The 57,671-nt window shown below is 69.5% G+C and carries 45 protein-coding genes, 2 tRNA genes, 1 other RNA gene and 2 pseudogenes (2 of these 50 cut by a window edge); 33 read left to right on the forward strand and 17 right to left on the reverse strand.

Annotation, left to right across the window (positions count from 1 at the left end; genetic code table 11):
* Positions 1–192, reverse strand: the start of a protein-coding gene (locus QE374_RS13230; RefSeq protein ID WP_309735584.1) for a DUF58 domain-containing protein. 1,041 nt of this gene lie to the left of the window's left edge; only the first 192 of its 1,233 coding nucleotides appear in the window; its start codon is at positions 190–192; its stop codon lies off the left edge, out of view.
* 4 nt (positions 193–196) lie between these two features.
* The gene (locus QE374_RS13235; protein WP_396653335.1) at positions 197–1,204 is read right to left on the reverse strand and encodes an AAA family ATPase; all 1,008 of its coding nucleotides are present in this window, start codon (positions 1,202–1,204) and stop codon (positions 197–199) included.
* A 110-nt stretch (positions 1,205–1,314) separates the two neighbouring features.
* On the opposite strand from QE374_RS13235, the gene ffs reads away from it, so the two are divergent.
* The 8 genes from ffs to recR all read left to right on the forward strand — a co-directional run bounded on the left by ffs (position 1,315) and on the right by recR (position 12,534).
* Positions 1,315–1,411, forward strand: an RNA gene (gene ffs / locus QE374_RS13240) — signal recognition particle sRNA small type.
* A 36-nt stretch (positions 1,412–1,447) separates the two neighbouring features.
* On the forward strand, positions 1,448–2,827 hold the full coding sequence (locus QE374_RS13245) for a CoA transferase (protein WP_309735586.1): 1,380 nt from the start codon (positions 1,448–1,450) through the stop codon (positions 2,825–2,827).
* A gap of 185 nt (positions 2,828–3,012) precedes the next feature.
* On the forward strand, positions 3,013–5,151 hold the full coding sequence (pta, locus tag QE374_RS13250; RefSeq protein ID WP_309735588.1) for a phosphate acetyltransferase: 2,139 nt from the start codon (positions 3,013–3,015) through the stop codon (positions 5,149–5,151).
* Positions 5,152–5,153: 2 nt separating this feature from the next.
* A complete protein-coding gene (locus tag QE374_RS13255; protein WP_309736710.1) occupies positions 5,154–6,374 on the forward strand; it encodes an acetate kinase in 1,221 nt (406 codons plus the stop codon).
* Between the two features lie 73 nt (positions 6,375–6,447).
* Positions 6,448–7,173 (forward strand): beta-phosphoglucomutase family hydrolase, encoded by a 726-nt coding sequence (locus QE374_RS13260; RefSeq protein WP_309735590.1) that lies wholly within the window; start codon positions 6,448–6,450, stop codon positions 7,171–7,173.
* A gap of 76 nt (positions 7,174–7,249) precedes the next feature.
* On the forward strand, positions 7,250–9,775 hold the full coding sequence (locus tag QE374_RS13265; protein ID WP_309735592.1) for a glycosyl hydrolase family 65 protein: 2,526 nt from the start codon (positions 7,250–7,252) through the stop codon (positions 9,773–9,775).
* Between the two features lie 63 nt (positions 9,776–9,838).
* Entirely contained in the window at positions 9,839–11,941 is a 2,103-nt protein-coding gene (locus QE374_RS13270) for a DNA polymerase III subunit gamma and tau (protein ID WP_309735594.1), read from the forward strand.
* Positions 11,941–12,534 carry a recombination mediator RecR gene (recR, locus tag QE374_RS13275; RefSeq protein WP_137417744.1) on the forward strand — a complete coding sequence of 198 codons (594 nt, stop codon included), beginning with the start codon at positions 11,941–11,943 and terminating at the stop codon, positions 12,532–12,534. The genes QE374_RS13270 and recR overlap by 1 nt, the downstream gene beginning before the upstream one ends.
* Positions 12,535–12,544: 10 nt before the next feature.
* Here recR and QE374_RS13280 read toward each other — a convergent pair whose 3' ends face one another.
* Positions 12,545–13,900 (reverse strand): threonine/serine exporter family protein, encoded by a 1,356-nt coding sequence (locus QE374_RS13280; RefSeq protein WP_309735596.1) that lies wholly within the window; start codon positions 13,898–13,900, stop codon positions 12,545–12,547.
* 239 nt (positions 13,901–14,139) lie between these two features.
* On the opposite strand from QE374_RS13280, the gene QE374_RS13285 reads away from it, so the two are divergent.
* A complete protein-coding gene (locus QE374_RS13285) occupies positions 14,140–15,426 on the forward strand; it encodes an aspartate kinase (protein ID WP_309735598.1) in 1,287 nt (428 codons plus the stop codon).
* A gap of 6 nt (positions 15,427–15,432) precedes the next feature.
* Here the strand turns inward: QE374_RS13285 and QE374_RS13290 are convergent, their stop codons facing one another.
* Together QE374_RS13290 and QE374_RS13295 are read right to left on the reverse strand one after the other, a co-directional pair.
* Positions 15,433–16,722 (reverse strand): tetratricopeptide repeat protein, encoded by a 1,290-nt coding sequence (locus tag QE374_RS13290; protein WP_309735599.1) that lies wholly within the window; start codon positions 16,720–16,722, stop codon positions 15,433–15,435.
* Positions 16,719–17,957, reverse strand: a complete 1,239-nt coding sequence (locus tag QE374_RS13295; RefSeq protein ID WP_309735601.1) for an ATP-binding protein — start codon at positions 17,955–17,957, stop codon at positions 16,719–16,721. Before QE374_RS13295 ends, QE374_RS13290 begins: the two co-directional genes overlap by 4 nt.
* A 157-nt stretch (positions 17,958–18,114) precedes the next feature.
* Here QE374_RS13295 and QE374_RS13300 point away from each other — a divergent pair, with 157 nt between their 5' ends.
* The 3 genes from QE374_RS13300 (at position 18,115) to QE374_RS13310 (ending at position 21,396) form a co-directional block, all read left to right on the forward strand.
* Complete coding sequence (locus QE374_RS13300; protein ID WP_309735603.1) at positions 18,115–19,185, forward strand: aspartate-semialdehyde dehydrogenase; 1,071 nt, start codon at positions 18,115–18,117, stop codon at positions 19,183–19,185.
* Positions 19,186–19,274: 89 nt separating this feature from the next.
* Positions 19,275–20,732, forward strand: coding sequence for a malate dehydrogenase (quinone) (gene mqo / locus QE374_RS13305; protein ID WP_309735606.1), 1,458 nt, complete (start codon positions 19,275–19,277; stop codon positions 20,730–20,732).
* Positions 20,733–20,781: 49 nt separating this feature from the next.
* Entirely contained in the window at positions 20,782–21,396 is a 615-nt protein-coding gene (locus QE374_RS13310) for a thymidine kinase (RefSeq protein ID WP_309735607.1), read from the forward strand.
* On the opposite strand, the gene QE374_RS13315 is transcribed toward QE374_RS13310, so the two are convergent.
* On the reverse strand, positions 21,389–22,234 hold the full coding sequence (locus QE374_RS13315) for a DUF1295 domain-containing protein (protein WP_309735608.1): 846 nt from the start codon (positions 22,232–22,234) through the stop codon (positions 21,389–21,391). The two genes, QE374_RS13310 and QE374_RS13315, sit on opposite strands and share 8 nt — an antisense overlap.
* Positions 22,235–22,273: 39 nt before the next feature.
* On the reverse strand, positions 22,274–23,041 hold the full coding sequence (locus QE374_RS13320; protein ID WP_309735609.1) for an HAD-IIB family hydrolase: 768 nt from the start codon (positions 23,039–23,041) through the stop codon (positions 22,274–22,276).
* A gap of 250 nt (positions 23,042–23,291) precedes the next feature.
* Here QE374_RS13320 and QE374_RS13325 point away from each other — a divergent pair, with 250 nt between their 5' ends.
* From QE374_RS13325 to QE374_RS13335, 3 genes are all read left to right on the forward strand, one after another.
* Positions 23,292–23,822 carry a hypothetical protein gene (locus QE374_RS13325; RefSeq protein WP_309735610.1) on the forward strand — a complete coding sequence of 177 codons (531 nt, stop codon included), beginning with the start codon at positions 23,292–23,294 and terminating at the stop codon, positions 23,820–23,822.
* Positions 23,823–24,075: 253 nt separating this feature from the next.
* On the forward strand, positions 24,076–24,762 hold the full coding sequence (locus tag QE374_RS13330; protein ID WP_309735611.1) for a hypothetical protein: 687 nt from the start codon (positions 24,076–24,078) through the stop codon (positions 24,760–24,762).
* Between the two features lie 1,591 nt (positions 24,763–26,353).
* Positions 26,354–26,647 (forward strand): hypothetical protein, encoded by a 294-nt coding sequence (locus QE374_RS13335; RefSeq protein ID WP_309735613.1) that lies wholly within the window; start codon positions 26,354–26,356, stop codon positions 26,645–26,647.
* 131 nt (positions 26,648–26,778) lie between these two features.
* Here the strand turns inward: QE374_RS13335 and QE374_RS13340 are convergent.
* From QE374_RS13340 to QE374_RS13365, 6 genes and pseudogenes are all read right to left on the reverse strand, one after another.
* Positions 26,779–27,168 (reverse strand): annotated as a pseudogene (locus QE374_RS13340) (DUF3846 domain-containing protein); the annotation flags it as partial.
* Between the two features lie 150 nt (positions 27,169–27,318).
* Positions 27,319–28,211, reverse strand: a pseudogene (locus QE374_RS13345) (transposase); the annotation flags it as partial.
* 487 nt (positions 28,212–28,698) lie between these two features.
* Positions 28,699–28,775: transfer RNA gene (locus QE374_RS13350), tRNA-Pro, on the reverse strand.
* A 54-nt stretch (positions 28,776–28,829) separates the two neighbouring features.
* Positions 28,830–31,298 (reverse strand): hypothetical protein, encoded by a 2,469-nt coding sequence (locus QE374_RS13355; protein WP_309735614.1) that lies wholly within the window; start codon positions 31,296–31,298, stop codon positions 28,830–28,832.
* A 103-nt stretch (positions 31,299–31,401) separates the two neighbouring features.
* Positions 31,402–32,337, reverse strand: a complete 936-nt coding sequence (locus QE374_RS13360; protein ID WP_309735617.1) for a metallophosphoesterase — start codon at positions 32,335–32,337, stop codon at positions 31,402–31,404.
* Positions 32,334–34,856 (reverse strand): transglycosylase domain-containing protein, encoded by a 2,523-nt coding sequence (locus QE374_RS13365; RefSeq protein ID WP_309735619.1) that lies wholly within the window; start codon positions 34,854–34,856, stop codon positions 32,334–32,336. Before QE374_RS13365 ends, QE374_RS13360 begins: the two co-directional genes overlap by 4 nt.
* A 107-nt stretch (positions 34,857–34,963) precedes the next feature.
* Here QE374_RS13365 and QE374_RS13370 point away from each other — a divergent pair, with 107 nt between their 5' ends.
* The 3 genes from QE374_RS13370 to QE374_RS13380 all read left to right on the forward strand — a co-directional run bounded on the left by QE374_RS13370 (position 34,964) and on the right by QE374_RS13380 (position 36,953).
* Positions 34,964–35,188, forward strand: a complete 225-nt coding sequence (locus tag QE374_RS13370) for a hypothetical protein (RefSeq protein WP_309735621.1) — start codon at positions 34,964–34,966, stop codon at positions 35,186–35,188.
* Positions 35,185–35,655 carry a RidA family protein gene (locus QE374_RS13375; RefSeq protein WP_309735622.1) on the forward strand — a complete coding sequence of 157 codons (471 nt, stop codon included), beginning with the start codon at positions 35,185–35,187 and terminating at the stop codon, positions 35,653–35,655. Before QE374_RS13370 ends, QE374_RS13375 begins: the two co-directional genes overlap by 4 nt.
* A 395-nt stretch (positions 35,656–36,050) precedes the next feature.
* Entirely contained in the window at positions 36,051–36,953 is a 903-nt protein-coding gene (locus tag QE374_RS13380; RefSeq protein WP_309735624.1) for a hypothetical protein, read from the forward strand.
* A 129-nt stretch (positions 36,954–37,082) separates the two neighbouring features.
* Here QE374_RS13380 and acs read toward each other — a convergent pair whose 3' ends face one another.
* A complete protein-coding gene (gene acs, locus QE374_RS13385; protein ID WP_309735626.1) occupies positions 37,083–39,053 on the reverse strand; it encodes an acetate--CoA ligase in 1,971 nt (656 codons plus the stop codon).
* Positions 39,054–39,465: 412 nt separating this feature from the next.
* On the opposite strand from acs, the gene QE374_RS13390 reads away from it, so the two are divergent.
* The 13 genes from QE374_RS13390 (at position 39,466) to QE374_RS13450 (ending at position 52,084) form a co-directional block, all read left to right on the forward strand.
* On the forward strand, positions 39,466–40,503 hold the full coding sequence (locus QE374_RS13390; RefSeq protein WP_309735629.1) for a TadA family conjugal transfer-associated ATPase: 1,038 nt from the start codon (positions 39,466–39,468) through the stop codon (positions 40,501–40,503).
* Entirely contained in the window at positions 40,494–41,375 is an 882-nt protein-coding gene (locus QE374_RS13395; protein WP_309735630.1) for a type II secretion system F family protein, read from the forward strand. Before QE374_RS13390 ends, QE374_RS13395 begins: the two co-directional genes overlap by 10 nt.
* A gap of 42 nt (positions 41,376–41,417) precedes the next feature.
* Positions 41,418–41,636, forward strand: coding sequence for a DUF4244 domain-containing protein (locus tag QE374_RS13400; protein ID WP_309735632.1), 219 nt, complete (start codon positions 41,418–41,420; stop codon positions 41,634–41,636).
* Positions 41,633–41,965 (forward strand): TadE family type IV pilus minor pilin, encoded by a 333-nt coding sequence (locus QE374_RS13405; RefSeq protein ID WP_309735634.1) that lies wholly within the window; start codon positions 41,633–41,635, stop codon positions 41,963–41,965. Before QE374_RS13400 ends, QE374_RS13405 begins: the two co-directional genes overlap by 4 nt.
* Positions 41,965–42,300, forward strand: coding sequence for a helicase (locus QE374_RS13410; protein WP_309735636.1), 336 nt, complete (start codon positions 41,965–41,967; stop codon positions 42,298–42,300). Before QE374_RS13405 ends, QE374_RS13410 begins: the two co-directional genes overlap by 1 nt.
* A 63-nt stretch (positions 42,301–42,363) precedes the next feature.
* Complete coding sequence (gene topA, locus QE374_RS13415; RefSeq protein ID WP_309735640.1) at positions 42,364–45,093, forward strand: type I DNA topoisomerase; 2,730 nt, start codon at positions 42,364–42,366, stop codon at positions 45,091–45,093.
* Entirely contained in the window at positions 45,090–45,761 is a 672-nt protein-coding gene (gene tmk, locus QE374_RS13420; RefSeq protein WP_309735641.1) for a dTMP kinase, read from the forward strand. The genes topA and tmk overlap by 4 nt, the downstream gene beginning before the upstream one ends.
* Positions 45,762–45,770: 9 nt before the next feature.
* Positions 45,771–46,925, forward strand: a complete 1,155-nt coding sequence (locus QE374_RS13425) for a DNA polymerase III subunit delta' (protein ID WP_309735643.1) — start codon at positions 45,771–45,773, stop codon at positions 46,923–46,925.
* Positions 46,922–48,466: an alpha/beta hydrolase gene (locus QE374_RS13430; RefSeq protein WP_309735645.1), complete on the forward strand. Its 1,545-nt coding sequence runs from the start codon at positions 46,922–46,924 to the stop codon at positions 48,464–48,466. Before QE374_RS13425 ends, QE374_RS13430 begins: the two co-directional genes overlap by 4 nt.
* 74 nt (positions 48,467–48,540) lie before the next feature.
* Positions 48,541–48,613: transfer RNA gene (locus QE374_RS13435), tRNA-Thr, on the forward strand.
* 203 nt (positions 48,614–48,816) lie between these two features.
* Positions 48,817–49,212 (forward strand): hypothetical protein, encoded by a 396-nt coding sequence (locus QE374_RS13440; protein WP_309735647.1) that lies wholly within the window; start codon positions 48,817–48,819, stop codon positions 49,210–49,212.
* A 59-nt stretch (positions 49,213–49,271) separates the two neighbouring features.
* Positions 49,272–51,512: an efflux RND transporter permease subunit gene (locus QE374_RS13445; RefSeq protein ID WP_309735649.1), complete on the forward strand. Its 2,241-nt coding sequence runs from the start codon at positions 49,272–49,274 to the stop codon at positions 51,510–51,512.
* Positions 51,509–52,084 (forward strand): isochorismatase family protein, encoded by a 576-nt coding sequence (locus tag QE374_RS13450; protein ID WP_309735651.1) that lies wholly within the window; start codon positions 51,509–51,511, stop codon positions 52,082–52,084. The genes QE374_RS13445 and QE374_RS13450 overlap by 4 nt, the downstream gene beginning before the upstream one ends.
* 12 nt (positions 52,085–52,096) lie before the next feature.
* Here QE374_RS13450 and QE374_RS13455 read toward each other — a convergent pair whose 3' ends face one another.
* Positions 52,097–52,759: a hypothetical protein gene (locus QE374_RS13455; RefSeq protein WP_309735652.1), complete on the reverse strand. Its 663-nt coding sequence runs from the start codon at positions 52,757–52,759 to the stop codon at positions 52,097–52,099.
* 296 nt (positions 52,760–53,055) lie between these two features.
* Between QE374_RS13455 and QE374_RS13460 the strand changes: the two genes are divergently transcribed.
* Together QE374_RS13460 and QE374_RS13465 are read left to right on the forward strand one after the other, a co-directional pair.
* Positions 53,056–55,026: a metallophosphoesterase family protein gene (locus tag QE374_RS13460; RefSeq protein WP_309735654.1), complete on the forward strand. Its 1,971-nt coding sequence runs from the start codon at positions 53,056–53,058 to the stop codon at positions 55,024–55,026.
* Between the two features lie 85 nt (positions 55,027–55,111).
* The gene (locus tag QE374_RS13465; RefSeq protein WP_309735655.1) at positions 55,112–56,200 is read left to right on the forward strand and encodes a WxL protein peptidoglycan domain-containing protein; all 1,089 of its coding nucleotides are present in this window, start codon (positions 55,112–55,114) and stop codon (positions 56,198–56,200) included.
* A gap of 57 nt (positions 56,201–56,257) precedes the next feature.
* Here the strand turns inward: QE374_RS13465 and QE374_RS13470 are convergent, their stop codons facing one another.
* Together QE374_RS13470 and QE374_RS13475 are read right to left on the reverse strand one after the other, a co-directional pair.
* Complete coding sequence (locus QE374_RS13470; RefSeq protein ID WP_309735656.1) at positions 56,258–56,602, reverse strand: LPXTG cell wall anchor domain-containing protein; 345 nt, start codon at positions 56,600–56,602, stop codon at positions 56,258–56,260.
* A protein-coding gene (locus tag QE374_RS13475) for a HupE/UreJ family protein (RefSeq protein WP_309735657.1) crosses the window boundary here: on the reverse strand, positions 56,599–57,671 show its 3' portion. It continues 262 nt past the right edge of the window; only the last 1,073 of its 1,335 coding nucleotides appear in the window; the start codon falls outside the window, past its right edge; its stop codon occupies positions 56,599–56,601. Before QE374_RS13475 ends, QE374_RS13470 begins: the two co-directional genes overlap by 4 nt.

Below are 57,671 nucleotides of genomic sequence, written 5' to 3' on the forward strand. Positions count from 1 at the left end.
GACGGTGCGAGTGACGTCGGCACGGCCGCGCGCGGCATAGACGGCCACCAGCGCCGCCACCACGAGCGAGACGAGGAGCAGTCCCACGAACACCAGCTCGACCAGGCCCAGCTGGTTCGCGGTGGCGAAGCAGGCGAGCGCGAGCACGACGGCCCCGGTTCCTCGGGCCGTGAGCGGCCAGCTGCGTCTCATGCGCTCAGGCGCGCGCGGCGAGGGGAACGCGGACGCTGTCGATGATCCGCTCCAGGATCTTCGGCACCGAGTGCGAATCCGAGCCCCGGGTGCTGGAGGAGCGCGTCGCGATGATCCGGTGCGCGAAGACGGGCACGACGAGCGCCGCGATGTCGTCGGGGATGACGAACGCGCGCCCCTCGAGAGCCGCCCACACCTTCGCCGCCCGCACCAGTTGCAGGGTCGCCCGGGGGCTGGCTCCGAGGCGCACCTCCGGATGCGTGCGCGTTGCCTGGGCGAGGGCGACGGCGTACTCCTCGATGGCGGGAGCGACGTGGATGCGCCGCGCCCAGGCGATGAGCTCCAGCACCTGGTCCGCGTGCACGACGGGACGGATGTGGGACAGCGGGTTCTCGGTCTCGCGCTGGCGGAGCATGAGGGCCTCCGCCGCCGCATCCGGGTACCCCATCGAGATGCGCATCATGAAGCGGTCGCGCTGCGCCTCGGGCAGCGCGTACGTGCCCTCCATGTCGAGGGGGTTCTGCGTCGCGACCACGAGGAACGGATCCGGGAGGTGGTGGGCCTCGCCGTCGACCGTCACCTGGCGCTCCTCCATCGCCTCCAGCAGCGCGGACTGCGTCTTGGGGGAGGAGCGGTTGATCTCGTCGGCGATCACGATGTGCGCGAACACGGCGCCGCGCTTGAACTCGAACTCGCGGGCGACGGGATCGAACACCGACACGCCCGTCACGTCGCCGGGAAGCAGGTCCGGCGTGAACTGGATGCGGCGAACGGTCGCGTCGACGGATGCCGCCAGCGCGCGGGCGAGCATCGTCTTCCCGACGCCGGGGACGTCCTCGATGAGCAGGTGGCCCTCGGCGAGGAGGGCCACGAGGGCGCTGCGCACCGCATCGGGCTTGCCGTCGATGACGGTGGCGACGCTCTTGCCGATCGCGCGCGTCAAGCGGGTGAACCGCTCGGCGTCCATCGCGGAATCGACCTCGTCGGTGAGGACTCGTGCGGTATCGGTCATGCCGGATGCCTTCCCGTCGGCGCGATCGTGTCCCGATCGTAACGCGCGCCGCGGAGCGTGGGGCGGGGTATTCGCCGTGAGCGACGGCGTGCGGGCTGGGTTAGACTTGTGCCAGCTCTCCGCGAGGCGGCATCCAGGCCAACTCCCCCAGGACGGAAACGTAGCAAGGGTAACCAGGCTCTGCCGGGTTCGCGGAGAGTCTTTTCTTTTCCCGTCGAGGTGCCTCCAGCGTAGGGTGGCGCCGTGCACCGGGACACCCTGCAGGATGAGCTCCGCCGCATCCTCGGCGTCGCGGGCGACGTCCGGGTGAGCGGGGCCTCAGGCCTCGACGGCGCCCTGCCGGTCTCGACCCTCGCCACCACGGCGATGAGTGCGCTCGCCTCTGCCGTCGATGCGCTGCTTCGGGGCGCCGGCATCGAGCCTGGCGCAGAGGTGCGGGTCGACCGAGCCCTCGTGGACGCGTGGCTCGGCCGCCACATCCGACCCGTGCAGGGGTCGTTCCCCTCGCCGTGGGATCCCTTCTCCGGCGCATTCCCCACCGCCGACGGCTCGTGGATCCGCACGCACGCCAACGCGCCGCACCATCGGGCGGCCCTTCTGGTCGCACTGGCGCTGCCCGATGCGAAGTGCATCGACGAGCTGTCCGCCGCGATCGCCGTGCGCGGGGCCGAAGAGCTCGAGTCGGCGATCGTCGCGGCGGGCGGCGCGGCGGCGGCGCTGCGCACTCCGGCGGAGTGGATGCGGTCCGTGCCCGGCTCCGCCGTCGCCGCCGAACCCCTCATCGCCCGGATCGACACGGCGACGGCGCGCGCGGGTTCGACGTGGCGTCCCGAGCCGGACAGACCCCTCGCAGGGCTTCGGGTGCTCGATCTGACCCGCGTCATCGCCGGGCCCGCCGCCACGCAGGTGCTGGCGGGTCTCGGCGCTGAGGTGCTCCGCATCGATCCCGACACCTGGGACGAGCCCGCCGTGCTCCCGTACGTGATGGCCGGCAAACGTTCCGCCCGCCTGGACGCGACCGCACCCGCCGGACGGCGTGCGCTCACCGATCTGCTGGCGGCCGCCGACGTGCTCGTGCACGGCTACCGGGCGGGCGCCATCGACCATCTGGGGCTGGGCGAGGGCGAACGCCTGCGCCTGCGCCCCGGGCTCATCGAGGTCGGGGTTCGCGCGTACGGATGGAGCGGACCCTGGGCCGGTCGACGCGGATTCGATTCGCTCGTGCAGTTCTCGACCGGCATCGCCGACATCGGCAGGCGGCACGCGGATGCGGCGGCGCCCGTCTCGTTGCCCGTGCAGGCCCTCGACTGGACGACGGGGTACCTCGCGGCGGCCGCCGCCGTCTCCGGGCTGGCCCGCCGTCAGGTCTCGGGTCGCGGCAGCATGTGGCGACTGTCCCTCGCCCGCACCGCCCGGGCGCTCACCACGCTCTCGGGGGAGGGCGCCGCGTCCGCATCCGACTCCGTTCTCGGTGCCGATTCCGTGTTCGGTGCGCAGCGGCGGATCGAGACGACCGACGGCGCGCTTCTGCTCGCGCCGCCGCCGTTCCGGGTGGGCGAGGCGACCCTGCGCTTCGACCATGTCGCCACTCGCCTCGGAGGCGCCCCGCCCGCCTGGCTCTGACCCCCGCATCCCGCCCCGCCCGCGAGACTGCATTTCCGGCACGAGATCACTGTCATTACCCGTGATCTCGTGCGAAAGATGCAGTCTCGCGGGGAGTGAGTGGGGAGACAGGCTGCCGGGGGAGCGGATTTTATTCACGGACGCCTCATCTGGCTCCTCACATGAGGCGCGCCTAGGCTGATCGGGTGGCTCAGAGCATCCTCATCACGTCCGCGGAAGGTCATTCGGGAAAGTCCACGATCGCATTGGGAGTGCTCGAAGCGCTCAGCCATGCGACCGCGCGTGTGGGCGTCTTCCGTCCCATCGCCCGTTCGACGACGGAGCGCGACTACGTGCTGGAGATGCTGCTCGACCACGACGGCGTAGACCTCGCCTACGACGACTGCATCGGCGTCGGCTACGACGACATGCACGCCGACCCGGATGCGGCCCTCGCGCGCATCGTGGAGCGGTACAAGACCGTCGAGGCGCAGTGCGACGCGGTCGTCATCCTCGGCAGTGACTACACCGATGTGGGCAGCCCCGCCGAACTCGGATACAACGCCCGCATCGCCGCGAACCTCGGCGCCCCCGTGCTCCTGGTCGTCGGCGGTCGCGCCCAGCAGGGCCAGAGCGAGCAGCTCGGAACGAGCGATCCGCGCACGCCGGCCGACATCGCCCAGATCGCGAAGCTCTCGGTCGGCGAGCTGCGCCAGGCGCGTGCGGAGCTGTTCGCCGTGGTCGCCACCCGCGTCGACCCCGCCATGCTGGACGAGACAATCGAGGCCGTCCGCGACATCGTCCCCGCTGGCATCGAGGTGCCCGTGTGGGCGCTTCCCGAGGACCGCTTCCTGGTGGCCCCGACCGTCCGCGGCGTCATGCGCTCCGTCGACGGAACGCTCGTGAAGGGCGACGAGGAGCTGCTGACCCGCGAGGTCCTCGGCGTGATCGTCGCGGCCATGAGTCCCGCCAACGTGCTCCCGCGGCTCAGCGACGGGGCCGTCGTGGTCATCCCCGCCGATCGCACCGAGGTTCTGCTCGCGACCCTGCTCGCGCACGCGTCCGGCACCTTCCCGTCGCTGTCGGCGATCGTGCTCAACGGTCCGTTCCCGCTGCCGGCCGACATCGATCGCCTGATCGACGGCCTCGGCTCGCGGCTGCCGATCATCGCGACCGACCGCGACACCTACGACACATCCGTGCGCATCATGAACACGCGCGGCCGGCTGGCGGCCGACTCGCAGCGCTCCTACGACACCGCGCTCTCGCTGTTCGAGCGGCACGTCGACGGCGCCGAGCTGACGCGTCTGCTGGGGCTCGCCAAGCCCACCGTCGTCACCCCCCTCATGTTCGAGTACGGGCTCGTCGAACGGGCGCGCTCGAACCGCCGCCGCATCGTGCTGCCGGAGGGCGACGACGACCGCGTGCTGCGCGCCGCCGCCACCGTCCTCGCCCGCGGCATCGCCGACCTCATCATCCTCGGCGAGGAGGTCGAGGTCCGCTCGCGCGCTCTGGAGCTCGGCATCGACATCGCCGCGGCGCAGGTCATCAGCCCGTTCGATCCCGTCCTGGTGCAGAAGTTCGCCGAGGAGTACACGCGTCTTCGCGAGCACAAGGGCATGACGATGGCGCGCGCCGCGGACACCGTCACCGACGTCTCGTACTTCGGCACGCTCATGGTGCACCTCGGCCTCGCCGACGGGATGGTCTCGGGCGCCGCGCACACGACGGCCCACACCATCCGGCCGGCCTTCGAGATCATCAAGACGCGTCCCGGTGTCGGCGTCGTCTCCAGCGTCTTCCTCATGGCGCTCGCCGATCGCGTGCTGGTCTACGGCGACTGCGCGGTCATCCCCGACCCGACGGCGCCGCAGCTGGCCGACATCGCCGTCTCCTCCGCCGAGACCGCCGACCGCTTCGGCATCGAGCCGCGCGTGGCCATGCTCTCCTACTCGACCGGCGAATCCGGCTCCGGAGCGGATGTGGAGAAGGTGCGCGAGGCGACCGTCATCGTGCGGGAGCGCGCGCCCGAGCTCCCGGTGGAGGGGCCCATCCAGTACGACGCGGCCGCGGATGCCGCCGTCGCCTCCAAGAAGATGCCGGGCTCGCCCGTCGCCGGTCGCGCCACGGTCTTCGTCTTCCCCGACCTCAACACCGGCAACAACACCTACAAGGCCGTGCAGCGCTCGGCCGGGGCGATCGCGATCGGCCCCGTCCTGCAGGGTCTGAACAAGCCCATCAACGACCTGTCGCGCGGCGCGCTGGTCGAGGACATCGTCAACACCATCGCGATCACCGCGATCCAGGCTCAGGGCGATGAGCCCGCATCCGAAGGGAAGGCATGAACGTGAGCGTCGTTCTCGTCATCAACAGTGGCTCGTCCTCGTTCAAGTACCAGCTGCTGGACGTCGAGACCGAGACGGCGCTGGCGTCCGGGCTCGTCGAGCGCATCGGCGAGGGCATGGGAGCAGCCAGCCACAAGGTGCACTTCACCGGGGTGGGAGCCGCAGCGGTCGATGCGACCTACACGCAGGAGCTGCCGATCCCCGACCACGCCGTCGGCTTCCAGGTGATGCTCGACGCCTTCGCCGAGCACGGTCCGTCGCTCACCGAGAACGCCCCGGTCGCCGTCGGGCACCGCGTCGTCCAAGGCGGCGCGCGCTTCTTCCAGCCCACGCTCATCACCGACCTCGTCGAGATCAACATCGATGAGCTCTCGGTGCTGGCGCCGTTGCACAACCCCGGGGCGGTGCAGGGGATCCGTGCGGCGCGCGCGGCCTTCGGCGACCTGCCCCACGTCGCGGTCTTCGACACGGCCTTCCACCAGACGCTGCCGCCCGCCGCCTACACGTACGCCATCGATCGCGCCATCGCGCGCAAGCACCGCATCCGCCGGTACGGGTTCCACGGCACGAGCCACAAGTTCGTCTCGGAGTCCGTGGCCCAGTACCTCGACCGCCCGCTGCGCAGTCTCAAGCAGATCGTGCTCCACCTCGGCAACGGCGCGTCGATCACCGCCATCGACGGTGGGCATTCGGTCGAGACGTCAATGGGGCTCACCCCGCTCGAGGGGCTCGTGATGGGCACCCGCTCGGGCGATCTGGACCCGTCGATCCTGCTCGTGCTGGCTCGACGCGAAGAGATGTCCCCGGCAGAGCTCGACGCGTTCCTGAACAAGAGCAGCGGGATGCTGGGGCTCGCCGGCGTCTCGGACATGCGCGACATCGAGGACCGCCGCGAGGCCGGTGACGGACCCGCGTCGCTCGCCTTCGACGTGTACATCCATCGCCTGCGCGCCTACATCGGCTCCTACATCGCGCAGCTCGGCGGCGTCGACGTGATCTCGTTCACGGCGGGCGTCGGCGAGAACTCTCCCCTCATCCGCGCCGCGGCGCTGGAGACGCTCGGTTTCCTCGGCGTCGAGCTGGATGCGGCCGCCAACGAGGAGCGACGCAAGGGCATCCGGACCATCTCCACCCCGGACTCGTCGGTGACCGTGCTCGTGGTGCCCACGAACGAGGAGCTGGAGATCGCGCGGCAGGCGCTCGCCGTCGCCCGCGTCGCCTGAGCCCGCGACACCGACGCGTAACCTGCCGCGACTACGCTGGGTGCGCCCGGTCGAGCGCAACTTTGGAGGCTTCGTGACCGACCTGCCCGATCTGTCTTCCTACGACGCCGTGCTCTTCGACCTCGACGGGGTGCTCACCCCGACGGCCGAGGTGCACATGCACGCCTGGCAGACGATGTTCGAGGAGCTGTTCGCGGCGTGGGGCATCACCCCGCCCTACACGGAGCAGGACTACTTCCTGCATCTGGACGGCAAGAAGCGTTATGACGGCGTCGCGAGCCTGCTGCGCTCGCGCGACGTCGAGGTGCCGTGGGGCGAGCCAGACGACGATCCCTCCGAGGACACCGTGTGCGGCATCGGCAACCGGAAGAACGAGGTCTTCGCCAGGGTGCTGCGCAGTGAGGGGATCGCGCCGTACCCCGGCTCCCTGCGCCTGGTCGATCAGCTCCGCGAGCGGGGCGTGCCCGTCGCCGTGGTCTCCAGCTCCAAGAACGCGGAAGAGGTGCTCGCCGCCGCGGGCATCCGCGACCGGTTCGCCGTCGTGATGGACGGCGTGGTCGCCGAGCGCGAGAACCTCGCGTCCAAGCCCGCGCCCGACGTGTTCCTCGGCGGTGCGCGGATGCTGGGGGTCGCTCCCGCCCGCAGCGCCGCCGTCGAAGACGCGCTGAGCGGCGCCGCGTCCGCCCAGGCTGCGGGTTACGCCCTCGTCGTGGGCGTCGATCGCGGCGTCGGCGCCGAGGCGCTGCGCGCCGCCGGTGCGGATGTGGTCGTCGACGACCTCGCCGCCTTCGTAGACTGAGCCGGTTCTGTCGCGATACCCGATCGCACCTCCCTCACCCGAATCCCCGGCCGTGTCATCGGCGGAAGGCATGTTCATGATCGATAGAGACCGATTCCCGGTCGACCCGTGGCGACTCGTCGAGCGCTCGTTCGACATCGACGAGGCGGGCGTCACCGAGACGCTGTTCACCGTGGGCAACGGATATCTGGGGCTGCGGGGGAACCAGCCCGAAGGGCGCTTCGGCCACGAGCAGGGAACCTTCATCAACGGCTTCCACGAGGTGTTCCCGATCCGTCACGCCGAGCAGGCGTACGGGTTCGCCGAAGTCGGCCAGACGATCATCAACGCCCCCGACGCCAAGGTCATGCGCGTCTACGTCGACGACGAGCCGCTCTCGTTCGATCTCGCCGAGATCCTCGAGTACGAGCGCATCCTCGACCTGCGCGATGGGGTCCTGCGTCGCCACCTGCTCTGGCGTACGCCCTCCGGCAAAGAGGTGCGCATCGACTTCGAGCGCATGGTGTCGTTCGAGGAGAAGCACCTCGCGCTGATGAGCATCGAGGTCACGGTGCTCAACGCCGACGCCCCCGTGACCATCAGCTGCCAGCTCGTGAACCGCCAGGACGGCGAGGACGTGTACGGCGGCCGCCCCGCGAGCAAGCTCAAAGCCGGCTTCGACCCGCGCCGCGCCGAGCGCATCGAGGAGCGGGTGCTGCAGCCGCAGGAGTTCTGGCAGGACGGCGCGCGCTCCGTGCTCAGCTACAAGGTGACGCACTCGGAGATGACCCTCGCCGTCGCGGCCGACCACATCGTCGAGACGGCGAACGAGTACACGGCGCGCACCCTCATCCAGCCCGACATCGCCAAGAACGTGTTCCGCGTGCAGGCGAAGGCCGGTGTTCCCGTCAAGGTCACCAAGCTCGTGAGCTACCACACCTCGCGCGGCGTGCCTGCGGCCGAGCTCGTCGACCGGTGCCGCCGCACCCTCGACCGCGCCCGCCAGGAGGGCGTGGCGACGCAGTACGCCGTGCAGCGGGCCTGGCTCGACGCCTTCTGGGACCGCTCCGACGTGCGCATCGCCGGTCACGACGACCTGCAGCAGGCCACGCGCTGGTGCCTCTTCCAGCTCGCACAGGCCGCGGCTCGCGCCGACGGGCTGGGGGTGCCCGCCAAGGGTGTCTCGGGCTCCGGATACAGCGGGCACTACTTCTGGGACACCGAGGTGTACGTGCTGCCCTTCCTCACGTACACGAGCCCGCACTGGGCGCGCAACGCCCTGCGGATGCGGGTGCACATGCTCCCCGACGCCCGTCGTCGCGCGTTCCAGCTCAACGAGGCGGGCGCGCTGTTCCCGTGGCGCACGATCAACGGCGAGGAGGCCTCGGCCTACTACGCCGCCGGAACCGCGCAGTACCACATCAACGCCGACGTGAGTTTCGCGCTCGCCAAGTACGTGCGCGCCACCGGCGACGTCGACTTCCTCTACCGCGAGGCGGTCGACATCGCGGTCGAGACCGCGCGGCTGTGGAACTCGCTCGGGTTCTGGCGCGACGAGGTCGACGGTGCGGACTCGTTCCACATCCACGGCGTCACCGGTCCCGACGAGTACACGACGGTCGTCAACGACAACCTCTTCACGAACGTCATGGCGCGCTTCAACCTGCGCTTCGCAGCCCGCACCGTGCGCGAGATGGAGCTCGCCGCTCCCGAGGCGTACCGCCTCATGGCCGACCGGCTGGGACTGGACCCGGAGGAGCCGGAGATCTGGGAGAAGGCGGCCGATGCGATGCACATCCCCTTCAGCCCGGCGCTCGGCATCCATCCGCAGGACGCCGTGTTCCTCGAGCGCGAGGTGTGGGACCTGGAGAACACCCCCGACGAGCAGCGTCCGCTGCTGCTGCACTTCCACCCGCTCGTGATCTACCGCTACCAGGTGCTGAAGCAGGCGGATGTGGTGCTCGCGCTGTTCCTGCAGGGCAACCACTTCACCGAGGCGGAGAAGCTCGCCGACTTCCAGTACTACGACCCGCTGACCACCGGCGACTCGACCCTGTCGGGCGTCGTGCAGTCGATCCTGGCGGCGGAGGTCGGCTACCAGGACCTCGCGCTGGAGTACTTCCTGGACTCGATCTTCGTGGACCTCGCCGACCTCCACAACAACGCGGCGGACGGTGTGCACGTCGCCTCCGCGGGCGGCGTGTGGGCGTCGCTGGTCTCCGGCTTCGGCGGGATGCGCGACCACTACGGCGAGCTCACGTTCGACCCGCGGCTGCCCGCCGCGTGGCCCGAGCTCTCCTACGCGCTCACGTGGCACGCGTCGCACCTGGACATCACGCTGCGCCGTGAGGAGATGATCGTGCGCAACCGCGCCGGGGGAGAGGACGTCGCCTTCTCCGTGCGCGGTACCGCCTACACGATCTCCCCCGACGAGGAGCTCGTCGTGCCGCTGGCCACGCAGGGTCCCGTGCGCGCAGGGCGGCCGACGCTGCAGATGTTCGCGGATGTGAGGCTCGAGGACGGCACGCTGCTGTCGGCATCCGTGCCCACGCTCACCGCTTCGCTGCCCGTCGTGACCGGGCCCACGCTCATCGGCGACGACCAGGCGCACTTCGATGCCTGACCCGACGTCGCGGCGGGCGAACGCACCCGCCGCGACGTCGGTGGCACGCCGTAGGCTACTGGGGTGACCACAGCCCTCTACCGCCGGTACCGTCCCGAGGCGTTCGGTGAGATGATCGGGCAGTCCCAGGTGACCGACCCGCTCATGACGGCCCTGCGCGGCGACCGCATCGGCCACGCCTACCTCTTCTCCGGCCCCCGCGGATGCGGCAAGACGACGAGCGCCCGCATCCTCGCGCGCTGCCTGAACTGCGCCGAGGGTCCCACCGACACCCCGTGCGGCACGTGCGACAGCTGTGTCGAGCTCGGCCGCGGCGGCGGCGGATCCCTCGACGTCGTCGAGATCGACGCGGCCAGCCACAACGGTGTCGATGACGCGCGCGATCTGCGCGAGCGGGCGATCTTCGCCCCGGCTCGCGACCGGTTCAAGATCTTCATCCTCGACGAGGCGCACATGGTCACCCCGCAGGGGTTCAACGCGCTGCTGAAGCTCGTCGAGGAGCCGCCCGCGCACGTCAAGTTCATCTTCGCCACGACCGAGCCCGAGAAGGTCATCGGCACCATCCGCTCGCGCACCCACCACTATCCGTTCCGGCTGGTTCCGCCCGCGGCGATGCTCGAGTACGTGCAGCACATGTGCGAGACCGAGGGCGTCTCGGTCGAGCCCGGGGTGCTGCCGCTGGTCGTCCGCGCGGGCGGCGGGTCGCCGCGAGACACGCTGTCGCTGCTCGACCAGCTCATCGCCGGATCCGAGAATGCGGCGATCGGCTACGAGCGTGCGGTCGCCCTCCTGGGCTACACGCACGCCGAACTGCTCGACGAGGTCGTCACCGCCTTCGGCGACCTCGACGCCGCCTCCGCGTTCGCCGCCGTCGACCGGGTCGTTCAGACCGGGCAGGACCCGCGGCGTTTCGTCGAAGACCTGCTCGAGCGTCTTCGCGATCTCATCGTCATCGCCGCCACCGGTGCGGGTGCGTCCGCCGTGCTGCGCGGCATCCCGTCCGACGAGCTCGAGCGCATGTCGCGTCAGGCCGAGATCATCGGCACCGCGCGCCTCTCGCGCACCGCCGACATCGTCGTGGCCGCCCTCGACGAGATGTCGGGAGCCACCTCGCCGCGCCTCCAGCTGGAGCTCATGGTCGCCCGGGTCCTCGCGAACGCTCCCACCGTCGGTGCGGCTCCCGCCGCCCCCGCGGCGGCGCGTCCCGCCTCGGCTGCCCCGGCCGTCGCCCCCCGCGCGGCCGAGCCCGCGGCCGTGCCGGTTCCGCCGGCGCCCGTGCCGGTCGCAGAGCCCGCCCCCGCCCCGTCCGCGCCTGAGACGCCTGCTCCGTCCGCCCCCGTCGCCGAGTCGGCGCCGCAGGCCGCGCCCGCGGTCGACGTTCCTGCGGGCCCCGTCACGGTGCAACGACTGCGTGACGCGTGGCCCGAGGTCCTCGGCCGCCTCGAGACCATCAGCCGCAGCTCGTGGCTGATCGCGACGGCGGCTCGCGTCGCGGCGCTCGAGGGCGACATCCTCACCCTCAGCTTCCGAAGCCAGAGCGACATCGCTGCGTTCAAGAAGCGCACGGCGGGTGCCGGACCCAGCGAAGATCTCCGCCAGGCGATCCAGGGCGTGCTGGGCATCCGGGTCAAGTACATCGCGCGCCACGACCAGGACACCGACCCCGCCCCGTCCTCGGATGCGGCTCCCGCCGCGCCGTCCGCGCCGCCGCGCGCGGAACCGCCCGCTGCGCCGGCCGAGCGCCCGGGTCCTGCTCGTGCGTCTTCCGCGGCTCCGGTCACCGAGTGGGCCGTGGCACCGATCCCCGCCTCGGATGCGGGGGAGTCGCCCGCGGCGCCCGTCGCCCAGCTGGCCGTCGACGAGGAGCCCGAAGACGCCCAGGCGTCCGCGACGCGCACGCTGACGGTGGCGCCGCCCGCGGGGGCCGTGCTGCCCGCCGCCGAGGTCGCGACCTCGTTCGAGCCGGAAGAGCCGGTCGATCCGGCGGACGAAGAGATGTACCCGACGGATGTGGCGGCCATCCCGCCCGTCGTCCCGCCGCCCGCGCCCGCGCGCTCCGCGCCGGCCGACGGCATCCAGCGCTACGGCGAGGCCGTGGTGCGCCAGGTGCTCGACGCCCGCTTCGTGCGTGAAGAGCCCTACCAGCAGCCGACGAGGTTCTCCTGATGTACGACGGCATCGTCCAGAACCTGATCGACGAGTTCGGCCGTCTGCCGGGGATCGGCCCGAAGTCCGCGCAGCGGATCACGTTCCACATCCTGCAGACGCCGAACTTCGACGTCTCCCAGCTCGCGCAGCTCCTCGTCGAGGTGCGCGAGAAGGTGCGCTTCTGCGAGATCTGCGGCAACGTGTCCGAGCAGGACCGCTGCGCGATCTGTCGGGATCCGCGACGCAACGAGACGCTCATCTGCGTCGTCGAAGACGCGAAGGACGTCGCGGCGATCGAACGCACCCGCGAGTTCCGCGGGCTCTACCACGTGCTCGGCGGTGCCATCAGCCCGATCGCGGGCGTCGGTCCCGACGACCTGCGCATCACGCAGCTCATGCAGCGCCTTGCCGACGGCACGGTGCAGGAGGTGATCCTCGCCACCAACCCGAACCTGGAGGGCGAGGCGACCGCGACCTACCTGAGCCGTCTGCTCACGACACTGTCGATCCGCGTGACCCGGCTCGCCTCCGGCCTGCCCGTCGGCGGCGACCTGGAGTACGCCGACGAGGTGACGCTCGGACGGGCCTTCGAGGGCCGCCGCGCCATTTGAGCGACCGGCGTCAGCCGCTGCGTCCTGGCCCGTCGTAGCGTCGCAGCCTCGCGCGCGAGCGGGTCACACCCGACAGCGACGCCCGCACGGGCTGCCCGAGGTACAGGCCCAGTGACGCGCCGACGGCGAGGCTGATCCCGATGACGGCCGCGTTCACGAGCGTCGCGAACCCGGTCATCATCACCGCGGTGTCGCCCGCGGACTCGACGACACCGAGAAGCCCGCGGAACACCGCGGCGCCCGGCACCATCGGCAGGATCGCCGCCGTCGTCACCGCCACCGACGGAACGTGGAGACGGAAGGCGATCACGATGCCCACGAAGCTCGCCACGAAGGCTCCGATGCCGCTCGCCGCGGCGACCTCCAGTCCCGCTGCGGAAGCGGCCGTGTAGCCGCCCCACGCGACCAGGCTCAGCAGCGCGCTCACGGCGACCACGCGTCCGCCGGCGCCGTTGAAGACGGCGACCGCGATCGCGATGATCGACGCGCCGACGAACTGCATGACCGGCGGCCCGAGCGGCAGGGCCGTGTCGGGCGGCTCCATCGCGAGTCCCATCACCCGCACGGTCTCGAGCCCCGCGAGGATGCCGATCACGACGCCGATCGTCTGCGTGACGAGCTCCAGGATGCGGCCGGTGGCCGTCAGGGCGAAGCCGTCGATCGCGTCCTGCGCCGCTCCGACCACGGTGAGGCCCGCGAGCATGAGCACGATCCCGGCGGCCACGATGACAGAGGGGCGGATGTCGTCCGCGCCGGGGACGCCGAGCACCGCGAGAAAGCGGCTCATCGCCGCGATGACGGTGAGTACGAAGGCGCCGGCGACCTGGCTGAAGAAGTACGGCACGCGCGCCTTCGCGAGGGCGAACTGCGTGAGGGCGGCGCAGGCCGCCCCGGTGAACGCGAGTGCGATGAGCAGCCAGTTGGCGCCGAACATGACCGCGACACCGACCGCCAGTGCGCCCTGGGCCGTGATGACGGCGGCGGGCGGATAGCGGAACGGCGCGCGTCGGATGCGGCGCGCCGCCGTCTGTGCGTCATCCAGGCCCATTCCGGCGGAGATGTCGGCAAGGAGCGCCTGCAGCCGCATCAGCCGATCGTGGTCGGGGGTGCTGCCGCGCACGACGCGCAGGAGCGTGATTGGGCGGGCGGCGCCCGAGCGGTGGTAGGCCGCGGTGATCGAGTTGTACGTGACGTCCACGTGCACCGGTGTCAGGCCGTACACCTCGCACACGCGCACGATCGTCAGGGTGACCTCGCTCGCGGGAGCGCCCGCGACGAGCATCGTCTCGCCCATCCGTACCGCGAGATCCAGGATGCGGACGCTGAGGGCGTCGTCGACGACGGGGAGGAGATCCGTCGTGTCCACGGGCGGTTCCACGCGTCGGCGGGCGGGCCTGAAGAACCTCGGCAGGGCGGGGCGGGGGGACATCGAGTGCGTCGGCCTCCGTGTCAGCGGTGTCCTCTCGAGCGTAACCGGCGAGCTCTGAGCCCGCCGTCACATGGCGGGGATGGAATGCCGGGCTGCCTAAGATGGAGCGTTGGACGCCGCATCCGAGCGTTCCATCGTCGTCGCGCCGGACACGGCGCATCCCCGGGAGCAGCACAGTGGCGTTGATCGTCCAGAAGTACGGCGGGTCGTCGGTCGCCGACGCCGAGAGCATCAAGCGCGTCGCGAAGCGCATCGTCGACACCCGTCGCGCCGGCCACGACGTCGTCGTGGCCGTCAGCGCGATGGGCGACACGACCGACGAGCTCCTCGACCTGGCGAACGAGGTGGCACCGATCCCCGCCCCCCGCGAGCTCGACATGCTGCTCTCCTCGGGCGAGCGCATCTCGATGGCGCTGCTGGCCATGGCGATCCACTCCATGGGCTTCGAGGCGCGCTCGTTCACCGGCAGCCAGGCCGGCATGATCACCGATGCCAAGCACGGCGCGGCCCGCATCGTCGATGTGACCCCGGTGCGCCTGCGCGAAGCGCTGGACGAGGGGGCGATCGTCATCGTCGCCGGATTCCAGGGCTTCAACCGCGACACCCGCGACATCACGACCCTCGGCCGCGGCGGCTCCGACACCACAGCCGTCGCGCTGGCCGCAGCCCTGGGCGCCGACGTCTGCGAGATCTACAGCGACGTCGACGGCATCTTCACCGCAGACCCCCGTGTCGTCCCGCGCGCGAGGAAGCTCCCCGTCGTCTCGACGGAGGAGATGCTGGAACTCGCCGCCAACGGCGCGAAGGTGCTGTACATCCGCGCGGTCGAGTACGCGCGCCGTCACGGCGTCGTCATCCATGCGCGGTCGACCTTCAGTTCGAGCGAGGGCACCTACGTGCTCGACGCGCAGCAGCGTTCCGCCTACATCCCCGAGGGAGAAGCCATGGAAGAGCCGATCGTCGCCGGCGTCGCCACCGACCTCAGCCAGGCCAAGATCACCGTCATCGGTGTTCCGGACGTGCCCGGCAAGGCCGCGGAGATCTTCAAGATCGTCGCCAAGTCCGGTGCCAACGTCGACATGATCGTGCAGAACGTGTCGGCTGCAGCGACCGCCCGCACCGACATCTCCTTCACTCTGCCCAAATCGGATGCCGCCGCCGCGCTGAAGGCTCTGGCGGCCGACCAGCTGGATGTCGGCTTCGAGGCGCTCGTGCACGACGACCAGATCGGCAAACTGTCTGTCGTGGGTGCGGGTATGCGCACGAACTCGGGAGTCAGCGCGACCCTGTTCGAAGCGCTGAGCACGGCGGGCATCAACATCGAGATGATCTCCACCTCGGAGATCCGCATCTCGGTCGTGCTGCGTGCCGACGACATCGCGGAGGCTGCGCGGGTCGTGCACACGGCCTACGGCCTCGACGGCGAGGGCGACGCGGTCGTCTACGCCGGCAGCGGGCGCTGATCGGGCTTACGCCCGCTGCGACGACGGCGCCTGCCGCCGTCGGTCCGGCAGCCGGTTCCAGAACGGCTCCGGCAGCCGCTGTCCCGACAGCCCCCACGCGATGATGTAGAGCACCGCCCCCGCCAGGAACAGTGCGAGCAGCACGACGCCGACTACAGCGCCCGGTGCCAGTGCGAGATAGAGCAGCGGCGCGAGCGCGCGGCCCCGGCGGTAGGTCACTCTCGCCACGAGCGCGAGGGCCGCCACGAGGACCGCTGCCGTGTACGCGCTCAAGGCGCCTCCCACCACGATGATCGTGCCGGTCGGATCACCCGCGAGCGCGCCCATCAGGATCCCGATGCCGCTCAGCACGAGGGCTCCTGCGAGGTAGATCGAGGAGAAGAGCACGATCGGCCCCTCGGTCAGTCGCGAGCGCACGATCGGCTCGAACAGCGAGCCCAGCCGTCGGCGCAGGCGGCTCGTCCACAGCGCGAGAAGTCCCAGCGACGTCACCCACACGCAGATCTGCGCCACGACGCCGGCGACGGCGGGAGTGGTGGTCTCGATACGCCAGCCGAACAGGCCCGCTCCGAGCGCGCAGAGCACGAGGATCAGGGCGCTCGCGACCGCGATGATCGCCAGCGGCGGCAGGAGCAGGCGCGTGCTCGCCATCTCGAACGCCGCTTCCGTGTCGGTGTCCTGCGGCGACTCGCCCAGCATCCGGGCGAGCTGGATCGCTGCATCCGCGTCATCCGATCCGCGGTTGATCGCGGGCCAGAGGCGCCGGCCCCACGGATGCGTCGGATCGATCGCCAATGCCGCGCGCACGTGCGTCTCGGCCTCTCGGCGTCGCCCCGCGCGCACGAGGGCGGCGGCCAGCTGCGCGTGGAGGTCGGGGTCATCGGGTTGCTGGCGCAGCGCCGCCTCGAGCGCCTCGATCGCGTCGTTCGCCCGACCACATCCGAGCATGACCTCGGCGTACACCGAGAGCGCCCAGGGAGTCTCGCCGGACAGTCGCCGCACGGCGTCCGCGCCCTCGGTGGCGTCATCCCAGCGGTGCAGGTCCAGCGCTGTGAGCGCCGCCAGACGCCAGGCCCATGACTCGTCCGGGTAGAGGGCCACGGCCTGACGGGCGAGGTCGTCCGCCTCGTCGACCCGCTGGAGCAGCCGCAGGCACTCGGCGCTGATCCGCAGGGCCGGCGCCGACTCCGGCTGCTGGGCGAGCTCGCGCCCCGCCTCGCGGAGCGCCTGATCGTGACGGCCGAGGTCGAGGAGCGTCTGCGCGCGCGCCAGCGCCGTGTCGGACGCCTCGCTCATCGCCGCCCGCTCTGACGCAGATACTCGCGCAGCTGGGCGAACGTTCCGTCATCCTCCCCGAAACGGACCACGTTGCGTGCCGACTCGAGCCAGGGCCCCGTGGACGGCGTGATCTGTGCGACGCTCTGCCGGAGGTCTGACATCCCGATCAGGCGCGGCACACCGCTCCTACTGCTCTCCAGCAGCGCGTTCTCGCTCGCCAGCTCGCAGACGTAGGCCAGATCGGCGCCGCTGAAGCCCTCGGTGCCGGCGGCGAGGGAGGCGAGGTCGACGCCCTCGACAGGGCGCCCCGCGAGGTGGTGTCGCAGGATCGCCTGGCGCGCCTCGGCGTCCGGCGGCAGGACGAGCAGCGTGCGGTCGAGCCTGCCCGGGCGGCGAAGCGCCGGGTCCACATCCCACGGCTGGTTGGTCGCGGCGAGCACGAACACGCCTTCGTTGTCGTTTCCGAGACCGTCCAGCTCTTCCAGGAGCGAGACGACGACCCCGCGCATCCCGCTCTGGCGGGCGAGAGATCGGCGCTGTCCGATCGCATCGATTTCGTCGATGAAGAGCACGGTGGGCGCCTGCCTGCGGGCGAGCCGGAACAGCTCCCGCACGTTGCGCTCGCTGTCGCCCATGAACTGACCGAGGATGTCGCTGAGCCCGACGCTCACGAACGCGGCGCCGAGCTCGCCGGCCACGGCGCGGGCCAGGAACGTCTTTCCGCAGCCCGGTGGGCCGTACATCAGAAGCCCGCCGCGCAGGCTCTTGCCGTACAGGGCGCGCAGTTCGGGGTTGCGCAGCGGGGCCAGGAAGGCGGACTCGAGGCGCTCCTTGACCTCCCGCATCCCCCCGACGTCGGACAGCGTCACCGTCGGCCGCTGCACGTCGTGCTCGTCGAATGCGGGTGCGCCGTCGCCGACGAACATCGGCTGGGCGATGTGGTCGAGCTCGGCCTCCGCCGCCGACCAGTCGAATCCGGTGCCGCTCGTCGTCGGGATCCGGGCCTGCGAGTCGGATGCGGCGGACACCGGCGCGGTCGCCTCGGGAGCTGCAGGGGTCTGAAGGATGCGGGCGAGCATCTCGCGCGCGCGTGCGTTGCCCGGATCGGCGGCGAGAACCGTGCTCGCCTCGGCCAGCGCGCGCTCGGTGTGCCCCCGATCCAGCAGCACCGTCGCCAGGTGCAGCCGCAGCTCCGCGTCCGCGGGCGCCGCAGCGACCGCACGTGCGAGAGCGTCGATGACCGGATCCTCCACGGCATCCCCTTCCGTCCCTCGCCATTGTCTGCCACGGTGCGCCGTCACGCAGCGCTTTCCCCAGGGATTCTTAGCCCCTGCCGCACGGTAGAATCGGGCAACCCTGCGCCCGTCTCCGTTCGATGCGGCGCGCCCCGCGACCTCCCGAGGAACAGACATGACCCGCATCTCCGAATCCGGACTCTCCGTCGCCGTCGTCGGCGCCACCGGTCAGGTCGGCACCGTCATGCGGGAGATTCTCGCGGAACGCTCCTTCCCGATCGGCGAGCTGCGCCTGTTCTCTACGGCGCGCTCGGCCGGCACCGCCGTCGAGTTCGGTGGTCAGACGGTCATCGTCGAGGACGTCGCCACGGCCGACCCCGCCGGCATCGACATCGCCCTCTTCTCCGCGGGCGCCACCGGCAGCCGTGCGCACGCGCCGCGGTTCGCCGCGGCTGGCGCCGTCGTCATCGACAACTCGAGCGCCTGGCGCAACGACCCCGAGGTCCCGCTCGTGGTCAGCGAGGTCAACCCGCACGCGATCGACGAGCGCCCCAAGGGCATCATCGCCAACCCGAACTGCACCACGATGGCCGCCATGCCCGTGCTGAAGGTCCTCGACGCCGAGGCAGGCCTCGAGCGGCTCATCGTCAGCACGTATCAGGCCGTGTCCGGGTCGGGGCTGGCCGGCGCCCAGGAGCTGCTCGGACAGGTCGAGGGCGTCCTCGCCCAGGGCGACACCCTGCGTCTCGTGCACGACGGGTCGGCGGTCGACTTCCCGCAGCCGGAGAAGTACATCGCGCCCATCGCGTTCGACGTGATCCCTTTCGCCGGCAACCTGGTCGACGACGGTGACAACGAGACCGACGAGGAGAAGAAGCTCCGCAACGAGAGCCGCAAGATCCTAGAGCTGCCCGAGCTGCGGGTCGCGGGCACCTGCGTGCGCGTCCCCGTCTTCACGGGGCACTCGTTGTCGATCAACGTCGAGTTCGCTCGTGACATCACCCCCGAGCGTGCCCGCGAGCTGCTCGCCGCAGCCCCCGGCGTCGCGCTGGAGGAGGTCCCCACGCCGCTGCAGGCCGCAGGCAGCGACCCCAGCTACGTCGGTCGTATCCGGCGCGACCAGTCGGCGCCCGAGGGCAAGGGTCTCGTGCTGTTCATCAGCAACGACAACCTCCGCAAGGGTGCCGCGCTCAACGCGGTGCAGATCGCCGAGATCGTCGCCGCCCGCCTGGGCGTCACCGCCTGAGTCGCCCCTGCGGCAAGAACCGCGAAAGTTCCCGCGCGCGGCCCCTCCCACTGGCGGAGGGGCCGCGCGCGCCGCTCTAGACTTGTCGGGTGACAGGAAACGTCGACGTCCTCCTGATCGGTGGCGGCATCATGAGCGCCACACTCGGGACTTTTTTGCAGCAGCTCCAGCCGGACTGGAAGATCGCGGTGTTCGAGCGCCTGGGCGAGGTCGCCCAGGAGAGCTCCAACGCGTGGAACAACGCCGGAACCGGACATGCCGCCCTGTGCGAGCTGAACTACATGCCCGCCGCCCCCGACGGCTCGGTCGATCCCGCCAAGGCCGTGGCGATCAACGAGCAGTTCCAGCAGAGTCGGCAGTTCTGGTCGACGCTCGTCGAGCGCGGTGTTCTCGCCGCGCCGGAGACCTTCATCAACCGCACGCCGCACATGACGTTCGTGCGGGGTGAGAAGGATGTGGCCTACCTCAAGCGCCGGTACGAGTCGTTGAAGCAGCAGCCGCTGTTCGAGGGAATCGAGTACAGCGAGGACTCCCGCGTCATCAATCAGTGGGCACCTCTGCTGATGCAGCAGCGTCGCAAGGGCGAGCCGTTCGCCGCGACGCGGGTGCCCAGCGGCACCGACGTCGACTTCGGTTCGCTCACGCGTCAGCTGCTGGATTCGATGCAGCGGGGCGGCGCCGAGGTCCTCACGGGCCGCGAGGTGCGTTCCCTCAAGCGGCAGAAGGACGGCTCGTGGCAGGTCGGTTACCGTCACACGGTGGGCCGGACTCCGGGGCGCATCAACGCGCGCTTCGTGTTCATCGGCGCGGGCGGTTGGGCGATCAAGCTGCTGCAGCGCTCGCGCATCCCCGAGGCGAAGGGCTACGGCGTCTTCCCCATCGGCGGACAGTGGCTGAAGACCAGCAACCCCGCCCTCGTCGCGCAGCACAAGGCGAAGGTCTACTCGCAGGCATCCGTCGGAGCACCGCCCATGTCGGTGCCGCACCTGGACACCCGTGTCGTCGACGGTGAGACCTCGCTGCTGTTCGGTCCGTTCGCGACCTTCAGCCCGAAGTTCCTCAAGAACGGCTCGCCCTGGGACATCGTCACCCAGGTACGCCTCTCGAACCTCGGCAGCATGCTGACAGCCGGCGCCACCAACCTCAACCTGGTCAAGTACCTGGTCAGCGAGCTGCTGAAGACGCACAAGAAGAAGGTCGACAGCCTCCGGGAGTTCATGCCGTCGGCCGACGGCGCGGACTGGGAGCTTCTGAACGCAGGTCAGCGTGCGCAGGTGATGAAGGGCGGCAAGCTGCAGTTCGGCACCGAGGTCGTCGCCGCGGCGGACGGATCGATCGCCGGCCTGCTGGGCGCCTCCCCGGGCGCCTCGACGGCCGTGTCGATCATGCTGGGCCTGCTGAAGTCCTGCTTCCCCGACCGCATCGACGAGTGGGAGCCGCAGTTGCGAGAGCTCATCCCCAGCTACGGCACGACGTTGAACCAGGATCCGGCTGCGGCCGAGGCCTCCCTCGCCGCGACGGCCGAGGATCTGCACCTCACGGTCTGATCTTCGCGCCGACCCGAGGGGGGCGTCCCGCGCCGCCTAGAATCGCTATGTGGCCAAGCTCTACTTCCGCTACGGGGCGATGAACTCCGGTAAGTCGACGGCGCTGCTGCAGGCCGCGTACAACTACGAGGAACGCGGACAGCACGTTCTGCTGGCCAAGCCCGAGATCGACACGAAAGGCGCCGATCGCATCTCGAGCCGCCTGGGGATGTCCCGCGGTGTGGACTTCCTCATCCGCCCCGATGACGACCTGCGCCAGCTCTTCGCGACCCACCGCGCACGGGTTCTCGCCGCGGAGGGCACGGATGTGGCGTGCCTGCTCATCGATGAGGCGCAGTTCCTCACGCGCACTCAGGTCGACGATCTGCTGCGCATCGTGGTGCTGGACGGCGTGCCGTCCCTCGCCTACGGCATCCGCACCGACTTCCAGACGCATGCGTTCCCGGGCTCACGCCGCCTCATGGAACTCGCACACAGCCTGGAGGAACTCAAGACGATCTGTCGCTGCGGTCGCAAAGCTCTCTTCAATGCCCGGCTGGTCGGCGGCCGCTTCGTCTTCGAGGGGGACCAGGTCGCCATCGACGAGCTCAGCCACGAGAAGGTGACGTACGAGTCGATGTGCGCGCAGTGCTACCTGACCGCATCCGGCGGACGCCTCAGCTGAGCGCTCCCGCCGTCTGGCGGCTGCGCGGCGGCCACGGCACCAGCATCGAGGTCGTGCGTCGGTACTCCGCGTAGGCGGGGTACTTTCCGGCCGAGATCGATTCCGTGAACACGGTCGAGCCGATGAACAGCAGAGTCAGCAGGATCGGGCCCGCGATCGTCACGTTGATCGCTCCGCCCAGGATGCCGGCGCCGGCGCTCAGGGCCGCGTTGGCGCCCATCAGGTACAGCACCCACCACTGGGCCTGCTCGAAGAAGAAGTTGGGGTGGCGGCTGTAGCGGAACAGTCCCGTGGTCACGAAGCCGGGTGCCAGCTCGCCGCCGGCTGCGGCCTTGGCTCGATGGAAGTTCCACTGCTGCTGGTCTGCGAGCCACTCGCCGGCGAGGAAGGCGAGGAACAGCAGCGCCCAGACCGCATCCCAGCCGTTCAGCGGTGTCGCGTTCAGCAGGGCGGCCGCCGCGGGCAGGGTGATCAGCACGAGCAACGCGTTCTGGTACAGCACGATGAACAGCAGGTTGAAGACCTGGAACTGCCACGGCCGCATCCTGGCTCGTAGGATCGCCCAGCGATAGTCCTCCATACCGCTGTAGCCGCCCTTGCGGGCGAAGTTGAAGGTGAGGCGCGCGCCCCAGAGCGTGACGAGCGCGGCCATCAGAATGAGCCGTGCCGCGTCGAGACCGCCCGCGATCGCCACGCCCGCGAAGATCCACACGTAGGCGACCGGCACGATCGACCAGATCCGGTCGACCCACGAGGTGTCCTTCGTGATCAGCGACAGGACCCAGCACAGCGCGCACACCGCACCGGCGAGCACAACGACCATCCCCAGAGCGCCCATGACGTCACCGTAGCGCGCGCACGGCGGCGCAGGGAAGGCTCAGCGGGTGGGGAGGGTGGGGATGAGGGTGTCGAGGTAGTCGGCGGTGTCTTGCCAGCCGTGGACGGCGTGGCAGGTGACGCCGAGGGCGAGGACGGGGTAGTCGTTGCCGTCGGGGTCGAGGCGGTCGCCGATGAAGAGCATGTCGTCGAGGCTGATGCCGGTGTGTTCGGCGAGGCGTTGCATGCCGTAGGCCTTGTCGATGCCGCGGTGGGTGATGTCGACGCTGGTGGATCCGCCGGAGCGGACTTCGAGGTCGGGGATGCGGGCGGCGACGGCTTCGCGGAGTGTGTTCTTCTTCTCGCCGGTGGGGTCCCACGCGGTCTTCGCGTCCAGGGGGGCGGACTGGCCGAGGGCGGAGAAGGTGATCTGCGAGCCGCGGTCTTCGAGGATCGGGCCCCAGGTCTGCTCGGCCCACAGTCCCAGGCGTTTGGCTTCTTCTTCGACGGCGGCGAGGGCGCGGGTCTTCTCGTCGTCGGTGAGGCTGTGGGCGTAGACGGTGGTGATGCCGGCGGGAGTGAGGCGGTAGTACTGGGTGCCGCAGGTGGGCAGCAGGTGCATGTGGTCGAGGATGTCGGCGGTGGTCTCGGGCAGTTGCTCGACGACCTGGGCGCGGAACTGGGCGAGCTGGCCGCCGGAGATGATCGCGACCTCGACCCGGGAGGCGAGTGCGAGCAGCAGGTCGGCGATCCGCGGATCGACCGCGCTCTTGGACGGGGCGAGCGTGTCGTCCAGATCGAACGCAACGAGCTTCGGCGGCTGAGTCATGACGGCTCTCCAGCGGGTTTCGGGTTCTGCCGGCGGCGCGGCGGAAGGATCTGAGCGCGGCGGCGCGGCTCCTACCATCCTATCGGGGCCGCCGGATCCGCCGTGCGCGCTCGTCCCTCCCCGCGCCCGCTCGGCGCCCCTTGTCTCCGCCTCCCCGCGAGACTGCATTTCCGCCACGAGATCACGGGTATTACCCGTGATCTCGTGCGAGAGATGCAGTCTCGCGGGGTGAGGTCGGTTGATTCCGCGGATGCCGGAAACGCAAGAAGAGGCCAACCCGAAGGTCGACCTCTTCTTGAGTCCGCGGATGCCGGAAACGCAAGAAGAGGCCAACCCGAAGGTCGACCTCTTCTGCTGTGCGGTCGACCTAGTCCACCTCTGTTCCCGAAACTCATCAACCCCTGTTGACTGGGATGAGAAGGTTTCTGGATCAGGACTTTCTGGTGGTCGAGAGGCCGCCCATGCTCCGCGGCGATGGAGCCGGCTGTCATCTTCTGCGCGTGCCGCGGTGGTGGTGCGGTATGAAGCGGGGGAGACGTCGACGTCCTTGGCTGCCGAGTTCGGCGTCGCGAAGTCGACTATCCTTGGCATCCTTCGTGATGCCAACGTCGTGATGCGTCGGCAGCCTCTGACCTCAGAACAGGTGGACCGGGCCCGCGAGCTCTACGAGTCGGGCCTCTCGCTGTCGCAAGTTGCGGCCCAACTGACGCTGAAGCAGGACACGATCCGGCTCGCGCTGAAGGCGGCGAGTGTCAGGCTGCGTCCCGCGACGGGTCGCTAGATTTCCGTCCCATTTGACCCGGGGGCCAGCTCACCGAGGCATGTCCGCCCACTACCCTGGCGGGGTGATCTGCGGTCGGTTGTCCAGAAGGCCGCGCTGCAGTGTGCGCCACGTCGGAGAGATAACACGGCTTGAGTCGCTGGAGTCACGCCGATCGAGACCTCTCTTGAGCGGCGAAGGTGCACCGAGCGAGAATGAGCCCGAGGATTGGGGGCCAATGGGACGCCGACTGACTCAACGCATCGTTGGAACAGTGACCGCAAGCATCGCGATCACATTGGCCGTCGTGACGCCGGCACTGAGTGCATCTGCCGACGACACCGTCCCACCCGTGGAGGTGGAGAGCGCGTTCTCCTGCTCCGCATCTGCGAGCGTATGGCTGGAAGACGATCTCTGCGCACAGGGGATTCACTTCAGTGCCCCGCGTCCGGTTCACCTCATGAGTCAGGGGTACATCGACGGCAAGAGCGACAACCCGGTCGGTGATACGGACTACTGGATTGCCGCGGCGTATAGCCCGAACAACGAGGTGCTCGGCACGGTCGCCGCGCGCCCGGCCAATGATGCATGGCAGCTCTATCCGCTCGACACTCGTGAGTCCTTCACCACAGGCATCGTGACGCACCCCGATGCTGGCCTGGTCGAACTGCGAATGACAGGCGGCGCGTTCTACGCCGTCGAGTACGACACCATCCTCGGGCTCAACGAGCCCGCGCTGACGATCGCGGCTACGCCTCGTCCCATGGCGGACGCTCAGCCAGACATCGCCGCCGCCTACGCGCGCTCGTCGGGTGCTGGCGGATCCGTCCTGGCAACCAGCGCAGGGTTGATTCCGGTGATCGGATTCTCTGTCTTCGCAGCGCTCGTCATAGGCGCGTTCGTGGTGTTCAGTACACGTGGCCGACGAGCGGCGAGAGGAGCAGTCCGCTTGCAGATCTAGATACCGTGCGCGACGTACACGGGGTCGAACGTTCCCCCTTCTGGAGACGGCGTCCGCATACTCCTGTAGTGCTCTTCGCCGCCGGGTTCATGGCGTGCGAGTTATTGATAGCTCAGATCGCCCGTGCGCCGGGCGAGGCAGCGTCTTGAAATCGACTCGATCCTGCTGATGCTCGCTGGCCGCCGCGATGCGCTGCGTCGATGTCGTCAGCGAGTTAGTATCCGTCCCATGCGTTCGAGACTGTCAGCGGTGCCCGCGCTCTTGGTGTGCGCGATCGTGGTTACGAGCTGTGCCGCCGGTCTTGAGCTTCCAACTCCCGCTCCGAGCCCCTCCGGGAGTAGTGCGTCACCGATGCCGTCGCCGACATCTGCGGACGCCGGTCCTGTGGAGCTTGACTCTCCGTGTACTCAGGTCCGTCAACTCCCGGTGGCAGACGATGTTGAGGAGCAGTTGGGCGGCATGTCGCTGCTGGTGCCCATCGATCGCGGGCCGATGCCATTCGCTGAAGGGACAGCAACCTTCGATGACGTCGGGGTCGCCAGTCTCATATGAAGTTGCTTCCGGTGACAGCTGGGAGGGTGTGAGTGCGCGGTTCTGCGTGGGCCCGATCTGGCTGACCTGGATCAACTCCGTCAGACGTAGTGGGCAAGACCTCTTCGTCGGGGACGTGCTCAATCTCGACGCGCACACAATCTTCACGGTCGGAGATCAGAACGGAGTGGTGCACGACAACCCTGCGCCACCCTTCAAATTGCCGCCGCAGCGCTGACACATCGCGCCGTGGTTCGGTCTGTAACCCAAACGGCTGACGTGCGCTCTATATGAGTTCGCTGTTAGACATGCCGTGCTAACAGGTCGACACAATTGGGGGAGAAGTGGGGGCACGTGCGCGGGCATACTCGACCAGGATCGGCCGTGGCTGAACGATGTCGCACGCGCGCTCAACAAGGAGCTGAGCAAGGCGGCGTCTCAGGCGGGAACGTATGTGACCTATGAGGATCCGCAATACAGATTCGAAGGGCACAACCTCTGCACAGACCTCCCGGGCATCACCCCCATCTTGTGGGACTTGACGCCTGGCGACCGGCCGTGGTTCTACATCCCGACCCCGGACAGCCCGAGCATCCCCGTCGGCGTCTCGTCACAGAGCATCCATCCGACTCCCTACGGGACCTCGCGCTATGCATTGGTCGCGAACAACGCGCTTCGCAGCCAACGGGTGCCGCTCTCCGCGGGGATTGCGGGGGGAGCTCCTACCACTTACTACGCAACCTTCCGTCTCCACGATGGCGGGCCGGCTTCGATGGACGTGTCGTCGTTCAGTAGTTGCGGAGGGGAGCTTCGGATCGGCCTCCACCGATCGCCGGACGGAGTGCAACAAGTCCTCGGGCAGCAGTCAACGCAATCCTTGTCATGGACCTCGCCATATGGCATGCAAACGTTCCGGACATCGGACACGGTGCCGTCCCCCGAGCTGCCCGCGGGCTTCTACGCTCTGAATGCGAGGCTGGTCTCAACTTGCGCGAGCGGAACGAGCCAGTCGTGGTCCGGTGCGCTTTACTGGTAGACAGCCCAAAGGAAGTCAGCCCTCATGTCAACTGCCGCACTTCGTACCATCCTGGTGGTCTGTGGGCTGATCCTCATGGTGGGAGGTTTCGGGAATGCTGTCTACCTGGCTGCCTACGTATTCCTCAACGTGGCAGTCAGCCCAATGATTACGAGCATCGCCGGGTTTGCAGCTATCGAAGCGTTGTTCGCCCAGATCGCGTGGATGGCTGTATCCGCGGTGGTGGGTCTTGCCGGCCTCGGGCTTTTCATATCGTCGTTCCACGTACGGCGAAAGAAGAGCGCGGGGGGCGATGGCTCGCGTAGCGCGCCTTCGTAGGCACCTATCTGAGAGCAGTGATCAGCTTGCGAGGGACTGGCACCTCGGAGACACGCCTGGCTTGAAAAAGGGCGGCGACCGTCGAGCTCAACAGCGTTGACGCTGGAGCTCGGCGATCACCGCCCTGGTGATTACTGGCGCCGCACGAGCCGTACTTCGGCGTCCGAGATGTCGCTTACGAGCACACTCCACACGACCGCTTCGATGTAGCTCTGCCCGCCGCTTGGATCGCGGCTCCACGTCTCGGTTGGACCGTGGCGGAGTTCAAGATGCCATAGCTCATCGGACAGCAGTGCCCGCAGAGCCGCGTCGGGCAGGTCGGTAGCTTCCCCGTCCCCCTCGGGCAACCCGACGAGCAGCGCATCGCCAACGAGCCGAGCCTCGTTACGTGCGCTCGGGACATGGAACCACCAGAGGAAGGTGGCGCGCCGGTTGAACGGCAAACCGCGGAGCAGTCCTTCTTCGTTCACGAACAGCGTGCTGCCGAACGCGGGGAGATCGACCGCCTCGATCCAGCCACCGACCGCTCGTTGGTTGAATCGGCCTGACTTTCGTTCCGTTCTTCAAGCAAGGATGGAAGACGATGAACAGGAAGTATGAATCGGCCTGATTTTCGTTCCTATCGGGAGCCTTGTCCGGCAGGTGCCGGTTTGGGCTGATTCGAGGTCAGCGTAATACGCCTGTTCAACCTCGATCGGGGTACGCATGTCGAGCTCGCCGTGGAGGCGGGAGTTGTTCCACCACCACACCCACTCGAGGGTCGCGAGTTCGACCTGCTCGACGGTCCGCCAGGGGCCTCGCTGGCGGATCGGTTCGATCGTGTAGAGGTTGTTGACCGCCTCGGTCATCGCGTTATCGAACGAGTCGCCAACAGTTCCCGTGGACGGGACGGCGCCGAGCTCGACGATCCGCTCGGTGTAGACCATCGCGGTGTAGTTCGACCCATGATCCGCGTGGTGGATCAGCCCGGTGAGATCACCGCCTGCGGTCCAGGCGGCCATGTCGAGTGCCTGCATCGGCAAGATCTCCGACCGCAGCGTGGAGGCGACGTTCCACCCGACGATGCGCCGCGAGTACAGCCTGGCGACCTCCGGGACGAGCAAGTCGTCGCGAAGCTGCCGCGCAGACGGCGCGCGGCCGACGGCGGCGCGGTAGCCGCGGGAGGTGAGGAACCCCTGAACTGCCGGGCGGAGAACCCGGCAGATGAGCTCGACCCCGAAACGATCCCGATGTTCGTTGATGAACCGGATCATCACGGTCAGGGGCGGTCGAGCTCCTTCGCGAAAAACACGCTCGCAGCCTTGAGGATCTCATTCGCCTTGCGCAACTCCGAGACCTCCTTCTGCAGCCGCTTGATCTCCGCCGCCGCATCCGTTGTCAGCCCGGCCTTGGCACCCGCGTCGACCTCCGCCTGACGCTGCCACGGTCGCAACGTCTCCGGACTCATCCCCAACAGCCCCGCCATATGCCGCGCGGCGCTCATCATGGTCGGGTGCGACGGCCGCGTCTCCGCCAACATCCTGAGCGCCCGCTCACGCATCTCCGGCGAATACTTCCTGTTCATCGTCTTCCATCCTTGCTTGAAGAACGGAACGAAAGTCAGGCCGATTCAGAGCTCGCTGCTGACGGTAGTGTCGCGACGCCCAAGCTCAAGCAGAAGCTGGCGGAGGTCGCCATCAAGAAAGGAGCGATTGCGGAGAAGATCACCCACACGGTCGCAGCGCTTGAAGTCGGGGCGCAACATGCTCAGTCGCAGATTTGCCTTCTTGAGACGCCTGGTGCGCTCTACGGGGGAGCGCCCGACCACGTGAAGCGCGACATCCTCTCAGGGCTCTTCACCGGCCTGACCATATTTGCCGATCCTGATCAGGGAGTCTCCATCGCGGCGCAGCGAACTGTCGTTAACGAGGCGGTTCATCAGCTCAATGCTCGAAACCACGCCCGACGCAATTCGGAACCAAGCAAGAAAGCCCCCCGCGATTCCGCGGAGGGCTTTCTTGCTTCGAGCCTTGAGACGATTTCTTCGTCCAAAGGTTTGAACATCCATCAAATGGTCGGGGTGACAGGATTTGAACCTGCGGCCTCTTCGTCCCGAACGAAGCGCGCTACCAAGCTGCGCCACACCCCGTGGCAACCGTTCGAGTCTACCCCAGCCCGACGGATTCCCCGAATCGCAGGCGCGTCAGAGGCGCTGCTCCCGGTGCCGTCGCAGCGCGACCACGGATGCCGCCGCGAACCCGAGCGCGAGCGCGCCGACTCCGAGTCCCGCGACCGTGCGCATCGAGGGTCCGCCGCTGATCGCCAGCGTGTCGACGAAGGTCGTCTCACCCTCCTCGCCGCACGTGCCGGTGTGCAGCACGACGAGGTCCGCGCCCGGCGCGGGCCGATAGGCGAGTTCTGCGATCCAGTGCTTCGTCCCCATCTCATCCGAGATCACGTCCGGAGAGACGTACTCGCCGGATGCGGAGACCGCGACCGGAGCGGTCCGGTGCTCGAGCGTCTCGGCATCGCAGCGCGGCTCGGTGCCTGCCTCGTTGTGGAAGACCGAGAAGACCAGCTGCGCATCGACGCCCTCGCCCAGCCCCGTGACCGTGGCGCGGTCGACGAAGGGATCGCCGACGCCCGCGTGCTCGGTCGCGCGGGTGGCCACCGAGGGCTGCTCGACCACTGTCGTCTCCTCGGCCAGCCCGCAGCTTCCGCGAGCGAGCAGGCGGGCCTCGCCGCCCTCGGGCGTGTGCCAGAGCGATTCGATCCAGTAGTGCACGCCCGCGCCGTGCAGCCGCACCGCAGGGGAGCCGTACTCGCCCGCAGCCGTGACGGCGACGGGGGAAGCGGACGTCTCGGCGACCCGCGTCTCTGCCGTGCAGGCCTCCGCCGGAGCGACGCCGTCGGGTGCCTGGAACACCTCGAAGCTCAGCCAGGTGGTGCCCGATGTCGGAACGAGGCCCTCGACGACCGCCGTGTCGATGGCGGCGCCGCCGAGCCCCACGGAAGGGACGGCCCGCGTCGACACCGAGGGCACGGGTGCGCGGGTCGTCTCGCTCTCGACGCCGCATGCGCCCTCGTGGATGAGCCGGCCCTCGACGTCGGTCGCGCGTTCACGCCACACATACGTGCCGAAGTCGGGGACGACGGGCCCGGCGATGCGCGCCGAGCGGGGCTCCGTCACGCGCACCGGTTCCTCCGGACCCTGCCAGATGAGGTTCTCCGCTGTGCAGGCGTCCGCCGCAGCGACACCGTCGGGAACGCGGAACACGGATGCGGTCACGAGAACCCCCGACGCGGGGAGAGTCGCCGCCACGATCACCTCGTCGGACATCCGGTCGCCGACCGCCACGAGGGCGTCGGCTCGTGATGAAAGCTGCGGAACCATCGTGATCTGGCTCTGCACGCCGAAGCGTTCCTGCCACACGTAGTCGGCGGTGAATGCCGCGGCGGTCTCCGGGCTCTGCCGCGATCGTTCGATGCGCCAGACGGCGGTGTAGAAACCGGGGCCGGGCAGGGGCTCGCTCGACTCGACCCGGTACGGCGCCGTCGGCCCGATGGCGGGGTCGGTGGTCACCTCGAGCGCGGCGACCTCGGCCGCGTCGGCGGAGGGAGTGTCTGTGAGCTGCGGCTCCGTCTCGGTCCGATACAGGGTCGCGGTCGCCCTCACCGGAAGGTAGCCGCCGTCGACCGTGCGGCCCCAGGCGCCGCGGGCGCTGGCGAACGTCACGTCGTCGACGTAGGCGCCGCCGGGGATGTACCTCGACACCACCTGCGTCGTCACGAACGGATCGAACGTGGTGTCGCGCTCCTGCTCGTCGGCGCCCTCGAGCGGGAACTCGAGGCGGCCGCCGGGCCCCGCCGTGTCCTGTCCGCCTGCCGTCGTGAAGTGTCGAACGACGGGCAGGAAACCGCCGACGAAGTGCCCCTCGCCCGAGACGCGGAAGCGGGTGCCTCCGGCAGGAGCGGACGCGAGGATGTCGTACGCCACACCGATCTGCGCGTCGTCTCGCGTAGACGCACCGGTATCGGCGAAGACCGCGTTCTGCAGGGTGATCCGTCCGCGCGCGCCGGCGGCGTCCGCGACGGCCGTCACCGTGCCGCGCAGGGGAGAGGCCGCATCCGTCGCGAACTGCAGCGAGCCGGTGGCCGTCGTCTGTCCGGCCGGGAGCGCCATCGCCTCGGCGTAGTACGCGGCGGCGAGATTCTGCACGGCGCCGTTGTGGTCGGGCGCGACATGGCGGAACACCCAGTCGATGGCGCCCTGCAGGCTGTCGCCGGGGTAGCCGAAGTGGTGCAGGGATTCGTTCCAGTTCGCGATCGCCTTCACCGCCCAGGCGACCGCCGCCGCCTGCACCGGATCATCGGTCTGCCCGTAGGTGGAGACGAGCATGTTGATCGCGGTGAGCCGCTGCGGGTCGAGGCCCGCGGCATTCGGACTCAGACCGTTGTCGACGCTGTCGCCGGTGGGAAGGGGCCGTCCCGGAAAGATGCAGTAGGTGTGGATGCCGTTGATCGCCATCGAGCCGTGCCAGCCGTAGCGGGTGGAACTCGCCCATTCACCGAATCCCGTTCCCGGAGAGGCCGCGGATGCCGGCATGATCGACACCACTGCGGCGACGACGGCGGCGGCCAGGACGAGGAGAGCAGCGAGCACACGTTTCATGTCCCCGATGCTCGGGCGCACCCGCGTCCAGCGCCGGGCGATACCCGCGAACGGGGGAGGGCGCGCGCACCGCGTCCGGCTGTGGAGAACCGGAGTCCCTCCGTCAGGCGACGGGGACCAGCGTCAACAGCGAAGCCTCCGGGCGGCAGCCGAAGCGCACCGGCGCGAAGATCGAGTGGCCGATGCCGGCGCTCACATTCAGCGGCGCGCGGCGGCCGCCGTGCGTCCAGGTGCTGAGGCCTCGTGCCTGATCGAGCGGGATGTCACAGTTCGCGACGAGCGCGGAGGGGGAGAACGGGATGCGGACCTGACCGCCGTGCGTGTGCCCCGCCAGCAGCAGATCGGCGTCGAGGTCGACGAAGGCGTCGAGCACCCGCCGATACGGCGCGTGCGTCACGCCCAGCACGAGATCCGCCCCGCCTGCTGCACGCTGTTCGGCGCGCTGCGGAACGAGGGCTGCCGTGTCGTCCCAGCGCCGGTGGGCATCGTTCACGCCGAAGGCGTTGACACGCAGTCCCGCCACCTCGAGCGTCGTCGCGGTGTTGTCGAGTGCGTGCCAGCCGAGCTCGTCGGTGAGGAAGCGATCGAGGGCACCTGTGTCGAGGGACTCCGCCGAGCGGTGCGCCTTCGAGGGTCCCGTGAAGTAACGCAGCGGGTTGCGGGGAGACGGCGCGTACAGGTCGTTCGAGCCGTGGACATACACGCCGGGTACGCCCCGCAGACCGGCGAAGGCGTGGCGGATGCCGGCGAGCCCCTCCGCGTGGCCGAGGTTGTCGCCGGTGTTGACGACGAGGTCCGGTTCGAGCTCCGCAAGGCGGGCGATCCACTCCTGCTTACGGTGCTGCCACGGCGCCATGTGGGCGTCGGACAGGTGGAGGACGCGCAGCTCGCGCGCGCCCGCAGGCAGGATGGGCAGCGTGTGCTCGCGCAACGTGAAGAGGTACCGCTCGACCCCGATGCCCCACACTGCGGCGCCGACGCCGACCGCCCCCACCGCTGCGACAGCGGTGAGGGCGGAACGGCTCGGAATGCCGGTCAACAGCTCTTCTTGGAGTAGTTGATCAGGATCTGCGAACCGCGGTTGGCGGCCGTGCCCGCGGCGGGGTTGGTGCCGGTGGCGCGGCTCTCGTTGTCGGGCAGTTTGTCGTCCGGGGTACAGGTTCCCAGAGCGATCGAGGTGAATCCCGCATCCTGGAGCGTCTTCTGCGCGTCCTGCACCTTGCCGCTCACGGCAGGAACGGTCGCGCCCTGGCCGTTGCTGGGGCTGATCGTGACGGTCGTGCCGCCCGCGACCTGTCCTGCGCCCGGGCTCTGCGCGGCGACGATGTTCGTCGGCTGGTCGGAGTCGACGGGGTCGCCCACGGTCACCTCGAAACCTGCCTCCTGGAGGGTGGTCTGCGCCTGGTCGATCGTCTGGCCGACGACGTTCGGCAGCTCCTTGAGGACCCGCTTGGTGAGGTTGGGGTCGGGATCGGGGAAGTTGTCCGCGGGGAAGACCTGATCGGCGGTGCGCTGCAACGCCTTGGCCAGTGTGTAGCGGATGTTCTGCAGACCACGACCGAACATGTCGTTCTCGCCCTGGATCGTACCGACCCACGCTGCGTTGGTGACGCGCGTGCTCGACTCGATCATCCAGGTCTGCAGGCCCTCGTGCGTGCCCGTCTTGCCGATGAGCTGCGTGCCGTCGTAGGGGTTCGCGCCCGAGCCGGTTCCGCCGTTCATGACGCCGCGCAGGGCGTAGGCGGCCGTGGCGGCGACCTGGGGCGAGATGACCTGCGTGCAGGTGCGCTCCGGTCGAGGAAGCTCGTTGCCGGAAGCGTCGGTCACGCGGTCGATGGCCTGCGGCTGGCAGTAGACGCCGTTGTTGGCGACAGTGGCGTAGGCGCCGGCCATGGCGATGGGCGAGACGTAGTCGACACCGATCACCTCAGAGGGGTTCTCCATGGTGATGTCGCTGCCGTTGCCCTTGGTGACGCCCATCTTCTTGGCGACCTTGGCGATGTCGCACATGTCGAGCTCCGCCGCCATCGCGAGGTAGCCCGTGTTCAGCGACTGTGCGGTGAACGCCATGGGCGTGCCGACGGAGCCTCCCACCTTGCCGAAGTTGTTGATCGGCGTGCTGTTGACGATGTTGCCGGTGCACGAGTTCGTGAAGTTCTTGAACACCCGCATCCGGCCGTCGAGAACCTCGTTGACGGACCGACCCTGTTCGAGCCAGTCGACCAGCGTGAACAGCTTGAACGTCGACCCCGCCTGGAACCCCCCGGAGCTTCCGAACGTGGAGTCACCCGCGTAGACGAGCGAGCTGTAACCCTGTCCCGCGTTCGCCTCCTCGGAGAACTGCGTGTTCTGAGAGATGGCGAGGATGCGGCCCGTGGAGGTCTCGATGCTCGCGGTGGCCGCACCGAAGTCGATCCCGGAGACGTACTGCGGCGCGTTCTCGGACATCGTCGTCGAAGCGGTGTACTGGATGTTGGGTTCGAGCGACGTGTAGATCTGGAGGCCGCCGCGGCGCAGAGCGAGCGCGCGATCCTCGGCCGTCGCACCGAAGGCGGGGTCGTTCTTCACGACGGAGACCACGTACTGGCAGAAGTAGGGCGCGTGCGTGCTCGCGCAGCCCGAGGTGGGCTGCGTGATCTGCGGAGTGATGGGCTCGGCGACTGCGGCGTCGTGCTGCTCCTGCGTGATCTTGCCGTCGGTGAGCATCCGATCGAGCACGTACGTCTGGCGCTTCTTGGTCAACGCGTAGCCGTCGGCCGCGCCGTTGGTCTCGCGACTCGGCTGATCGATGCGGTACGTGTTCGGGTTCTGCACGATCCCTGCGAGCGTCGCCGCCTGGCTGAGGTTCAGGTTGGCGGCAGGAACGCCGAAGTAGTAGCGGGCGGCGGCGTCGATGCCGTACGTGATTCCGCCGAAGTTGGCGATGTTGAGGTAGCCGAGCAGGATGTCGTTCTTCGAGTACTTCTGCTCGAGGCCGATCGCGTAGCGCATCTCCTGGAGCTTGCGCTCGATACCGCTCGAACCGGAGGAGTCCGTCGCCTGCAGGAAGCACGACTGCCGCTCATCCTCGCTCTGCGCGTTCCACTCGCAGCGCTGGATGAGGATGTTCTTCACGTACTGCTGGCTGATCGTCGATCCGCCCTGTGTGTTGCCGCCGCCCTCGAGGTTGGAGAGCACGGCACGCGTCGTGCCGATCAGGTCGACGCCACCGTGGTCGTAGTACCGGGGGTCCTCGCTGGAGAGGATCGCGTCGTACATGACGGTCGCGATCTGGTCGAACTTCACCGGCGAACGATTCTGGTCGTAGAAGGAGGTCTGGGGGGCGTAGTTGCCCGTGCCGTCCTTCCAGTAGATCGTCGACGGCTCCATGATGTCGTCGATCTCGAGGTAGTTCGGCATGTTGTCGAACAGCTTGATGGCTTGCGATGTCGCGGCGCCGGTGACGGCGATGGCGGGCGTGACCGTGGCGGTGATGAGAACACCGGCGACGACGCTCAAGCCGACGAGTCCGGCCAGGCCGGAGAGCACACCGGTGGCCGTGCGTTTCTTATCGGGCATAGGGTGATCGTAAGCCAGGATGCTGGGCGAACACTCGATGGCGCGGCATCCGGTTCCCGCTGTTTCCGGGGCTCAGACCCCGTCCTCACCCACGAACGGGAGACGCCGTGACCACCTGGGAGTACCTCACCACTCCGCTGTTGATCCACAACACCGCCGCCATCTTGAACAACTGGGGCAAGCAGGGCTGGGAGCTCGTCCAGGTGGTGCAGGGACCCGAGGGCGGTCTCGTGGCCTACTTCAAGCGCCCGGTGGGCACGGATGCCGCCGCCAACGCAGGTCTCGGTGCGGCGCAGGTCGCCGCGCGTCAGTTCGAAGGAGAGAACGCATGAGCACGGTGTCCGAGCGACTCGCGGAACTGGGGATCGATCTGCCGGAGGTCGTGCCGCCCGTTGCGTCCTACATCCCCGCCAAGTCCTTCGGTGACCTCGTGCACACCGCCGGCCAGCTGCCGTTCGTGGCGGGACAGCTCCCCGCGACCGGCAAGGTCGGCGAGGGCGAGGGGCTCGTCGCGCCGGAGGATGCTGCGACGTACGCGCGTCAGTCCGCGCTGAACGCGATGGCCGCGGCCGCAGCCGCCGTCGGCGGCGTGGACCGTCTGACCGGTGTGCTGAAGGTCACGGGATTCGTGTCGTCGGTGCCCGAGTTCACCGGACAGCCCGGCGTGATCAACGGGGCCAGCAACGTGCTCGCCGAGATCTTCGGGGAGTCCGGCCGCCACGCCCGCTCCGCCGTGGGCGTGCCCGTGCTCCCGCTCGACAGTCCCGTCGAGGTCGAGGTCGTCTTCACCGTCGCCTGAGCAACGACCTACGCAGGAGCCCCGCGCCCCCCAAGGCCGCGGGGCTCCTGCGCTCCCGGAGGATCGCGCGCCCGGCATCGTGAGCGGACCTCGCGACGACGCTATGGGCGCGAGGTCCGTCCATCCGCGCCGTCAGGCGTTCCCAGACGATCCCGGACAGTCCGGGTCGTCTGTTTGTCGCGCGTCGAGCCGGTGCGTCACAATGAGCGTCTGAGTATGCGGGGGGCAGGATGAAGGGCGACGGCGTCGATCGTGTCGCAGGGATCGGATCCTTGGTCTCCGTCGCGGAGGATCTCCAGCGCCTGCGTCATGAGGCCGGCGGGGTGAGCTACGCCGAGATCGCAGCGCGGATCACGAGCGCGAGGGCGGTCCGGTCCGGGCGGTCCGCTGTCGCTGTGTCCCGTTCGACGGTGTACGACGCCTTCCGACCCGGGCGTACGCGACTCGACGCGGATCTCGTCGTCGACATCGTGCGCAGTCTCGGCGTCACCGAGGCGGATGCGGAGAGCTGGCGTGCCCGGTGCGTCGCGGCCAAGCCGGCCGTTCCACGGGCTACGACACGGTCACAGGTGCTCACCGGCGCCGAAGCGCCGCCGGTGACCGCGGCCTCCGTGCTCCGCGCTGATGCCACTCGTCGTGGCGGGCGACGCGTCGGCATCGTCCTGGGCGTCATGATCGCGGCCGTGCTCGTCAACGCGGCGGGCGGTCGCGTCGTGCTCTGGCTCGACCTGCCGCTGTACCTGGACATGGCTGGCACCGCCGTGGTCGCCGTGGCTCTCGGACCCTGGTACGCGGTGGCGACGGCGATCATCACCCAGCTGGGTGTCGCCGTGGTCAACCAGAGCACCTTGGGTCTCCCGTTCACGCCCGTGGCGGTGGTCGGTGCCCTCCTGTGGGGCTATGGCGTGCACCGTTGGGGATGGGGGCGCTCGCTCTCGCGGTTCCTGCTGCTCAGCGTGGTCGTCGCCGTCGGCTGCACGATCGTCGCCGCCCCGATCATGGATGTCGTCTACGGCGGCTTCAGCGCCCATGTGGCCGGAAACTCTCTCACGGCGCGATTCCGGGATGCGGGCATGGTGCTCCCGATCGCGATCGCGACCGCCAACCTGATCACGTCGCTGCTGGACAAGCTGATCGCCAGCTTCGTGGCGCTCTCGCTGGCCGGCACCGTCCGGCTCTGGATCACGAGGGACCGGACGCCGTCGCCGGACCTTCCGCCCGTCGCCCTGTTCGCCGGTGCGCGCCCGTCCTCGGCTCGGCACATCGGCGTCGCCGTGCGCCGCGCATCCGTCCTGTGAGCGCCGCAATGCCGTTGCTCACCGGCGGCGAACTCATCTACACGGTGTCCGAGTACGTGCCCTGAGTCTCCTTTGCGAACGAACGAGCCCCGCATTCTCCGAGAGATGCGGGGCTCGTTCGTTCTGCTGCTACTTCGTGGAGAGCTTGGCCTGGATGGTGGACATCACCATGGTGTCGGCGAGGGTCGTCGTGTCTCCGACCTCGCGCCCCTCGGCGACGTCGCGGAGCAGGCGCCGCATGATCTTGCCGCTGCGGGTCTTGGGCAGCTCGGTGACGATGTAGACGTCGCGGGGGCGGGCGATCGGACCGATCTGCTCGCCGACCCAGGCGCGCAGGGTCTGGGCGAGGCCCTCGGGGGAGTGCTGGCGCAGGTAGCTCTCCTTGATGATCACGAACGACACCACTGCCTGACCGGTCGTCTCGTCGCTTGCCCCGACGACAGCGGCCTCGGCGACCGCTTCGTTGCCGACGAGCGCCGATTCGATCTCCGCGGTCGACAGGCGGTGCCCGGAGACGTTCATGACATCGTCGACGCGGCCCAGCAGCCAGATGTCGCCGTCCTCGTCGCGGCGGGCCCCGTCGCCGGCGAAGTAGTAGCCCCGGTCGGCGAACTTCTCCCAGTACGTCTCGACGAAGCGGTCGGGGTCACCCCAGATGCCGCGCAGCATGCTGGGCCACGGTTCGGTGACCACAAGGAGTCCGCCCGCGTCGTTGCCCACTTCCTCGCCCGACTCGTCGACGACGTCAACGGAGATGCCCGGGAGCGGCACCTGCGCCGATCCGGGCTTGGTCTCAGTGACGCCGGGGAGGGCCGAGATCATGATGGCGCCGGTCTCGGTCTGCCACCAGGTGTCCACGATGGGGGTGCGCTCGGCGCCGATCACCGCGCGGTACCACATCCACGCCTCGGGGTTGATGGGTTCGCCGACGGAGCCGAGCAGGCGCAGCGACGAGAGGTCGAACTCCTGCGGCACCTGGCGTCCGATCTTCATGAACGAGCGGATGGCGGTGGGCGCCGTGTAGAGGATCGTGACGCCGTACTTCTCGACGATCTCCCACCAGCGGCCCGGATGCGGCGCGTCCGGGGTGCCCTCGTAGATCACCTGGGTGGCGCCGTTCGCGAGTGGGCCGTACGTGACGTAGCTGTGGCCGGTGATCCAGCCGATGTCGGCGGTGCACCAGTAGACGTCGCGCTCGGGGTGCAGATCGAACACGTTGCGGTGCGTGTAGGCGGCCTGGGTGAGGTAGCCGCCCGAGGCGTGGAGGATGCCCTTGGGCTTTCCGGTGGTGCCGGAGGTGTACAGGATGAAGAGCGGGTTCTCGGCGCCGAACGGCTTCGCCTCGTGCTCGGCGGATGCGGCCGTGACCGCGTCGTGCCACCAGATGTCGCGCCCCGGCGTCCAGTCCACGTCATTGCCGCCGCGGCGCACGACGAGCACGTGCTCGACGGTCTCCTGCACGCCCGACCCCCGGTCGGCGAGCGCCTGGTCCACGGCGGGCTTCAGGGGTGAGACCTTTCCCTTGCGGTAACCGCCGTCCGCCGTGATCACGAGCTTCGCGCCGGCGTCGTCGATTCGAGCGCGAAGGCTGTCCGCGGAGAATCCGCCGAAGACGACGGAGTGGATGGCACCCACCCGCGCCACCGCGAGCATCGCCGCCACCGCCTCCGGGATCATCGGCAGGTAGAGGGCGACGCGATCGCCCTCCCCGATGCCCAGCTCCGTCAGCACATTGGCGGTGCGCTTGACCTCCTCGGTCAGCTCCGCGTAGGTGACGCGTCGCTCATCGCCGGGCTCGCCTTCCCACAGCAGCGCGACGCGGTCGCCGTTGCCCGCGAGCACATGCCGATCGAGGCAGTTGTAGGCGACGTTGAGTTCGCCGTCGCCGAACCATCGGGCGAAGGGCGGGCTCGACCAGTCGAGCACTTCGGAGAAGGGGGTGTGCCAGTGGAGCTCGCGTGCCTGCTCGGCCCAGAAGGCCTCTCGATCGGACGCCGCCCGCTCGTAGAGCTCGGCGGTGGCGACCGCGCCGGCGGCGAACTCGGCGCTGGGGGCGAAACGACGGGTCTCGTTCAGCAGGTGGTCGATCTGGCTGCTCATGGCTCGCTCCTTTGCGCGCTGTTCGGGATGACGTGCGGGACGTCTCGCACATCATGACCCGCTCCGGTCGAGGCGGATACCTCCATTAGAAGGTGGGCGACGGTCACCGATATATCAATCGGATTGGTCCGGCCTGCCGTTTGGCCGCCGGTGTGAGGTTGCGTATGCTCGTGTGCGCCCGCCCTCGTGGCGGGGAGTACGGCCCTCATCACCCCCAATTTGCGGGGCTGTGCTCGGCGGCATCCCAACCCCCCAATGGGATGCCGCCTTTTCTTCTGCCCGGAGCACGGTGCACCTGCGTCTGCGACGCCCGGCGCGCTCGGATCTCCCCAGACGCTCGGGCGCCGCGGTTCCTCAACCGTGGGCGGGCGGACGCGGCTCCGGCGGCGCGTGCGCGCCTAGCGTCGTCGTCATGCCGCAGCCCTTCGTCGTCACGCCGCGGGGCGCGCCCGCATCCGGCGATGCGAAGACGCGGGCGGTCGAGAGGGAGCCGGAGGAGTCGCCGACGTTCGGCGGACTGCCGGTTGCGGCGTGGGATCCGGTGCGTGTGCATCTCAGCGATCCGCAGGTCACCGACATCTTCATCAACGGCGAGCATGGCCTCTTCGTGGATCGCGGCCGCGGCGCCGAACAGGTGCCGCACTGGCATGCTGCGGAGAGCGAAGTGCGCGAGATCGCGACCGGCCTCATCGCGCGCGGCGGTCGGCACATCGACGATGCCACCCCGTGCGTGGATGTGCGCCTCGACGGAGGTGTGCGGGTTCACGCCGTGCTCCCACCCGTCAGCGCGGACGGCACGACGATCTCGATCCGCGTTCCACGCCGCCATCTGGGCTCCTTGGCCGCCCTCCGTGAGGCGGGCATGCTCGACGCCCGCAGCGAGCGCGCGCTGCAGCGGCTCGTCGACGCCCGCGAGAATCTGCTGGTGACGGGAGCGGCCGGCAGCGGCAAGACCACCCTCCTCGCCGCACTTCTCTCGTCTGCGCCCGAGCGCGAGCGGATCGTGACGATCGAGGATGTGGCGGAGCTCCGCATCCGTCACCCGCACCACATCCGCCTCGAGGCGCGCCAGGCCAATCTCGAGGGAGCGGGCGGCATCGATCTCGCCCGCCTGGTGCGCGAAGCACTGCGGATGCGGCCGGACCGGCTCGTGGTCGGCGAGTGCCGCGGCGCCGAGGTGCGCGAGCTGCTGACGGCATTGAACACCGGACACGACGGGGGAGCCGGAACGCTCCACGCCAACGGCATCGACGATGTGCCGGCACGGCTGGAGGCCCTGGGAGCGCTCGCCGGGCTCGACGACGCCGCGCTCGCGCGGCAGGTGGTCAGCGCGATCGGTGTCGTCGTGCACGTCGCCCGCGACGCTGGCGGCGTGCGGCGCGTGGCGGGCATCGCGCGTCCGGTCCTGGTCGACGGACGGCTGGGGATGGAGTCGATCCCATGGGGCTGATCGCGCGGCGTCGACCCGCTTCCGACGGCGTCGGCGACGCTGCCCAGCGCCTGGCGGTGCTCCTGCGCACGGGAATCTCTCCGGCGTCGGCCTGGGAGTTCCTCGCCGCGGCCGGTGACGTGGACGCCGCTGCCGTCCACGCGGCGCACGCGGGCGGACAGGCGATCCCCGCTGCCATCGCCGCCCGCGGCGCCAGGTGGCGTCCGCTGGCCGCCACCTGGCGGGTGGCCACCGCGGTCGGCGCTCCGCTCGCCGAGAGCCTCCGGGCCGTCGCCGCGGCGGTGCGCGACGTGCAGGAGTGCAACGACGAGGTGCGTGTCGCCCTCGCCGAGCCCGCGGCCACCGCGCGGCTGATGGCCTGGTTGCCCCTCGTGTCGATCGGCCTGGGCGTCGCGCTCGGGTTCGACACGGTCGGCGTCCTCACGGGTACTCCGATCGGGTTCGGATGCCTCGTCGCGGGCATCGTCCTGATGATCGTGGCCCGTGTCTGGACCGGTGCGCTCACTCGCCGCGCGACGCCTGCTCCCGCGATGCCGGGCCTGCACGCCGAGCTCGTCGCGATCGCGCTGTCGGGAGGGGTGTCGATCGAGCGCGCCCGGGCTCTGGCGGATCCGGAGGTCGAGACCACCGACGACGGGCTCGACGCGCTGCTGGAGCTTTCGCGCTCCGCCGGGGTCCCCGCCGTCGAGATGCTCCGCGCCGGTGCGTCCCTCGCGCGGCACCGCGCCCGCACGGACGGCCGGATGCGGGCTGCCGGGCTCGGCGCCGCGCTCCTGCTGCCGCTGGGCGTCTGCATCCTTCCCGCCTTCCTGCTGCTGGGGGTCGCGCCGATGCTCATGAGCGTGCTCGGCGCCTCCGCACTCCCACTGTGACCGCGTGCCCACCCGCCGGTGCCCATCAGAGAGGAGCAACACATGACACCCACCGCCAGAGACCGCACCCGCCTTCCCGCTCTCACCCGCCGCCGCGCGGCAGAGCTGTTCGGCGACGACTCCGGAGCGGCAACGGCCGAGTACGCGATCGCCACCATGGCGGCCGTCGCCTTCGCGGGCCTGCTCGTGGTCATCATGCGATCCGACGAGGTGCGCGGGATCCTGGAGGACCTCGTGCGCCGCGCTCTCACGGTCGAATGAGATCCCGGCTGGGCGACCGCGGCTCGGCCGCGGCGGAGTTCGCGGTCGCCGTGCCGGCGGTGCTGCTCGTGCTGGCACTCGGCGTCGGAGGGCTCGCCACCGCATCCGCTCAGGTGCGACTGCAGGATGCGGCTGCCGACGCGGCGCGGCTGGCGGCTCGCGGTGAGGACTCCGCGCGAGCGCTCGGACTCCTCTCGCACGCCGGCGCGGGTGCGAGCGGCGCGATCGAGGAGGAGGGAGACCTCGTGTGCGTGACGGCGTCGGCCCCCGCGCCGCTACCGGCGATCACCCTCAGCGCGCGCTCGTGCGCGCTCTCGGGCGGACGCTGATGCCCGGCACCGCAGCGACGGCGGGGATGATCGGCGCGCTCGCAGCTCTCGTCGCCGGCCTCGGCGTGGTCGGCGCGGCGAGTGTGCACGCACAACGACTGTCGGCCGCCACGGATGCGGCGGCGCTGGCTGCGGCCGACGCCGCATCCGGCGCCGTGACGGGCGTCCCGTGCGAGCGCGCCGCCCAGCTGGCAGCCACCGCATCCGCGGAGGTCGTATCCTGCGAGGTGGAGGGTCTCATCGCGACCGTGCGCCTCAGCAGCGCTTTCGGTCCGTTCCCCGCCCAGGCCGCAGCCCGCGCGGGTCCCGCGCCCGAGCCGCGCGACGACGGGTGAACCGGCCCTCCAGCCGACCACCGACCCGAGGTGTGTATGGTGACAGCGACGAAAGGACCACCGTTGGCAAAGGGTTCTCAGACCACGACGAAGAGCGGGAAGACGCTCGTGATCGTCGAGTCGCCGACCAAGATGACCTCGATCCAGGGGTACCTGGGTGATGACTACGAGGTGCTCAGCTCCGTGGGGCACATCCGCGACCTCGCGAGCAAGAAGGACATCCCGGCCGAGAAGAAGGCCGCGTACGGCAAGTACTCGATCGACGTCGACAACGGCTTCGACCCCTTCTATGTGGTCAACGACCGCAAGACCAAGACCGTCGCCGAGCTCAAGCGGGCGGTGAAGGATGCGAGCGAGGTCCTGCTCGCCACCGATGAAGACCGCGAGGGCGAGGCCATCGCGTGGCACCTGCTCGAGGTGCTCAAACCCAAGGTCCCCGTCAAGCGCATGGTGTTCCACGAGATCACCAAGGACGCCATCCGCGCCGCCGCCGAGAACACGCGCGAGCTCGATCTCGCCCTCGTGGACGCGCAGGAGACCCGCCGCGTGCTCGACCGCCTCTACGGCTGGGACGTCTCGCCCGTACTCTGGCGCAAGGTCGGCAGCGGACGCGAAGGCGCCGCCCTGAGCGCCGGCCGGGTGCAGTCCGCGGCGACCCGTCTCGTCGTCGACCGGGAGCGCGAGCGCATGTCGTTCGTCTCCGCCAGCTACTGGGACATCGAGACGCTCGCCGTCAAGGACGACCAGTCGTTCACCGCGCGCCTGGCCCGTATCGACGGCGCGCCGCTCGCCCGCGGCACCGACTTCGACGACAAGGGGCAGCTGAAGAAGGCCGTCGTCGTCCTCACCGAAGAGGATGTGCGCGCGCTCGCCGCGGCCATCGAGACCGTCGGGACGGCACAGGTCTCTGCCCTGGAATCGAAGCCGGGAACCCGCAGCCCGCGCGCGCCCTTCACGACCTCGACCCTGCAGCAGGAGGCCGGCCGCAAGCTCTCGATGAGCGCAAAGCACACGATGAGTGTCGCCCAGCGTCTCTACGAGAAGGGGTACATCACCTATATGCGCACCGACTCGACCTCGCTCTCGAAGCAGGCTGTCGAGGCGGCGCGCGAGCAGGCCGTGAGCCTGTACGGCGACCGTGCTGTGCCGGCCAACCCGCGCGTCTACGCGAGCAAGAGCAAGAATGCGCAGGAGGCGCACGAGGCGATCCGCCCCTCGGGCGAGCACTTCCGCACGCCCGCATCCGTCGCGTCGCACCTCGACCGCGACGAGCAGCGCGTGTACGACCTCATCTGGAAGCGCACGGTCGCCAGTCAGATGGCCGACGCCAAGTACGAGACGACCACAGTGACCCTGTCGCTGACGGCGGACGAGAAGGCGCTCGAGTTCACCGCATCCGGCACCGTCTACACCTTCAAGGGGTTCCTTGAGGCGTACGAGGAGGGCCGCGACGAGAAGCGCGCCGATGCCGACAAGGCGGACGACCAGTCGCTGCCCGCCTTGAGCGTCGGTGACGAGCTCGCCACGCGCGAGGTGGAGCCCAAGGGGCACTCGACGTCGCCGAAGCCGCGCTACACCGAGGCGAGCCTCGTGAAGGCGCTGGAGGAGAAGGGCATCGGCCGTCCCTCCACGTTCGCCAGCATCATCGACGTGATCCTCGACCGCGGATACGTGTCCAAGCGGGGTCAGGCCCTTGTGCCCAGCTGGCTCGCCTTCAGCGTCGTGCGCCTGCTCGAACAGCACTTCTCCGATCTGGTCGACTACGACTTCACCGCGGCGCTCGAGGACGACCTCGACGCGATCGCCCGTGGCGAGCAGCGGCGTGAGCAGTGGCTGCGGGAGTTCTACTTCGGTTCCGAGAACCACGTCGGACTCCGTCACATCGTCGACAACCTCGGCGACATCGACGCGCGGGAGCTCAACGCGACCCGGATCACCGACACCGCGACGCTCCGCTTCGGCAAGTACGGGCCCTACCTCGAGGTGGTCGACCCGGCGGATCCCGAGGCCAAGCCGCGGATCATCAACATCCCCGATGAGCTGGCGCCCGACGAGCTGACCGCCGAGAAGGCGCAGGAGCTCGTCGACGCCCCCATCGCCGGCGACCGCGTGCTGGGCGAGAACCCCGACAACGGCAAGCTCATCGTCGTCAAGGACGGCCGTTTCGGGCCCTACGTCCAGGAAGTCGACCCCGTCGACCCGGATGCGGTGGACGAGGCGACCGGTGAAGTCGCCGAAGCGCCCAAGAAGCGCGGGGCGAAGAAGGAAGCCGCGCCCAAGCCCCGCACCGCATCGCTCTTCAAGAGCATGTCGGTCGACACCGTCGATCTCGACACCGCGCTCAAACTGCTCGAGCTGCCCCGCGTCGTGGGAGTCGATCCCGCGACCGAAGAGGAGATCACCGCGCAGAACGGCCGCTACGGTCCGTACCTGAAGAAGGGCACCGACTCGCGCTCGCTCGACTCCGAGCAGCAGATCTTCGACATCACCCTCGAGGAGGCGCTCGAGCGCTACGCGCAGCCCAAGTACGGCGCGCGGCGCGCGTCCAGCGCTCTGAAGGAGTTCGACGCGGACCCGGTCAGCGGCAAGCCGATCAAGATCAAGGACGGCCGCTTCGGGGCCTACGTCACAGACGGCGAGACGAACGCGACCATCCCGCGCGGCGAGACGGTCGACGACGTCGACTTCGAGCGGGCGAAGCAGCTGCTCGCCGACAAGCGCGCCAAGGGTCCCGCGCCCAAGCGCACCTCGGCGCGCAAGACGACCACCCGCAAGACGCCCGCGAAGAAGTGACCGCCGCGACGCCGTCGGGTCTGTGGATCACCTTCGAGGGTGGTGACGGCTCGGGAAAGACCACGCAGGCGGGCCTGCTCGAGCAGTGGCTGCGCGAGTCCGGCCGCACGGTTCTGCGCACGCGCGAGCCCGGCGGCACGGAGGTCGGCGTTCTCGTGCGCGACATCGTGCTGCATCACCGCGGCGAGGTGGCGGCGCGGGCCGAGGCGCTGCTCTACGCAGCGGATCGCGCTCAGCACGTCGAGACGCTCGTGCGGCCCGCCCTGGCACGCGGTGAGATCGTCGTGCAGGACCGCTACCTCGACTCGTCCGTCGCCTACCAGGGGGCCGGGCGCGTGCTGGATGCGGGGGAGATCCGCCAGCTGTCGCTCTGGGCCACCGGTGGCGCTCTGCCGGACGTGACCGTGCTGTTGGATCTCGATCCCGAGGCCGCCCGTTCCCGCCTCGACGCCGCCGACAAGCCGTTCGACCGCCTGGAGGCGGAGAAGGACGAGTTCCACGCGAGGGTACGCGCCGGCTTCCTCGACCTTGCGGCGGGTGAGCCGCAGCGCTTCCTCGTGATCGATGCGACGGCGGGAGTCGACGAGATCGCCGCCGTCATCCGCGAGCGTGTCGGGAGCCTGCTGCCTCCTGTGGACGCTGACGGGAGCGTCGACGGCCGCGGATAGGCTGGGCGCATGCACACCGCGACGTCCTCTCTCCCCTGGGAAGACGTCTGGGGGCAGGACGACGCGGTGCAGCTGCTGCAGGCGGCCGCATCCGATCCCGCTCAGCTCACGCACGCGTGGTTGATCACGGGCCCTCCCGGCTCGGGTCGCTCGACGCTGGCCTACGGATTCGCGGCGGCGCTCATCGCCGAGCCCGGTGACGACGCGGCCGTGCGCCAGGTGCTCGCCCGCACCCACCCCGACCTCACCGCGCTGCGCACGGAGCAGGTCGTCATCCGCATCGAGGAGGCGCGCCAGCTCGTCGAGCGCGCGTACTACTCGCCGTCGCTGGGTCGATACCGCGTGATCGTGGTCGAAGACGCCGATCGCATGGCCGAGCGCACCTCGAACGTGCTGCTCAAGGCGCTCGAAGAGCCGCCCGAGCGCACGATCTGGGTGCTGTGCGCGCCGAGCGACGCGGATCTGCTGCCCACCATCCGTTCCCGCGTGCGCACCGTGCGGCTGCGCGAGCCGGACGTGTCCGACGTCGCCCGTCTGATCGCCCAGCGCACCGGGGTCGACGCAGGCGTCGCCGAGCAGGCCGCGCGGCACGCGCAGCGCCATATCGGCATGGCGCAGCGCCTGGCGACCGATGCCGATGCGCGCCGTCGGCGCGACGAGACGCTGCGCAGCGCACTGGCCGTGCGCGGCGTCGGCGACGCAGTCGATGCGGCCGCCCGCATCGTGCAGGTCGCCACCGACGACGCGAAGGCCCTCACCGTCGAGCGCGACGAGGCCGAACGCGCATCGCTGCTGCGCACCGTGGGGCTCGCCGAGGGCGCCGCCGTGCCGCCCGCCGTCCGATCGCAGCTGAACGCGCTGGCCGACGAGCAGAAGCGGCGCGCGACGCGCAGCCTCCGCGACGGCATCGACCGCGTCCTCACCGATCTGCAGTCGCTGTTCCGCGACGTGGTGATGGTGCAGTTCGGCCGCACCGACGGCCTGATCAACACCGAACTGTCCGACGACCTGCACGCCCTCGCGGCGGCATGGGAGCCGGCCCGCACCCTTCTCGTCCTCGACGAGATCGCCCTGACCCGGCGGAACCTCGAGCGCAATGCCGCCCCGGCGCTGGCGCTCGAGAGCCTGCTGGTCGCCGTCGCCACCGGAAGGAGCTCGTCATGAGCGCCGCCCCCCGCATCCGTCGCGTGATCGCCGTGACAGGTGTCGTCGTCACCCTCGCCGCCCTCGCCGGGTGCGCCTTCAAGGTGGATGTCGCGCCGTCACCGACCCGTAGTGCAGAACCCGACACGACCGGCATCTCCGAGGAGCTGCTGCCGTTCTACGGGCAGGAGCTCTCGTGGAACGCGTGTGGCACCGGACTCGACTGCACCACCGTCACGGCGCCCCTCGACTGGGACAACCCGTCGGCCGGCGAGATCGACCTTGCGGTCGTGCGGCACCTCGCCGCGGACGGAGAGCCCCTCGGCTCGCTGCTGACGAACCCCGGCGGCCCCGGTGCGTCAGGTGTCGCGCTCATCCGCGACTCGCTCTCGTTCGCCGTGGGAGACGCCCTCCAGCGCGACTACGACGTCATCGGCTTCGACCCGCGCGGTGTCGGCGAGTCGAGCGCGGTGCGCTGCTTCGACGCCCCCGACATGGACCGCTACCTGTTCGACATCCCGACGGGCACCCGCGGCTCCGCGGAGTGGAACGGCCAGCTCGAAGCGCGCAACGCGACATTCGCCCAGGCGTGCGAGGCGAACAGCGACGGCATCCTGCAGTTCATCACCACCGAGCAGTCCGCACGCGACATGGATCTGCTGCGCGGCGTGCTGGGCGACGAGAAGCTCAACTACCTCGGCTACTCCTACGGCACCTTCCTCGGCGCAACCTACGCGCAGCTCTTCCCGGAGCGTGTCGGCCGCCTCGTCCTCGACGGCGCGATCGATCCCGAGACCTCCCAGCTCGATGTGTCGACGACGCAGGGCATCGGATTCGAGTCGGCGCTGCGGGCCTACATGGCCTCGTGTCTCCAGGGTTCCGACTGCCCCTTCACCGGAACGGTCGATGATGGCATGGCGGATCTCAGCACGCTGCTGGCGAGCGCCGATCGCAGCCCGCTCCCCAACGCGGACGGTCGCCGCATGGGCGCCGATTCGATGATGACCGCGATCGTCGCCGCGCTCTACTCGCAGGACAGCTGGTCGTACTTGACCACGGCGCTGTCCGACGCGCTGCAGGGCGACCCGTCGGTCGCGTTCCAGCTCGCCGACTTCTACTACAACCGCAGCGGTGGTGCCTACAGCGACAACTCCACCGAGGCCTTCATCGCCTACAACTGCATGGACTACCCGGACGACGCCACGCCGGAGCAGGAGGCCGCCTCGAAGGCTCTGCTGGCGGAGCGCGCGCCCACCGTGGCACCGTACTGGTCGAGCGACGTCGACTCGTGCGCCTCGTGGCCGTTCCCGCCGAGCGGTGAGCGCCAGGCGCTGACCGCTCAGGGTGCCGCGCCCATCGTGGTCATCGGCACGACGAACGACCCGGCCACCCCCTACGACTGGTCTGTCGCCCTGGCGGATCAGCTCGCCTCCGGTGTGCTGATCACCCGGGTCGGCGAGGGGCACACCGGCTACAACAAGGGCAACACCTGCGTCGACGACGCGGTGGAGGCGTACTTCGTCGACGGCACTGTGCCCCAGGACGGCCTGCGCTGCGAGTGAGCGCCTTGCGAGCGTTCGCGGCCGCCCGTTCGAGCATGTAAGATCGTTGCTTGTGCATCGCGGAAGCGACGCGCGCCGCCTTAGCTCAGACGGCAGAGCGATTCACTCGTAATGAATAGGTCAAGGGTTCGATTCCCTTAGGCGGCTCAGCACGAGAAGAGGGGTCCCGGAAGGGGCCCCTCTTCTGTTTCCCCGGCCCCCGCATCCGTCGGTTCCGCGAGACTGCACTTTCGTCACGAGATCACTGTGATTACCCGTGATCTCGTGCGAAAGATGCGGTTTCGCGGGATTGGGGCGGACGTGTGGCGGCGGATGCGGGCTGAAGGGCGGGAGGGGGATGGGATGATCGGATGGTGGGTCACACCGTCGACGTGCTGTTGGAGACGTTCACCTGGGTCGGTTTCCTCGGTGCGGCGGCCGTCGGAGTCGTCTGGTTGATTCTGCTGCTGGTGGACGGAACCTGGACTCCCGCGCAGGCGGTCATCGAACCGGGCGAGACCGGACGCGTCGCGCACTGGTTCACCGCGGAGGGCGGCGTGGGGCGCGCGGCGCTCAGCGACGCCGACGAGGCGCATCTCGCGGGCGCGGATGAGGCGTCCATCTACTACCGCCCCGGTACGGACGACCGGATGCGGTTCGTCGCGCGGTCTCCGCTCGTGCGCCTGGCCGGGTGGTTCACCGTGGGGCTGCTCGGCGTCGGGGTCCTCGCGCTCGTCCTGTCGCTGGTGACCATGTTCGCGTCCTGAGAGGGCGAGGGACAGAAACAGGGTGGCGCGGAGGCCATATAGCTAGATAAGCTAGCAACATGGCCGCATCCTCGACACCGACTCGACCCTCACGCTGGCTCCGGGTAGGGATTCCCGCGCTGCTCGTGCTCGTCTGGCTCGTCGTGGGCTCGATCGGCGGTCCGTACTTCGGCAAGGTCGACGAGGTCTCCACCAACGACCAGTCGACGTTCCTGCCGCAGAGCGCGGCCTCCACGCAGGTCAACGAGCGGCTTCCCGACTTCCTCGCCGGTGACAGCATCCCCGCCGTCGTGGTGTTCTCGGCAGACCAGAAGCTCACCGACGGCCAGCTCGGTGAGCTGCAGACCGTCGCCGACGACATCGCGCAGACGCCCGGGGTCCTCGACGGGATCTCGCCCCCGATCGTGTCCGACGACGGCCTCGCCGCGCAGATCTTCGTGCCCATCGACGCCTCGGGTGAGGTGCCCGACACGGTCGGAGCGGTCCGCGACGTCGTCGCATCCCAAGCGCCCTCGGGCGTCGAAGGATGGGTGACCGGTCCCGCCGGATTCACCGCCGATCTCGTCGAGGGCTTCCTCGGCATCGACGGCCTGCTGCTGGGCGTCGCGCTCATCGCCGTCTTCGTGATCCTCGTCATCGTCTACCGATCCCCGCTGCTCCCGGTGCTCGTGCTGCTCACGAGCGTCTTCGCGCTGTGCGTCGCGCTGCTGACCGTGTGGTGGCTCGCCAAGGCCGGGATCTTCGTGCTGAACGGTCAGGTGCAGGGCATCCTGTTCATCCTCGTGATCGGTGCCGCCACCGACTACGCGCTTCTGTTCGTCGCGAGGTATCGCGAGGCGGTGGCCGAAGGGCAGAAGAGGTGGCCGGCGACCGTGCAGGCCTGGCGGGGCGCCTTCGAACCCATCCTCGCCTCCGGTGGAACGGTCATCGCGGGACTGCTGTGCCTGCTGCTGTCGGACCTCGCCAGCAACCGTGCTCTCGGCCCGATCGCGGCCATCGGTATCGCGTTCGCGATGCTCTCCGCGCTGACCTTCCTGCCCGCGCTGCTCGCGCTCGTCGGCCGCGCCGCGTTCTGGCCCTTCATCCCGAAGCACCCCGCCGCGGTGCCGTCGGACGACCCGACCGCCCCCGTGTCGGGCCTCTGGCCGCGGGTGGCGCGATTCGTCACGCGGCGCGCTCGTCCGGTGTGGATCATCAGCACCGTCGTCCTGCTCGTGGGCGCGGCGGGCATCACCCAGCTCAAAGCTGACGGCGTGCCCTCCAGCGACCTCGTGCTGGGGTACTCGCAGGCACGTGACGGTCAGGACGTGCTCGCGGAGCATTTCCCTGCAGGCTCCGGCAGCCCCGTGTACGTCGTGGTCTCCGAGACGGATGCGGCCGCCGCCGTCACCGCGGCGTCGGATGCCGAAGGCATCGACAGCGTGGCGATCGCCGCCGCGGACTCGCCGACGGGCCAGGCGTCGGTCACCGTCTCCGCAGGTGCGCTCGAGCTCACAGCGGTGGGTCCGCCCGGCACCCCGGCTCCTGCGGCGACCACCGTCGACGGCGACGTCCTGCTGATCGCGACGCTCTCGGATGCGGCGGACTCCGCGGCGGCCGACGACGCCGTCGTGGCGCTCCGCGACACCCTCGACCGCGACCTCGGGGAAGGAGCGGCGCTCGTCGGCGGCCAGACCGCCATAGACGTCGACACGAACGCCACCTCGATCCGCGACCGCACGGTGATCATCCCCGTCATCCTCGCCGTCGTCTTCCTCATCCTCATGCTCCTGCTGCGCTCGATCCTGGCGCCGGTGCTGCTGATCGCGAGCACGGTGATCTCGTTCGGCACGGCGATGGGGGTGAGTGCGCTGGTGTTCAACCACGTTTTCGACTTCCCCGGCGCCGACCCCGCCGTGCCGCTCTACGGCTTCGTCTTCCTCGTCGCCCTCGGCATCGACTACAACATCTTCCTGATGTCGCGCGTGCGGGAGGAATCGCTTCGCCACGGCACCCGCGCGGGCATCGTGCGCGGCCTCGTCTCCACGGGCGGTGTGATCACCTCGGCGGGCCTCGTGCTCGCGGCGACGTTCGCCGCCCTCGGTGTCATCCCGATCCTCTTCCTCGCGCAGTTGGCCTTCATCGTCGCGTTCGGCGTGCTCCTGGACACCTTCGTCGTCCGTTCGCTGCTGGTGCCCGCGCTCGCCTCCGACATCGGGCGGGCGGTGTGGTGGCCCTCCAAGCTGTGGCGCGCCGGACCGGAGACGAAGGATGCGGCGCCGATGACGCGTGCCGAGTACCGGCGTACGCTCGGATCATGACCAAGGCGCTGTTCATCGTCGACGTCCAGAACGACTTCACCGAGCGCGGTGCGCTCGGGGTGGCGGGAGGCGACGCCGTCGCCGAGCGGATCTCCGCCTACCTCGCCGAGCACGCGGGCGACTACGGCCTCATCGTCGCGTCCCGGGACTGGCATGACGCCGAGGGTGACAACGGCGGGCACTTCGCCGCAGAGCCCGACTTCATCGACACGTGGCCGCCGCACTGCGTGGCGGGCACGTTCGGTGCCGAGTACGACGAGGTCTTCGACACATCCGCCGTGACCCACCACCTCAAGAAGGGGCAGGGCGAACCCGCGTACTCGCTCTTCGAGGGACGCGCCGAGGACGGGCGCACGGCGATCGAGTTGCTCGAGGAGCACGGGATCCTCGACATCGACGTCGTGGGTCTCGCGACCGACTACTGCGTACGCGCATCGGCCCTCGACGCCATCGCGGCCGGGCGGCACGTGCGCGTGTTCACCGACCTCGTCGCCGGTGTCCACGCGGAGTCGAGTGAGAAGGCCCTCGCAGAGATCGCGCACGCCGGCGCAGAGGTGACGGCGTCGCGCTGAGCGCGCAGGCGCTCACGAGATCCAGAGCACCACTCCGGTCATCCCGGTCAACACGGCGGCGACGCCCGCGCGGATGGCGTCGTCGCAGCGTTCCGGGGTGAAGGACGCCTCGTCGAAGTGCGTGGCCGATCCCAGGCCCTCGCCCCGGAACCCCGCACCGGTCCAGTCGACCGCGGTGACATTCTCGGTGGGCTCGGCGAGTTCGGCTCCGAGCACGAGGAACGCGATGTCGAGATGGTTCGGCGTCACCATCGCCATCGCATCGATGAGATCCTCGCCGGCCGCGACCACGAGCTCGGGGTTCAGGTCCATCGCGTGCACGATGCCCGTGATCGCGTCCCCGCCCGCATCCACCGTTCGCAGGTCGACGTCCTCGTCGGCCGCCCATGCGCTCACGGCCTCGCGCAGCGTCTGGGTCGTTGCGTCATCGCCGGAGGTCACGAGCACGACGCGGTAGCCGGGAGCGGGATGCACGTCGTCCCACGACCCGCTGCGCGGATCGACCGTCGCCTCCGGCGTCGGCTCGACCTCGGGTGCGAAACCCGGCGCGGGCGACCCCACCACGCCGATCGCGTCGCGCGGCACGTTCCAGTCGGCGCTCGCGCATCCGGTCAGTGCGAGTGCGAGCGCGAGGCCGGTCGCGCCGAGGAGGAGGGATGCGGGGCGATGCGGCACGGAGATTCCTTGCAGAAGTGGGAGGGGCGAGACCAGGATGCCGGTCGCGGCGCACGCCGCTGCATCCTCGAGCCCCGGTTCGCGCATTGTTCTTCGGATCTGCCGTCGGCGTTCACCGGACGGGCGCACCGGCGGGACACCCCGCGATCCTCATCTGTTCTCCCGACAGCCGATTCGTAAGCCATCGATCGTTCACTCCCAGGAAAGTTCGTCGGGCCAGTCTGCTTCCAGGCGCCGGGATCCGTGCGTCTGCCTGGTTGACCCACATCCACTTCCTCTCCAGAAACGGAAGACACATGCTCCTTGCAGCACCCTCGCGACCCACGGGTCGCGCGGCCCTGTGGGCCTCGGCGGCGGCGGTCGGCGCCGCGCTGATGCTCAGCGGCGCCCTCGTCGCCCCCGCGGCGCACGCCGACGACCCTGCGGGCTACACCGGCATCGTGCTGGGCGTGGCCTCCAACGAGACGCAGCGCACGGTGTCGTGGTACACCTCCGCCGACACGTCGCAGGTCGTGCAGTTGGCCCCCACCTCTGCCGTGGTGAACGGTCAGTTCGTCGCCTCCGTGACGACCTTCGCCGCCACCGGCGCCGCCAACGTCTCGACCACGGGATACAACCGCCACGCCGTCCTGTCGGGGCTGCAGGAGAACACGCAGTACTCGTACCGTGTGGGATCCGATGGCAACTGGTCGCCGACCTACTCGTTCAAGACGCAGTCCTTCGAGGGCGACTTCGACTTCCTGTTCTTCGGCGACCCCCAGATCGGGTCCTCGGGCAACGTCGCGAAGGACGGCGCCGGCTGGGCCGACACCATGAACGTCGCGCTGACCGCCAACCCCAACGCGGAGCTGCTGGTCTCCGGCGGCGACCAGGTCGAGACGGCCAACACCGAGCCGCAGTGGGACGCGTTCCTCGCTCCCGACCAGCTGCGCCAGTACCCCTGGGCCGCGACGATCGGTAACCACGACGTCGGCGGCAAGGCGTACGAGCAGCACTTCTACACGCCCAACACCGACTACTCCTCGGCCTACTACAAGGACCCGACCAAGACGGCGACGACGTCCGGCGGCGACTACTGGTACATCTACAAGGACGTGCTGTTCATCGACCTGAACAGCAACAGCTACAACTCGGCGAACGGCGGCGGTGACGCGGCCCACGTGCAGTACGTGACGGATGTGGTGAACCAGCACGGCGCCGACGCCAAGTACACCGTGCTCGTGTACCACCACTCGATCTACTCCGCCGCGGACCACGCGAAGGACGCCGACAACAAGGTGCGTCGCGTGGACTTCCCGACCACCTTCTCGAAGCTCGGCGTCGACCTCGTCCTCCAGGGCCACGACCACGTCTACACCCGCAGCTACGAGATCAAGAACGGCGAGAAGGCCAATCCTGCCGAGCAGCCCGGCCAGAACGACGTCTTCGTCGGTGAGGGCGGCGTCATCTACATGACGGCGAACTCCGCATCGGGTTCGAAGTACTACGACATCACGGCGCCCGACAACAGTGGAACCACGGGAGCGGGCAACGGTCCCGACCCGCTGAAGCCGAGCGACTACTGGTACAACTCCGTGCAGAACCAGGAGCACGTGCGCAGCTACGTCAAGGTGCAGGTGCGCGCCGATCAGCTCGTGGTCGAGGGCATCCGCTCCGGCACCTGCGACGCGCCCAACGCTGCGGTGGAGCAGGGCAAGGTCGGCTGGTGCGGCACGCCGGGTTCGAGCACGGCGGTCGACGGCGTCGGGTCCCTGATCGACTCGGTCACCATCCACCCCTTCCACGGCGACGGTCAGGACATCCAGGTCGACGTTCCCAACCAGGCTCCCGGCGAGTTCGGCTGGACGATCGACGGACAGAACGGCCTCGTCGACCTCGGGACCGCCGAGGAGAAGGGCGACTACTTCGAGGCGACGGGCGAGATCAACCCGATCAGCGTCACCGACACGCGCTCCTCGCTGGCTCCGTGGTCGCTCACCTCGGTGCTCGGCGACTTCAAGGACGGCGACAAGACGTTCTCCGGCCGCTACCTGGGCTGGACGCCGAAGGTCGTCACCGACGGTGCCGGAGCGACGGCCGGTGCATCCGTCTCCTCGGGTTACGACACCGGTGACGGTCTGGCCGTCAGCCGCGTGCTCGGCTCTGCGGCGCAGGGGCACACGAAGGGATCGGCGCTGCTGGGAGCGGCGCTCGATCTCAAGCTCCCGACCGAGACGGCGAAGGGCAGCTATCGCGCGACCCTGACCCTCACCGCGCTCGCCGGCTGACGCCCGCGGCACCTTCCGTCCGTGGGAGGGGGCACCTGCCCTCTCCCACGGACATCCCCGTTCCGCCACGACCCGAAAGATCTCCGTGAACCCACGCTCGACTCCTCCGCATCCTCGCCTCATCGCGCTGAGTTCCGCGATGCTCGCCGTGCTCGCGGTCCTCGCCTTCGCCGCACCCGCTCAGGCCGCCGAGGGCGATGAGGTCACCTGGACCGTCCGGACCGCCTCCAACAATCTGGGCTCGGAGCGCACGAACTACACGTACACGGTCGATCCGGGCGGGTCCGTCTCGGACGCCGTCACGATCGCGAACCACGGTGACGAGACGCTGGATCTCAAGGTCTACGCCGCCGACGGTTCGACCTCCGACGAGGGCCAGCTGTCGCTGCTCGTCGCGGGGGAGCCGTCCCACGCGATCGGCGCCTGGATCGTGCCGCAGCAGACGACCGTGACGGTGGCGGCCGGTGAGACGGTCACCGTCCCGTTCACCCTCTCCATCCCGGAGGACGCCACACCCGGCGACTACGCAGGCGGCGTGGTCACCTCGCTCAGCGCGCCGGACGCGCAGAACGGCGTCACCGTCGATCGCCGACTGGGGATCCGCGTCAACCTGCGGGTCGGTGGCGAACTCGCGCCGTCCCTGGCGGTCGAGAACATGTCTGTCGCCTGGAACGGCGGCCTCAACCCCTTCGCCGGTGGTGACGCCACCGTGACCTACACCCTGCACAACACCGGTAACGCCGCGATCGCAGCCCAGCCGGCGGCGCGCGTCAGCGGAGTCTTCGGCCTCTTCGGGACGGATGCCGCGGCTGCGCAGGACGTGCCGGTGCTCCTTCCGGGAGAGTCGTGGACCCAGACCGTCTCTGTTCCGGGCGTTCCCCCCGTGTTCGCTCTCATCGCCGGCGTCGACGTGGTGCCCGTCGTGACCGATGCGTCCGGCTCGACGACTCCGCTCGAAACGGTGACGGGGCAGGCGATCGGCGCCGCCGTTCCGTGGACGCTGCTCGTGATCGTCCTGCTGGTGGCGGTCGCGGTGTTCCTGCTGCTGCGCTCGCGCCGCCGGCGTGGCCAAGCCGCGCAGCAGCGCGCCGATGCCCGGGTGGAGGATGCGGTCGCCCGCGCTCTCGCCGAAGAGCGCGCCAAGGCCGCAGCCGGGACCGCACCGCTCGACTGAGTGCCCACGACGGAGCGCCCCCGGAGAGATCCGGGGGCGCTCCGTCGTGGGCGGCGCTCAGGCGCGGCGGCGGCGCGCGAGGAGGGCGGCGCCCACGCTCGTGACGGCCAACCCGCCGAGCAGCCAGGGGAGAAGTCGCTGCAGGTCGTCGCCCGTCGCGGGCAGCGCGCCGGTGGGCACCTGTGGTGCCGTGGCGGTCGGGGAGGGGGATGCGGCCACGGCATGCTCGGGGATGTCGACGGTGATCACCATGGTCCCGCCCGTCGTCGCACCCGCATCCGGGTCGTCGTCTGCGGCGTGGGCGACCGAGGCTCCCGTGCCCAGGAGGAGCGTCGCGACGGTCACGGCGACGGAGGCTCGTCCCAGCCGCGACGTCCGGGCGCGCTGCCGGGACGCGGTCACCGTCCCACCTCGATCCGTCCAGAGGATGCGGTGGTGCGCGTGAAGTACCAGAGCGCCGCGACCAGGGCCACCAGCAGGAGGTACGACACGAGGGGGTAGCTCGCGATCCCGGTGAACACCGGCTGCAGCACCGAGTCCTGGTCGGTCAGGATGCCGCCGATCCATGCGGCGGCGGCCAGGATCGCGGCGATGGCCACCGAGGTGCGGAAGCCGCCGAACGCGCGCGCGTGGGAGAGCCAGATGAGCAGCGGGAGCACGAGCACCGCGGCGATGAGCTGTGCGAGCTCCACCCCGACGTTGAAGCCGATGATGGCGACGAGGGTCTCGCCGAATCCGAGGTTGAGCTCGAGGATCGTCGTGGCGAACGCCGTGCCGTGCACGAGCCCGAACACTCCCGCGATGAGCAGCTCCCCTCGCGGCAGCAGCGGCTTCAGCGCGTGCGCGGCGGCGACGGCGATGGAGAGGGCGACGAGGATCTCCACCGGCTTCTCGGGGAAGGAGATGAGCCCGAGCGACACGAGCGCGAGCGTGATCAGATGCCCGAGGGTGAACGCGGTGATCGTCAGCGCCGCCCTGCCCACGGTCTTCTTGACGGGGATCGGCTGCTGCCAGCGCCAGCCTCGCCGCGCCCGCGTGGCGAGCGAGGGGGCGACGATCAGCAACGTCGTGAGGAACAGCAGGTGATCGGTGCCCTCGGCGATGTGCAGCATCCCGAGGCGGATGACCGCGAGCAGGCCGTGCAGCGGGTCGGTGTCGCTGCGCTCCCACGTGAGGTGCGTGACGCCGGCGCCCAGCACGCCGATGACCTTCGGGTCGCCCTCGGCGATCTGGCCGTCGTCCCAGTCGCTGATCAGCGCGACATAGACCTGATGCGAGGGGACGACATCGATGATGAAGTCGTCGGTGAAATCCAGCGCACCCCGCAGCGGGCGGTCCGCGGTGAAGCGGAGCGTCGTCTCGATCGCATCCTCGTCGTTGACCGTCGCGAAGGTCGGCTTCTCGAGCACGGAGGCGGTCAGTGCGCCCTGCTCGTCGGAGATGTGTACGCGGTGGAGCAAGAACGTCATCA

Origin of the sequence: Microbacterium sp. SORGH_AS_0428 (genome assembly GCF_031453615.1) — a bacterium.
GTDB lineage: Bacteria > Actinomycetota > Actinomycetes > Actinomycetales > Microbacteriaceae > Microbacterium.

Excerpts from the sequence above, each read along its gene's own strand:
- QE374_RS13235 (WP_396653335.1), bottom strand. The coding sequence starts at position 1,204 with ATGACCGATACCGCACGAGTCCTCACCGACGAGGTCGATTCCGCGATG.
- QE374_RS13265 (WP_309735592.1), top strand. The coding sequence starts at position 7,250 with ATGATCGATAGAGACCGATTCCCGGTCGACCCGTGGCGACTCGTCGAG.
- recR (WP_137417744.1), top strand. The coding sequence starts at position 11,941 with ATGTACGACGGCATCGTCCAGAACCTGATCGACGAGTTCGGCCGTCTG.
- QE374_RS13290 (WP_309735599.1), bottom strand. The coding sequence starts at position 16,722 with ATGAGCGAGGCGTCCGACACGGCGCTGGCGCGCGCGCAGACGCTCCTC.
- QE374_RS13300 (WP_309735603.1), top strand. The coding sequence starts at position 18,115 with ATGACCCGCATCTCCGAATCCGGACTCTCCGTCGCCGTCGTCGGCGCC.
- QE374_RS13315 (WP_309735608.1), bottom strand. The coding sequence starts at position 22,234 with ATGGGCGCTCTGGGGATGGTCGTTGTGCTCGCCGGTGCGGTGTGCGCG.
- QE374_RS13320 (WP_309735609.1), bottom strand. The coding sequence starts at position 23,041 with ATGACTCAGCCGCCGAAGCTCGTTGCGTTCGATCTGGACGACACGCTC.
- QE374_RS13325 (WP_309735610.1), top strand. The coding sequence starts at position 23,292 with ATGCCGGAAACGCAAGAAGAGGCCAACCCGAAGGTCGACCTCTTCTTG.
- QE374_RS13335 (WP_309735613.1), top strand. The coding sequence starts at position 26,354 with ATGTCAACTGCCGCACTTCGTACCATCCTGGTGGTCTGTGGGCTGATC.
- QE374_RS13355 (WP_309735614.1), bottom strand. The coding sequence starts at position 31,298 with ATGAAACGTGTGCTCGCTGCTCTCCTCGTCCTGGCCGCCGCCGTCGTC.
- QE374_RS13365 (WP_309735619.1), bottom strand. The coding sequence starts at position 34,856 with ATGCCCGATAAGAAACGCACGGCCACCGGTGTGCTCTCCGGCCTGGCC.
- QE374_RS13375 (WP_309735622.1), top strand. The coding sequence starts at position 35,185 with ATGAGCACGGTGTCCGAGCGACTCGCGGAACTGGGGATCGATCTGCCG.
- acs (WP_309735626.1), bottom strand. The coding sequence starts at position 39,053 with ATGAGCAGCCAGATCGACCACCTGCTGAACGAGACCCGTCGTTTCGCC.
- QE374_RS13390 (WP_309735629.1), top strand. The coding sequence starts at position 39,466 with ATGCCGCAGCCCTTCGTCGTCACGCCGCGGGGCGCGCCCGCATCCGGC.
- QE374_RS13395 (WP_309735630.1), top strand. The coding sequence starts at position 40,494 with ATGGGGCTGATCGCGCGGCGTCGACCCGCTTCCGACGGCGTCGGCGAC.
- QE374_RS13400 (WP_309735632.1), top strand. The coding sequence starts at position 41,418 with ATGACACCCACCGCCAGAGACCGCACCCGCCTTCCCGCTCTCACCCGC.
- QE374_RS13405 (WP_309735634.1), top strand. The coding sequence starts at position 41,633 with ATGAGATCCCGGCTGGGCGACCGCGGCTCGGCCGCGGCGGAGTTCGCG.
- QE374_RS13410 (WP_309735636.1), top strand. The coding sequence starts at position 41,965 with ATGCCCGGCACCGCAGCGACGGCGGGGATGATCGGCGCGCTCGCAGCT.
- QE374_RS13425 (WP_309735643.1), top strand. The coding sequence starts at position 45,771 with ATGCACACCGCGACGTCCTCTCTCCCCTGGGAAGACGTCTGGGGGCAG.
- QE374_RS13430 (WP_309735645.1), top strand. The coding sequence starts at position 46,922 with ATGAGCGCCGCCCCCCGCATCCGTCGCGTGATCGCCGTGACAGGTGTC.
- QE374_RS13440 (WP_309735647.1), top strand. The coding sequence starts at position 48,817 with ATGGTGGGTCACACCGTCGACGTGCTGTTGGAGACGTTCACCTGGGTC.
- QE374_RS13445 (WP_309735649.1), top strand. The coding sequence starts at position 49,272 with ATGGCCGCATCCTCGACACCGACTCGACCCTCACGCTGGCTCCGGGTA.
- QE374_RS13450 (WP_309735651.1), top strand. The coding sequence starts at position 51,509 with ATGACCAAGGCGCTGTTCATCGTCGACGTCCAGAACGACTTCACCGAG.
- QE374_RS13460 (WP_309735654.1), top strand. The coding sequence starts at position 53,056 with ATGCTCCTTGCAGCACCCTCGCGACCCACGGGTCGCGCGGCCCTGTGG.